The organism is Acinetobacter sp. WC-323, assembly GCF_000314615.1.
GTDB classification, from domain to species: Bacteria; Pseudomonadota; Gammaproteobacteria; order Pseudomonadales; family Moraxellaceae; genus Acinetobacter; species Acinetobacter courvalinii.
Map to the genome: position 1 here is coordinate 56,710 of NZ_AMZS01000037.1, position 42,806 is coordinate 99,515.

Below are 42,806 nucleotides of genomic sequence, written 5' to 3' on the forward strand. Positions count from 1 at the left end.
CATAATCATTGGATTGAGTGTATAAATAAGCTCGATTGATTCACATTTTTTCACTAAAATAAGCGTGTAAATACAATAACCTTGTATCAACATGCAGCAAAGACATTCGCGCTTTCCAATTGGCGCCCATCTGATCGTAAAACACTTTGGTTATAGTCACCACGGCATTTATGCAGGACGTGGCCGAGTCATTCATTATTCCGGTTTTGCCCATATCTTTAAAAAGCATCCGATTGAAATGACCTCTATCCAGCGTTTTGCGCGAGGAAAGCCTATTTATATCAGGGACTATCACTCCCCACGCTACAAGGCCAGAATCGTAGTACGGCGTATGCGCTCACGCATGCATGAAAATCACTACCATCTCATCATTAACAACTGCGAACATTTATGTACCTGGGCCATTACCGGTGTTGAATCCAGTACTCAGGTCGAACGCATGCAACGCCGTTTAGCCACGATCGGTTATGTCAGCTCGGTCATGAGTTATATGAATGGCCTGATGCTGACGGTTGCGACAGCCTGCTTCGCGATTGTGCTGTATATTAAAATACTGCTGCGCCATCAAGCCAAAAAATCGGTTCCAGCTTACTTACAGCTCAAAGAAAAGCGCCCGAAAAGATAAGCTTTGCCTGCACTTCAAATAGTGTTTCTCACACAATTATTGCTTTTTAATTTATCTTGCTTTAGTATTTTCAGCGATACACATCGTATCGCATCCATATCGAGGGTTTTATGTTGGAGATAGCAGTAATCTGGTAACTAAATTTCAATAGCACATTGAAATTGGTTATCTGCGCGATTTTTTGGGCGTTAAGCCTAACTTTGCCTCTGATTATTTCTATCTGGATAACAACATGAACTTATCTAAGTCCGAACAACGGACACTGCACGTCTTAGCAAAAGGCGGAAAAATCGTAAAACTTCGTAATGACTCAGGTCAAATCATCGCTGTAGAGTGCTATAGCCGAGAAGGTTTCTTGCTGTCCGATTGCGACCTTGCCGTTTTTAACAAGCTAAGAAAGAAAAAACTGATTAAATCCATTAATGGACAGCCCTATCAAATTAACTTACATGGGCTTAGATCAGTACGCCCACAGTTAGACAATCGTTAACACAACCATAGGTTTGGATAAATCCTTGGTTGTACTTAGATGATGTCTATCAATCTAATGTTAGATCGGGTTTGTCCAAATTACATATGGTTTATTTTGAGAAAGAAAATGGAACTAGACGTAATTCAAAACCGCTTAGCTTTTTTACGAGAAGCGGAAAAACTAAAAAATGTGCTGCGATTTTCACATACTTCCAATGGTCGCCAAGAAAGTACTGCTGAACATAGTTGGCGTTTATGCTTAATGGCGATGATTTTTGCAGATCAATTCGAAGACATTAATCTCGAGAAAATACTAAAAATGTGCCTGATTCATGACTTAGGTGAAGCTCTTCATGGTGATATTCCAGCCATTATGAAAGATCAATTTCCAGCGAAGAATCAGCAGGAGAAACAGGATCTTTATCAATTAACCGAATGTTTAGATGATCAACCTCAAATGTTGATTCGATCACTTTGGCAAGAATATGAAGATGCAGAAACAACTGAAGCTAGATTGGTTAAAGCTCTGGATAAGTTAGAGACCATTCTGCAACATAATCAAGGTATTAACCCTGTTAATTTCGATTATGCATTTAATCTTAGTTACGGTGAAAAATACACTCAAGCCAACCCCACTCTCAAGCAGATTCGGGCCATCCTAAATCAGGAAACACAAGAGAAAATAAAGATGAACATACAGATTCGTGATGAAAAACTATACGATATTCAAGCTATTTTTGACTTAACACAAGCGGCTTTCGCCGATGCAGAGCATTCGAGTCATACAGAGCAATTTATTGTGAATGCTTTACGCAGTTCTCAACAATTGACCATATCTCTGGTCGCTGAATATGAAGGTCAAATTATTGGGCATATTGCGTTTTCTCCTGTTTCGATCTCGGATGGAACAACCGATTGGTACGGTTTAGGCCCTGTTTCTGTACAACCTGAATTTCAAAATCAAGGGATTGGCTCTCAACTGATCCATGCCGGTTTAGACAAGCTAAAAATATTAAAAGCTGCTGGCTGTGTTTTACTCGGCGATCCTGACTATTATGCTCGCTTCGGCTTTAAAGCGAAGCCGGAACTTATTTTACAGGGTGTTCCCGCAGAGTATTTCCAGATCCTTTGTTTCACCGATAAAATGCCTCACGGCGATGTGGTTTATGCAGAAGCATTTAATGCGACTGCATAGTCTTAAGCGCTCAACTTCAGTTAAAGCTGAGCGCTTATAGTTGTGATTATAGAATTCTAAAGCGAATAGATTGAATACACGCTTAATGACAAACAACCTCTTCAGAAGCTTCTAAAGCCTGTTCAAAGATTTCGGCATAGCTCGCAATCAGTTCAGCTTTATCTGTTCCATTGACAATATGACGTGCGCCCACATAATTCTTTTTATGCTGATTGATGTAATCAGAAAGTCTTTTACCTGTGAACATGCCCTTTTTCATACCGACAATCATGACACGGGCCGCGATATCAGCCTGTAAAGCCAATTTTGGATTTTTGACTAAATCAATTTTTAAGTAATCGCCCATGCGTTTATAGTTTGCCAACCATGTCAGTTGCACGTAGCCATAACCAATATAGGGATAATATTGCTTAGACTTTAGATATTTTTCAGAGCCATACTCGATCACTGGCTGCATGGTTTTCGCTGTTTCATGCCAAGCCGTTGCCAAGATATAAGCCGCCTGCGTGGTTATAATGGCCGTATCTTCAGCCAGTACCGAGACAAGAAAGTTAATGCCATCGACCTGAGATTGTGCCAACTTGCCAAAATTTTTGCGTAAAATATCAAAACCATCTTGTGTAATTGTCATGTTCTTTTCCTCTTTATAATAAAAAACCGCCCGAAGGCGGCATTGAATTGAAGTTATTATTTAAAATTTGTCTTTAAAGTCTTTTACTTCTCTTGCAACATCTAGAATCGTTGAATCTTCTCTTGCATTGATGTAGTTAAAAGTCCAGCGAATGAGTGCCCACACAGGTAAGCCACATAGGAAATACAAGCCACCGAGGGCAAATGCGCCAAACATATTCTTACTCCAGTCTTGCAAATCAAAATGCTGAATCACAAAACCACCACCCGCAATGCTTCCGACCGAAGTAGAAATTAATGAAACCACCCATTCACGCCTAGATTTTGGCAACCGTGTCATCACAACAACAATCCAGGCCAAAAGCATGAAGGTGAGTGCCATCAAGATAATAAAAAACACACCATAAGATTTTATTGCGGCTGCAATGTCTGCACCCGCTGAAACGAGGTCTACCATTTTCCTCCTCCAAAAAGAAAAGCCCTGAGCGATACAGGGCATTATTTAAATAAGGTAATTTTATAAAGCGGCCGACTTATTCTTATTGCAGCCATCACTCTTGTTATTCACTTCCTATCACAGCACATGTTTTATCTATAAAAAAACCTCCCATGTGGGAGGCCAACTCATTAAAAAAGTCACAATGGATAAAGCGGCAAATACTGCGAATGAGAAAAAGGTAAATAATGACCTGTTCTCATTCGCTTAGGCGAAAGCTTGTATTTATGCACTGAGTCATAATTTTTTGCATTGTTTGTATTTACAGCATAGATCTCTTCTCCAACTGCTGCATAGGCTGCTCTTAAGTCAAAATCCAGTTGAGTCAGCCCATCCAATGCAATAACTTGATAAAATTCTGGTAACTCTAATCCACGACTTGAAACCCAGCTCCCCATCAGTTTTCCATCAATATAGACATTCATCGAATGCTTGCCTGTGATTTCAAAAGTGACAACTGGATTTAAACAAGGCTCATCTTGCATAAAAGTGACATTATCCATACTGCCATAATCCCCTAATATCACCGTGAACTTCTCATCCACAAACAAACTGTAAATGACAAATCCCTGTTTCACCTGATCAGCAATCAGCTTTCTTTCTGGGGGATAGGCAAGTCCAGCAATCATAAAAGCATGCTGAGATGCATTTGAGTTACTTAACGAAAATTTCCCCTGACATACCTGAAAATAGGCGGATAAGAACGGTGCCCTGGTCAGTTGCTCGGCCCATCCAAACTGGATAAAGACATTAGACAGATCATAAGGCAGTTCAGTTGCCTCCAGTTGCACATATTCGAAATCCATCTCTAATTGATAGACCTGTGTATGGACAGTCTTATCATTGATTTTTAACAACTGTACAGCGTTTGCTATTACCCGAATTACCAGATTCTCGATTTTATTAAAATCATTTAGGGTGATGGGTAAATCAGTACTACTGAACATTGACACTCTTTTGCCTTCTATACTGATCGTGACATGATCTTGTCCGTGTTTAAAAAGGATTAAAGTCTCAGCCTGTGCACCGATGCTGATTTTGTAATCACGATTGCCCTGTAGCGGTGCAATAAGACCCTGCATGCTGACAGGTCGAATGACCGCAATATCCGGTATAAATCTAGCTTTAGACACAGCAAGCATATTGCGCGACTGGATGAGCTGATAATCATCATAAGCAAGGACGAATTCCTGCATATCTTCAACAACTTTTAAGGCACCTAGATATGGATTAGATTCCATCAAGGTCACACCCGCCGCATCTGGTGTAATCTGCATACAAGACGGGACAATAGTAGCGGGAGAAAAACGCGTTAAATCTTGGTTTAAATAGCTAATATTATTTGTACTCTTCATTTTCAAATACCTCAAATTCTTTATAAATTTCAAACCAATTTCAGGTTTTAGGCATAAAAAAACTCGGTCTCCATGACGGAACCGAGTTTTCATTAGGCAACAAAAAAGCCCATCTATTGATGAGCTTTCAAGCTTTGTCATATTTAATCTTTAATACGACCAGTATAGTAAAACTATAGCGTGCTTTCCGAAATAATGGAATCCTTAGTTATGCATATTTTTGTAAGTGTTTTTACGATATTGCTCAATCACGATTTCTGCTTCTTCAATAGCTGACTCTAATGCTTTAACCATCAGATTTTCATAAGTTTTCCAGGTCTTTCGATAGCTCTCTACATTAAGTTGATGGCGATGAATTCCAGCATAAGCCAAACGTCCTTTCGCTGTGTAATTTTCTTCCAGTTCCGGGTTTAAAACGAAATCTAGTACCATTCGAGATACCAACCAGGCCAAGTGATACATGGCAATCCGTTCTGGTTCACGCTTTTTATCTCGTTCAGCCTGTTTAATAAAAATATCTGCCAAATGCTGACGGACATAGTCATAATCTGTAGCTGACTTATTTTCAAACACAATCAATGCGGTCACGGACTTGGCCAACTGCGTATCCATTGCAGCAATCGCACCTAAACGATCCTGATAGCTTAAACGCTCGCCTGTGCCACGCACATAAGGATCAAAACCTGGAGAACTTACCGTTAAACTATGAGTTAACCACTCAAACTTTTCAAATTTAGTTACCATCGCATTCATATCTTCACCTCATCTCATTATTTATTTTTCTGGCATGATCTATGTTGTCACTCAAGCAATAGATCCTTTGCCAATTTGAATCATCATGTTCACGCTTGCTTTAGCATTTAATGACTTTATTTACGACCTGACGCTACCTTGCTGTCTCTTTTCATCTTTGAATTAGTGATATTTTTCTGTTTGCTCCACACAGTGCATGGCCTGTTTGATCTCTTCAAATCGGCTCTTACTACATGGCCGGGTAAAGCTCTTGATTTGAGAAATATAGCTATGCGCACAGCCGAGCACTTCAACCAAGGCCTTGGCTCTACCCTTGTGTTGATTGAGCCAGTTGCTGAGTATCGCAATCTGTTGTTGCGTTGCTTGATTATCGATACGCTTTTGTTTTTTGAGCTGTTTCTGCTCATCTTCCAGTCGCATCGCTTTTAGTTTTTTACTGTATTCCACTCTTCGTGGCTGAAATTTAGTTTGAATCTGGGTGATTGCATTGCCTTTTGCCAACCAGGCTTCAATTTCAGCATTTAAGTTTTGTTTGATATGCATGTTTGGAGTTATTGCTTTGCCCATACGCCACCTCTCACATTGAAATTTAAGTAATACGACCATAATATTAGTAAACTAATATTAAATCAATAAGGATACTAATTTGACTTCACATTAGTTTGCTAATATTCTGAATTTAATAATATTCAGGTCGATTGAAATGCTAAAAGATAGGCTCAAAGAAGCTAGAAAAAGAGCAAAGAAGTCTCAAAAAGATGTAGTTGCCGCTGTCGGAATAACCCAGTCCGCTTTAAGCCAACTGGAAACAGGATTAGTGAGTTCATCCTCGCATCTTCCCTCTATCGCCAAATACTTAGGTGTCGATGCTTACTGGCTACAAACTGGTCAAGGACAAGCCGATCCAGATCCATCCCAGCCCGAACATGCAATTAATATTTCTCCGGTTCAGGCCAAGATGGCGCCCGTTTTGTCATGGGTGCAAGCCGGTATTTTTACCAATGTGCAAGCTGTTGATATGGCTCAGGTTGAAGAATGGTTACCGCTACCCGATGATTGTGATCAGTGTTTTTATCTTAAAGTTCAAGGTCTAAGTAATTACCCTGTATTTCATGAAGGTGATTACATTCTGGTTGATCCAACCGTTCAGTATAGTGATATGCAGTCAGGTGACATGATTGTGGTGAGAAAACATGAAGATGCCACCTTCAAAAAACTGGTGATTGAAACTGACAATTCGAGATATTTACAGGCGCTTAATCCGGAATTTAAACCGAATATTATTCCCTTGGACGAAGAATGTATTTTCGTGGGTGAAGTAGTCGACTCGATTCGTTATATTTACCAATCCAAACGTCGTTCAAAGATAAAACATAGTTAATGGTCACGGATTAGTATAAAAATTAGCATTCTGATAATAAATAAATATTAGAAAACTAATAATAAAACATAAATAATAAGCAAATAAAAAAGCCTGAATGAGCTGCTCATTCAGGCTTTTTTATCAATTTCGATATTACTTTGCAACAGTTGCTTCAGTTGTAATATTAACTGTGATCTTATCCCCTACATTCGGGACGTAGTTACCGATACCAAATGCTGAACGGTTAAAGCTGGTGGTTGCATTAAAGCCAATTGCAGGTACTTTTGCCATTGGATGCTCGCCTTGTTTATTTAACACAGCATCTAATACCACTGGCTTAGTCACACCTTTCACAGTCAAATCACCTGTAATTTTAAAGTGCTTTTTGTCTTTGGTTTCTACTTTGATACTTTTGAAGGTAATGTTCGGATATTTTGCAGCATTAAACCATGCTTCTTCCTGAAACTCTTTGTCTAAGGCAGGCACATTAGTATTGACACTGCTTAAAGGAATCGTCACTTCAACTGATGAGTTTGCAGGTTTTGCATTATCAACTTTAATTGTACCCTGAATATCTGTGAAGTTTGCACTTGGTGTAGAGAAACCAAAGTGGTTCCAGCTGAATACGGTCGCAGTATGTGTTGGATCAATTTTATAGTCGACTGGCGCAGCCAACGTTACAGAACTAGCTAAAGCGACTGCTAAACCGAGGCTTAATGTTTTAAATTGCATTTTTGGTATCCTTGTTTGATATAGCCATTAGTGTATAGATCAAGTATTTTTATTCACTAGTCTTTATAAAACGATATGTTTCATCCATGCAACAATAAAAGCGTTACAGTTATTATGTAAAACGCCTATCATAAGACTATTCGCTACTCGACAATTGATCTGAGAAATAACAAGATCAGTTCATATATAGATTTAAATTCTTAAAGATAAACAACAAGGTAGAATATGACACATACAGCTCAAGCACTCAGTACTTCAACACCTTATCGCGTTACATTAACAGATTCTTCTGGACATAGCTGGTATGCAGATGAGCCAGCCGATAAAGGCGGTCAAGATACTGCACCCAACCCAGTTCAGCTATTACTTTCGGCTTTAGGTGCCTGTACGACCATTACCATAGAAATGTATGCCAATCACAAAGGCATCAAACTTGAGCATGTGCAGGTCGATTTAGCCTTAAATCCAAACGGTGAACCTGAATCAGGACACAACAATATTGAACGTAAAATTATCTTAAAAGGTGAATTTACCGAAGATCAGCACAAACGTTTGTTAAAAGTTGCGGAAAGCTGCCCGATTCATAAGTTATTAACCTCAAATATTTCAATACAGAGTGAATTAAGTATTGGTTAAACTTATATCAATAGACTTGTTGTCAATTTAGGTTTCAGCAAGTCCTCTCTTCACAAGAGCAGGTTAGGCCTAAACCGGTCTAGAATTGCGATCTAGAGTCAACTTTGTTTAAAGAATATTGTCGCCTTAGTTGAGGATAACTACACTTTCGCTAGTGTGCTTTTAAAAAATTATGCATCATTATAAGCATATTGAATGATACGAAGCACCTTTCCTTCCAGAGACAGGCCATTTTCTGCAGCTAAATCACTTAAGAGCTCTTTAACTAAGAAAATTTCTAGAAAGTAACTATATACTCGTCCATCCACTGTAAATTCGAGTCCCCCTTCATCTGGTTCAATCATAATGATTGTCTCTGAATTTAGTATCCATGGTTTTGCTGAGTAAATTGTTTCTTCCTCAGAATATTTTTCTATCTGTACTAAAGCTTCCAATAAATTCATATTATTATTTTCCTCCGACGGATTATTGATATTTTCATTAGGTTATATAGATTCAATATACTTAATTAAACCAATTAACTATATTCAACCAAGAAAATCGACTCATTTTTCTTTTTACTCCTGTGTCTCATCATAAAAAAAGCGCCCTGACTCAGAGCGCTTTTTTATACCACTTAATTCAATTAAGCAGTCAACTCTTTAACCGCAGCAACAACCGCTTCAGTGGTAATACCGAAGAACTGGAACAAGTCTTTTGCTGGCGCAGATTCGCCGTAAGTGGTCATACCGATCACTTTGCCGTCTAAACCAACAAACTTCCACCAGTAGTCTACATGCGCCGCTTCAACCGCTACACGTGCACGGATATGCGCAGGCAATACCGCTTCACGATAGGCAGCATCTTGCTTCATAAACTCTTCGGCACATGGCATAGACACGACACGCACACCTTCAAGTTGTACATATGCTTCCATTGCCAATGAAACTTCAGAACCTGTTGCGATAATGATTGCTTTCAACTCACCTTTCTCTTCAGCAAGTACATAACCACCTTTTGCCACGTTTTGAATTTGAGCTTCATTACGTGCTTGGAATGGCAAGTTTTGACGAGAGAAAATTAACGCAGATGGGCCTTCTTTACGTTGAAGTGCAGATTTCCAAGAAACAGCTGCTTCAACCGTATCACATGGACGCCAAGTATTTAAGTTTGGTGTACCGCGTAATGATGCAATTTGTTCGATTGGCTGATGCGTAGGACCATCTTCACCCAAACCGATTGAGTCATGCGTATACACATGAATCACACGTTGCTTCATCAATGCAGACATACGTACTGCATTACGTGCATATTCCATAAACATCAAGAATGTTGCTACGTAAGGAACGAAACCACCGTGTAAAGCCACACCGTTCGCGATTGCAGTCATACCGAATTCACGAACGCCGTAATACACGTAGTTGCCCGCTGGGTTTTCTTGTACGCCTTGGCAACCTTTCCAAAGTGTCAGGTTAGAGCCCGCCAAGTCAGCAGAACCACCTAATAATTCAGGAAGTAATGGACCGAACGCCTGTAAAGTATTTTGGCTTGCTTTACGTGTCGCAATGGTTTCAGCTTTAGCATTGGTTTCAGCAATGAAAGCATCTGCTTGTGCTGCAAATTCAGCAGGTAAATCACCATTGATACGGCGTAATAATTCTGCTGCTTCAGTTGGATATTTTGCTTGGTATTGAGCAAACAATTCATTCCAAGCTGCTTCAGAGCTTTGACCTTTTGCTTTTGCATCCCAAGCTGCATAAACATCTTCAGGAATAACAAATGAATCTTCTTTCCAGCCTAATGCTTCACGGGTTAAAACGATTTCGTCTTTACCAAGTGGTGCACCGTGACAGTCTTCTTTACCTTGTTTATTTGGTGAACCCAAACCAATCACTGTTTTACAGATAATGATGGTTGGTTTATTGCTTTCAGCTTTCGCTTCTACAGTCGCTTGACGAATTGCATCAGCGTCATGACCATCTACACGAAGCACTTGCCAACCATAAGCTTTGAAACGTTGTTCAGTATCATCGCTGAACCAGCCTTCAACTTCACCATCGATCGAGATACCATTGTCATCGTAGTATGCGATTAGCTTACCCAGACCTAATGTGCCTGCAAGTGAACATACTTCATGAGAAATACCTTCCATCAAGCAGCCATCGCCAAGGAAGCAGTAAGTGAAGTGATCAACAACGTTTAAGCCATCTTTGTTGAACTGTGCAGCCAACGTTTTTTCAGCCAGCGCAAAACCAACTGCATTGGCAATCCCCTGACCCAATGGACCAGTTGTAGTTTCAATACCAGGCGCATAACCATATTCAGGGTGGCCCGGTGTTTTAGAGTGTAATTGACGGAACTGTTTTAAATCTTCAATAGATAAATCATAACCAGTCAAATGCAATAAGGCATATTGCAACATCGAGCCATGACCATTTGACAACACAAAACGGTCGCGGTTCGCCCATTGCGGGTTGGTCGGGTTATGATTTAAAAATTCACGCCAAACTACGTCAGCGATATCTGCCATCCCCATTGGTGCACCTGGATGCCCTGAGTTTGCTTGTTGCACAGCATCCATTGCCAAGACACGAATTGCGTTTGCAATACGACGTTCATTTAAAGGGGTTGTCATAAGTCAGAATCCGATTAAATCAAATAAGATGAGAGAAGATGAGAAATCATCTTTCAAAAACTGAGACTATTGTCTTAAAAAAACGCCAAGGGGTAAAGTCCAATACACGATATTTCTTGTTTTTCACGCAATCATTTAACATTAAATGTGTAAATGTTCATACGATAGGCGATGTCTGTGCTTCCTTGTAAAAAATTTAAACAGTAAATTACAGATTTATTCATATCAAAAACTATAAATATCAATTTCCCTGATACACATATCAATAAAAACATCATGAAAATGAAATAAATTCACGCTTTTTAGTCAGCTTGTGCTAGTCCTATGCGCCAAGTCGATGTAACATACTCTGTCTTTTTGAAAATACCAATGATAGGACGTTCATGCGCGAGTATGCTGTTTTTACTTCAGAATCTGTAAGCGAAGGTCATCCAGATAAAATGGCTGACCAAATTAGCGATGCAATTTTAGATGCAATCCTAAGAGAAGACCCGTATGCGCGTGTCGCTTGTGAAACATTAGTAAAAACAGGTGCGGTTGTTCTTGCTGGTGAAATCACAACGACAGCAAATGTGGACTTTGAAGCGATTGTACGTCAAACCGTCAATGGAATCGGTTATCACCATTCTGATTTAGGTTTCGATGGTTCAACTTGTGCCGTGATCAACATGATCGGTAAACAGTCTCCTGAGATTGCACAAGGTGTTGATCGCCAGAAGCCAGAAGATCAAGGTGCAGGTGACCAAGGTTTGATGTTCGGTTATGCAAGCCGTGAAACCGATGTGCTGATGCCTGCTCCAATCTCTTATGCGCACCGTTTAATGGAGCGTCAAGCAGAATTACGCCGTTCAGGTGCATTACCGTGGTTACGCCCAGATGCGAAAAGCCAGGTGACCTTTGCTTATGAAAATGGCAAACCGGTTCGTTTAGATGCAGTTGTATTATCAACGCAACACGATCCTGAAATTTCTCAAATCCAGTTAAAAGAAGCTGTGATTGAAGAAATCGTTAAACCGATCATTCCTGCTGAAATGTTCCATGCAGGCACGAAATTCCATATCAACCCGACAGGTATGTTCGTCATTGGCGGTCCTGTAGGTGACTGTGGCTTAACAGGTCGTAAAATTATTGTAGATACGTATGGCGGTATGGCGCGTCATGGTGGTGGTGCTTTCTCTGGTAAAGACCCATCAAAAGTTGACCGTTCAGCGGCTTATGCGGGCCGTTATGTAGCAAAAAATATTGTTGCAGCTGGTTTGGCAGATAAATGTGAAATTCAGGTCAGCTATGCAATCGGTGTTGCTGAACCGACTTCGATTTCAATCAATACTTTTAATACCGGTAAAGTATCGGATGAGCTGATTGTTCAACTTGTACGTGAACATTTTGACTTACGTCCATACGGCATTACCCGTATGTTGAATCTGATTCAACCTATGTATAAGCAAACAGCGGCTTATGGTCATTTTGGCCGTGAAGGTTCTGATTCTGCATTTACCTGGGAAAAAACCGATAAAGTTGACATCCTTAAGGATGCTGCTGGACTGTAATTCCTTTACTGTAAAAAAGCTCGCCATGGCGAGCTTTTTTATTGCCCCAGAAATTATTTATTTGAATTGGTATTGTCCTGTTTGAACATCTCCAGTAGCGAATTGCTTTGCACTGGCTGATCTTCTTGATGATGCTGACTATATAAATGTGCAAGTTTGATCACAACCACCACTGCCAGACAGGCAGCAACACAAAACATCCACATGCCATACGGGCTGCGAATATGCTGAGAACCACAATAAGGGCACTCTTTATCTGTTGATGCAACGACCTTGTCACAACATGCACAATGATATTGATATAACATCATTCATACCTCCTCTTTATTTTTTTATTTTCTTTTTACAACAAATACTCATATGTCACACTTTTATCCTATGAGAAAAAAAACCATAATTCAATCACGTTTTCTGACCTACACATTCAAATTAACAAATTTTTATGACAATTTGATTAGAATCTCAAGTTTGACTCAATGATTAAGCTGTTCATTTTATTTTGATCTTTCATGTAATTTGATAAAATAAGATTTTACGCAGTGTGGAGTAACGCATGGCCCAATTGATCAATAAAGGTGGATTTCGCGAACGCGCCAATCGTAGTCGCAAGTACCAACAGTCAGAAAATGAGGTGACCACCCTGCCACCGAGCCAATATCAACCGCATTCCAAAGAAACAGATACGTCTACCAATACAGAATCACCCGATCCAGCTAACCCAAAAGACCAAACATAAAAAAAGCACACCAAATAAAGTGTGCTTTTTATAAAAATGAAATGAATCAATTCACATCTTTAAATTCAATTTGCTTCTGATCCGGTTTTACTTCACGTGCTTCACCATCAATAATGGTTGAGTCACGATGCTGACCACCACCTTGTTGCTGGTTTTGCATATCTTGCATCTGGCGCATCAGATCAGCAAACGGATTTTGCCCTGCTGCACCACCGCTCATGCCACCCATACCGCCCATCATTTTATCCATCATGGCTTGCTGACGTTTAGCCATAGTTTTCATCAAGGCATTGCGAAATGCGGTTTGAACTGGTGGAATCAACACCAATACCGCCAACACATCCGAAATCAAACCAGGAATCATCAATAAGAAACCTGCCATCGCAAGTGCCAGTTTCTTGGTGACAGCAGGATCACCACCCAACTGACCTGTCATCTGCATTTGCTGTAATTGCGGCATGATCGTTGAAGCACTTGAACGCAACAGGTTTAAACCAATAAAGAATGCGATGATGAACCAGAAAAAGACATACCACATACTTCCAACGAGGTCACCCACGCCAATCCAGACCAAAACCTCGGCAATTGTGCCAAATACCACGATAAGAAGTAGATTCATGTCAAATCTCTAAAATTAAAACCTTGTGCAATATTGATGAATCAATCCTGACACAACAAATAAAATAAACCCAATAAAGTTAATGATGGGTACATTTTCAAATTTATCAAGTCTTGTAAAAAAGCTTGTATAAAAAAGCTCCCAATTAAATTTGATCTAATTGAGAGCCCAAAGCGTCTTTAAAAATTAGCCACAAGTTGCTTGGGTAATTTTCTTCGATTGAGGATCAATCGTTACGGTCACACGATTTTCACGGTAATCCATAGTAACAGGCTGATTTGGACCCACACTGCGAACAATTTCAGATTTGGTTTTTTGTTTAATCTGTGCTTCTGTTAAACCCGACTGACCGATTAACTTGGTTGCTTCGTCAGCGATACATTTTGGCTGGCTTGCGCGGAACAGTTCCCACTCTTCAACCACCTGGCCATTTGGTAATTTGCAATAACCTACCTGACCATTGGCTTCATTACGGATTTCCAGTTGTCCACCTTGATCTACGCAGAATTTACTTGCTGGGTTAGGCATACCAATTTTTGGTGGCGTCATATCTTTATTTGGAGTTGCTGAACACGCTGCTAATGAAGCGACAATTGCACCTAAAAGTAAGATCTTTTTCATAATTTGAATTCTGATAAAGTGAAAAAGCAAAGATAACAAAATAACTTAACTTTTTATGTCAATGATTTGAAACAAGATGCAAACTTATATTCGATTCATAATTTTTTGAAAGCACTCATAAACTTCTTAAAGACTTTAATCTTCCGGCCTACTCATCTGCCTATGATTTCTGTTTATTCGCTATTTTTCTTAAGCGATATTGCATTTCCTGCGCAATGTCTTGATTTTGACTTTGTGCATAGCGCTTTAACACAGCCATTGCATCTAGCGTACCAATATCTGCTAAAGCATGACTAAACCATTTTGCAATAACAGCATCATCAGAAGCAGTATATTCAAAACGCTTGAAATCCTGTTCAAGGATTCTGGCAATAATTGCGACGCTTGATGGATGAGCAAGATCTTGCAGCCCTTTGGTTATCATTTGATGCTGGTCATGTCCATCCAGCAATAATAAATGATTTAGTGCCGAAGCTCTGATTTCCAGATTCTCTATTTTAAATGCCACATCGATTACAAATTCAAGTGTATCAGTTTTATTTTGCTGAACACCACGCTCAAACATTTCTAACAAATACGTCACTTTGTTTTGATCAGCTATGTTCACGTCCTCCCAGAATGAATCTATTCTTGCGTCATGATTCAAAATAGAATCCCCTTTTCTCACATCCTGATTATGATTATTGAATAATAATATATTCCAACCGAATCGCCTCATCGACCAAATAGTGCTCTTTGATGATATAGAAATAAGGTCGCGTATTAATCCACGCATCCATCGCCTGAATCGCTTCCGTATAGCCAGTGAATGCCGGAAAATCTTTGACTTGTATGATATTCATGAGCTGATCTCTTTTTTTATCAAGCCTAGCACACCCAGCGCATTTTACTAAAGCATAAAATCTAGCCAGATTCATTAATAGATTTTTATACGATCATGTTCCATAGCCCAACATTACAAAACCAAGATGCAAAGTGCCTCTAAATAAGAGGCACTTTTTAGGGACAAGATAGATCGATATTTAGAAAGAAACCATTTTCCCGGGATTCAACATGCCTGTCATACCATACCAGCCTTTTGACATTGGAATCGCCAGCGGTGCCAGCAAACGTCCAAATAAAATATCGCTATGCTGGATTTTGGTGAGCATTGCATAATCGGTATTTAAACCAGAAAAATCATCAGCAATGGCCTTACCGATCCGTACGGTTTGAGCCACACCATGACCACTCCAGCCGTGCACTGCATAAATTGGATATTTTTCTCCAAATTTACGGTTATCCGTCGCACCGTTTACGGTCAGATCACTGACGCCACTCCAGCAGAAGTCCATCTCTACCTTGTTGAGCTGCGGAAACACTTTATGGGTTCGGCCCAGCAAATACTGATTGATACGCCCTACGCTCCAACTGGTGCCGGTTCCTTGCCCACCAAATAATAAACGGTTTTTCGAAACACCACGATAATAGTCAATCTGCAATTGCGTATCATAGACCGGATGATCCTGCGGTAATAACTCGGTCAACGGCACCTCCAAAGGTGCGGTCACCGCAATATAAGTATGAAATGGAATCGCTGTCTGTTTTTTCTCAGGCAGTAATTTAAAAGCATTATGATGCACGGCAATCACAACGCTTTTACGCGCTTTGATGGTACCGCCGCTCGTATTGACATAGACTCCGTCAGCCTGCTCAGAAATAGACAATACTTCGGTCTGCTCGAATACTTGACCGCCATTTTTACAAAAGCCATGTATCAAAGCACGGTTTAAAGCCAGCGGCTGGATATGACCACCCAAATCATAGACCAGTCCACCTTTATACAGGTCAGATTTGATCAATTGTTTCAGTTCATATTCGCCCATCACCGTGGTGTTGTTTTCACCTAAGTACTTTCTGGCGTCTGCGCCTTGCGTCAAAGCAATAAGATGCCCCTCATGTACCGCAGCGGTAATATGTCCACGCTTACGCGCCAGCTCAACATCATATTTTTCACTGATCTGGTCGATTAAGGACATTGCCTCGGTAGAGGTAAAATGCCAAAGCTTTTTCGCATCTTCATAGCTAAAACGCTTGATCATTTCTTCCGCTTCCCAACGGGCCAAACCAGGTGTGAGTTGTCCACCATTTCGGCCAGAAGCAGATGAACCGATGCGATTTTTCTCCACCAGAATCGTATCCACGCCCTGTTCTGACAAATGCAATGCTGCCGAAGCGCCCAATAAGCCCCCACCAATCACCACAACATCACATACTTGGTCCGAATTGAGTGCATCAAAGGTATGCCAGTCGGCTAAAGAACTCTCATAATAATTGGCTGGATGTTCAAATTCCCCATGCTTAGGATTGACCCAGTTCCACTCATTCGAATTTTGAGATGCTTTACTTTCCTTAAAGACCACATCATCTAAATGGATTGGTTTATTAATACCGTTAAACATTTGAAATTCACCCAAAAAATAAATTTTCTTACTTCACAATAAGACAAGGTTACCGCCAAAACAGTGATTAATAAAACCAGAATCTTTCAATATTTTTGATAGTTTATTCTCTAGAAAAGCGCTATCGCGACATATTTTAAAAATATTAAAAAAGCACCCGAAGGTGCTTTTCATTTCTATAGGCTGGTTGCAATTAAAACCATAAAGCTAAACAACAACGTGCCTAAAGATCTTTTACAATGTACATGAACTTCCTGCTCAAACCCTTGAGCATATGACTCCAAGTTTTCCATAACCCTAACGCTCATTAAATGTACTGCACTTGTTAATTTGCCTAATAAATTAACACAATAAAATTAGCAAAAAGTCGTAGTCCTGACTAGCACAAATTTTGCACAAAAAAGTTGTTTTATGACAAAAATAGGCGCTTAACTCAAAATAATTAAATATTTAATTTAAAGCAATGCAAAAACAGGGATACAAAAAAAGCCCACGAAGGTGAGCTTTTTTTATATGGTTTTTTTAGTGTTCTAGGGAACAACCGTAATCCCTGTTGCTTGTGGGCCTTTTTTACCATCGGTAATGGTAAATGTCACACGTTGACCTTCATGTAAAACTTTAAAACCGCTACTTTGGATTTCGCTGAAATGAGCAAAAACATCCTGTCCAGAATCAGCATGAATAAAGCCAAAACCTTTAGTTTCGTTGAACCATTTCACTGTACCCGTCACAGTATTCGACATATATTTAACCTATTTAATAAATTTTGGGGTGCTTGCTAGCACGTAACTTGGAATCATAAACTCTGAGATTAGATCTGATAAAACGAAAGGTTTATTCAAATGATGAAATGCAAGATTTACTGAATCAGCAGCGTTATTCTTCTCGTTGTAATTTACTATACACTAGTTTACTTTTTAGGCACAATGAATATTTATTGATCGCACCCAGATAGCCTGACTTATTGATCGGCACAGCGATTCCCCTACTGCTATCCCTATAATTTTTATAATACATTTCAAATAATTATAAGCCTGTTTTACTTTAAAAATTATACCTTAAAATAATGATATAAATTTTTAACATATTATTTCATCGAATTTTAGCGTGCAAATACAAGCAAGCAGCCTATTAGCAAATGCCGGGACCGTTCACTCCACACTATTTTTCTTCACAAAAAAAGCCCACAACGTGTGTGAGCTTTTTTTTACTGGTCTAAAAATTAGATAACAGTGATAAGGGTTGCTTGTGGTCCTTTCTTACCTTGACCAAGTACGAAAGAAACGCGTTGGCCTTCTTGTAATACTTTAAAACCTTTGCTTTGGATTTCGCTGAAGTGTGCAAAAACATCTTCACCAGAATCAGCTTGAATGAAACCAAAACCTTTAGTTTCGTTAAACCACTTAACAGTACCGGTAACTGTATCAGACATACTTTTAAACCTTTTAAAATTTGTTCATTTATAAGTTAAATCAAAATTTTTTAATCATGATTTAACTTAATCTATCTTTATTTGACAGATACTGCAAGCATACCAAACTTTAAGCCATACGAGATAGTAGATTGAGAGAAGTATAGATAGTTTTATCCCCTAAATAGATGAGGTTGGACTTTAATAAACCAAATCATTTGTAAATAACATTCACTGCTAAATCAAAAAATTACCTGTAGAGGCTAAGCGATCTAGCATCTAAAAACTGAGATTTAGCCAAATAAAAAATATTTTTGTTTTTTCTGCTCAAAATATTTTTTTGCATCAAGATTTAAATTTAAGCCTAGTTTCTTATGCAAAATTCAACTTTTAGCTCTACAATTCACTTCAGCACAGCTATGGGTAAAGACCCAAACGGCAATTTGTTCATATATAAAAAAAGCCCACCTAAAGTGAGCTTCATTTTCAAGCAATCTTATTAGATAACTTTAATTGTTGTTGCTTGTGGTCCTTTTTTACCTTGACCAAGTACAAACGAAACGCGTTGGCCTTCGTTTAATACTTTGAAACCATTGCTTTGGATTTCGCTGAAGTGAGCAAAAACATCTTGGCCAGAATCAGCTTGAATGAAACCAAAACCTTTAGTTTCGTTAAACCACTTAACAGTACCAGTAACTGTATCAGACATACTTTTAAACCTTTAAACTTTGTTCATTTATGAGTTAAATCAAATTATTAATATTGATTTAACTCAATCTATCTTTAACCAATAGATACTTCAAGTGCGTAAATCATCTATGTTAATCGATAAAGCTGATTAACATCAGTATAGAAGCTTTTGCCATCTAGATTAAAATCGATTTCCCGACCTGACTCTAGCTGGATTTTTTTCCCAACTTCTACCCATTTGAAACCATCCAACGTATTTTGCTGACGTTTCATCGGGATAATTTGCACACAAATTTCATTGCCATTACTGGCTTTGGCTACACGCCATTCATTAATAATTTTCAACACAAAATCACTCATTCCTGAGCTCAAGTGATCGATTTGGATTTACTATAACGCTAGATATATGGAGAGAGGCAAACTACAATTCTAGAATCTAATAATTTTTAGCTTTCTTTAGGGTTATTTCAGCTAACTTAATTGCTGTCTAATCTTTCAGATAACAACAACTCAATAATCACAGAGCTAATATTCGATTAACTTTAAAAGTGGTAGCGGGAGCTGGATTTGAACCAACGACCTTCGGGTTATGAGCCCGACGAGCTACCAGACTGCTCCATCCCGCAACAACATATTGATCAATATCTTCGATCAATGAGATGCTTTATACGCCCATCTCCCCCACAATGCAATTTTTTTTTAGAAAAATCACATAATTTACGCTCTAACGCTCAAATTAAATACAAATCGATCAAAATCCCCTCAGATTAAGCCATATCGATCAAACTGTTGAAATGAGACCGAATTGCAGGATAATTAACAGAACAAACCGAATTTGCTTAATAAATCTGCTATTTTGTTATAATTCAAAATCCTACAAAAATAATATGCATCGAAAAGCCTGCTATGTAACAATATCAACAATCTTTTATTGTTATAGTTCAACATGTCATTAATTATTGGTATTGATCCCGGCTCACGCTTAACAGGTTACGGAATTATCGAAAAAGATGGCAATAAACTACGTTTTGTCGATGCAGGGACCATTCGTACCGAAACCCAAGAAATGCCAGAACGTTTAAAACGTATCTTTGCCGGGGTTGAACGGATTGTTAAATTTCATGGTCCAACTGAAGCTGCGGTAGAGCAAGTCTTTATGGCGCAGAATCCCGATTCGGCATTGAAACTCGGTCAGGCACGCGGTGCTGCAATTGCCGCTCTAGTTAATCTGGATTTACAGGTAGCTGAATATACCGCACGACAAATTAAACAGTCTGTGGTCGGTTACGGCGCAGCAGATAAAGAACAGGTCCAGATGATGGTGATGCGTTTACTGAACCTGAGTATCAAACCACAGTCTGATGCTGCCGATGCCCTAGCTGCCGCCATTTGCCATGCCCATGCTTCAGGCAGTATGAGTAAAATGGCTGTGCTTAATGCATTAGGTGGCATGGCTCGTGGCCGCAGCCGTGTCAGCAGCAGACGCCGTTAGTCATTTTGATTGACCACCTGATAAATCATTTTGCCCATTTCATGTGCCTGTAGTCCGCGCATCCCCTTTTCAGCCAACAGATCACCTGCCTGTGCATGTAAGCTCACGATTTCATGCAAAGCAATCTGCTGATGGAACTGCGCTTTTAAACTGGCAATCATGCCTGCCAGTACATCACCCATTCCACCTGTACCCATGCCCGCATTGCCTTGGGTACAAATGACTAATTCTTTCTCTAAAATGAGACTACCTGCGCCTTTAAGTACCCATTGACCAGCGTACTTTTGCTGCAACTGCTGAATGGCACCAATGCGGTCCTGTTCAATTTCCTTGGCGCTACAACCTAACAAGGTCGCCGCCTCACCGGGATGCGGGGTGGCATACACATGATTATTTAACTTTTGTGGATCTTTTGCCAAAAACCAGAGCGCGTCGGCATCAAGTACCACGTCTAAATGAGAATTTTGATTCAGTCGCACAAACCATTGCTGATAAATTTGTTCAGCCCATTGATCCCGCCCTAAGCCCATACCCAAACCTACCGCATCGACATGTTCAAGTAATTGCTCAATCTGTTCTTGATCTAAGCTATTGATGTCTTTAACCATAATATTAGGTGAGCGTGCCAGAATAGCCTGATGGTGTTTGGCATGACAGACTACACTGACTTTGCCAGCTCCAGCATGAAAAGCCGCTTCAGCCGACATGATAACGGCACCGCCCATATCGGCATGACCGCCTACCACCAATACATGGCCATAACTGCCTTTATGTCCAAAGGCTTGCCGCTTGGGCAAGATCACTGTTTCGGGAGACAGATAAGCCAGCGCTTTTAATTGCGTATCTGGCGGAATCAGGCTGACTAACTGTAATTCGCCAACATATTGTTTGCCTTGACCTGTGAATAGGCCGGCCTTATAACCCAAAATTGTAAAAGTTTGATCTGCCTGTATCGCAACAGGTAAAGCCTGGCCTGTGTTGGCCTGCAAACCGCTCGGAATATCAATCGAGATTTTTAACCCTGTCTGGGCATTAAAGAGCTGGATAATCTCTTGCCAATATTGGTCGAGTTCCCGATTCAAGCCAATGCCAAATAAGGCATCAATGTGACAATCAAAACCTGGAATTTCTTGATGGACTGCTGTTTCTGTTAATAAATAATCGATGGTTTGAATATCGACTTGATAAGACTGCGCATAATCTGCGGCTTGTTGTAAATCCGCTGATTGTCCGAGTTTTGTCGCAAACACGGTCACTTTTATTCCCTGCTGCTTCAGATAGGCAGCCATATAGTAGCCGTCTCCAGCATTATTGCCTTGTCCGCACCAAACTGCGATCTTTTGAATTTTCTTTGACTTAAATTGCGGAATTAACTGCTGTGAGATTGCCCATGCGGCTTGCTGCATAAGCCCTAATGATGAATTTTGCTGAGCAAACCAACGCTGTTCCCATGCTTGGATACTCTGGCTATGGTAAACTACACCTTGCATGTTCTCTCCCTCATTCTTGGTTTATGGCTTCAACCTCTTCATCTCAGACGCAATCTCAAAAGATTGAACTACAGCAGCTCGATCCACAAGCACTGAAGGCTTGGATTAAACAACAAGCTTTGGATTTGGGTTTTTCTGATTGTGTCATTGCCAAACCAGATGCTCAAGATCAAATGCCGCGTTTTAAAGAATATTTAGAACGCGGATACCATGCAGACATGCACTATTTAGAAGAAAATCTAGAAAAACGTGCAGATCCCACCTTACTTGTGCCCGGTACAAAAAGCATTATTTGTGTGCGCATGAACTATCTTGTGGCATCACCGAAGCCCCGTTATGTTCCATTTGAACCCAATTCTGCCATTATTGCGCGTTATGCACGGGGCCGTGATTACCATAAAGTCATGCGTGGACGGTTAAAGACTTTAGCCACGCGGATCAGGGAAAAAGTCGGTGATTTTGAATCGCGCCCCTTTGCTGACTCTGCTCCGATCTTTGAAAAATCGCTGGCTGAAAGTGCAGGCATGGGCTGGACCGGGAAACATACCCTACTCATTCATAAAAAATCAGGCTCTTTCTTTGTTTTAGGCGAACTGTTTACCTCACTGGAACTGCCTTTCGACCAACCTGCAACTGCACATTGTGGCTCATGTACCGCCTGTATCGACATTTGTCCGACCCAAGCCATTGTTGAGCCCTACATGCTGGATGCACGAAAATGTATCGCTTATTTAACCATTGAATATAAAGGCATCATTCCTGAAGAATTACGCTCTGGTATTGGTAACCGTATTTTCGGCTGTGATGACTGTCAACTGATTTGCCCGTGGAACAGCTTTGCCAAAACTGCCTCCATTCCGGATTTTGATCCAAGGCACAGTCTGGATAATATCAGCCTGCTGGAGATCTGGCGCTGGGATGAAGCCACTTTTCTTGCCAATACCGAAGGCAGCCCGATCCGCCGTACCGGATATCAATCCTTTAAACGTAATATTGCAATCGGCCTTGGAAATGCTCCATACTCAGCTGAAATTGTCACGGCCTTGCAAGATGCAAAAACGTGGCACGACGAGATTATCAATGTGCATATTGACTGGGCAATTCAACAGCAATTGCAACAGGCAGATATGTCCCAAATAGAAAAATGATGTTTTTTGCCCTTTGGCTTTGGCACGATTTCTGTATGATTAGTCTCAATGTTTGTCATCAATCATCATGGATATAACAATGACCTTACGTAATGACTGGACTCGTGATGAAATCCAAGCTCTATATGATCAACCTTTTCTAGACTTAGTTTTTGAAGCGCAAAGCGTACATCGTCAACATTTCCAGGCCAACTCGATTCAGGTCAGCACCCTTCTTTCCATTAAAACGGGTAAATGTCCTGAAGATTGCAAATACTGTTCGCAATCGGCGCATTACGATTCAAAATTAGAAGCTGAAAAACGTATTGCGGTTGATAAAGTCATTCGTGAAGCACAGTCTGCCAAAGAATCAGGCTCTTCACGTTTCTGTATGGGCGCTGCTTGGCGTAATCCGCATGAACGTGACATGCCATATGTGCTTGAAATGGTACGTGAAGTAAAAGCATTAGGCCTTGAAACCTGCATGACCTTAGGTATGTTGAACCAGTCACAAGCCGAGCGTTTAAAAGATGCAGGTCTGGATTATTACAACCACAATCTGGATACTTCTCGCGAATATTATTCTCATATTATTAGCACGCGTACTTTTGATGATCGTCTGGATACTTTAGATCACGTTCGTCAAGCAGGCATGAAAGTTTGTAGTGGTGGTATTGTTGGGTTGGGCGAAAGCCGTAATGACCGTATTGGTCTATTACATGAACTGGCAACCATGCCTGTCCATCCTGAATCAGTGCCAATCAACATGCTGGTCCCTATCGAAGGTACGCCACTTGCTGATGTGGAAAAGCTGGATGTAACCGAATGGATTCGTACCATTGCGGTTGCACGTATCATCATGCCACACAGTTATATCCGTCTCTCGGCAGGTCGTGAATCACTCAGTGATTCTGATCAGGCACTTGCATTTATGGCGGGTGCAAACTCGCTCTTCTCTGGCGACAAATTATTAACCACACCAAATGCCGGCGAAGGAAAGGATCAGATCCTGTTCGCAAAACTGGGTTTAACCGCAGAAAAGCCAAAACCGACCGTTGCAGAACTTTCGGTCGATGCCATGAGTGCATAAATGAAAAAGCCTTGTCATTTGACAAGGCTTTTTTTAGATGAAAAATCAGATAGATGTCACCAGAATGCCATACTTGGCAGTTAGATACATGCCGACTCGAATAATATCCACGCCTGCTGCATGTGAAACTGATAGGTCCTGAGTATGCACATCAAAATGTAATGAATCGAAAACCTCCTGATGATGCATTAGCCATGTCATTGTATCTGCCATATTGTCATCGACAGTATAGGTTTCTGATTTAAAATCCTTATTCATTAAGCCAATCTAATCATTGAATACATGATGCTATCATAGCGAATAGACAGCTTTAAATCAGCTAAGTCAAAGACATTTAGCGATATCAATGCTCGCTAAATGTCTCAATAAGGCTTGGTCGTTTTAAGCTTGAGTTTAAGCAGCCTTTGGATTCACAATCGTCTGACCTGATTTCAAACTATCAACTGCTTTCGGGTTAAACTCCAGAGTCAACACGTGATTATCTAAGTGGACGTGATACGAACGAATCAATGACTGCTGCCCTTCATCTGTTTCAAGCACATATTCATCGGCAATATTTAAAATCCCTTCCAGATTGGTCGTACTTGAGGCGCGGTCGTGACCAAACAGATCATAGATGGTTTGCAGATTAAAGCTGGTTTGTTTTTCCAATGGATGGCTTTTCAGATGACTTTCCAGAAATAAAACCAATTTATGTGCAAAGAAATAGTAATTCGGTTTGTGGGTATAAAGCATGTTCATTGAAAGCTCCTCTTGACGTTTTTTTCATCTAATCATGACTAAAAAACTAAAGATTGAACCTTAAAAAATTCTTAAAACCAGCGCGCATATTTTGTTAATGGATTGTCATTTTTCTTTAAAATTGTTAATTAAAAACCACAGAAAGGTATTTGTTTTACATTTTTCTCGGCAAAAATTCTCTGTCGGAGCCTTTAATTATGTATAAAAAATAAACAATATGTTCCTTTTTTCTAAAGGAAAAATCAATCAATCTTTAAAAATATTAAAAAAACCAACTAAAATTATCAGTTTAAAAACAAATGAAATATAAAAAAATAATCTATATCAAAAACTTATTTTAAATCGGAATTTCTAATTAAAAAAAAACACAATATGTGACGAAATTTGCATTTTTTTAATTAATTGATATATTTTGCCCATTACTTGTTCAGCGCAAAAATTCAACTGAAAAGTAATTTTAATTCAAACTTTTAGCTGATGTATTCGAGAAATTATTATGAAAAAACTTGCTTTGATCGCTACTCTTTCAGTTGTAGGTATTGCTAACGCTCAAGCTGCTGATGGAACGATTACAATTAATGGTCTAGTCACTGACAAAACTTGTGACATCGTAACTCCAGCAGGTAAAGACTTTACCGTAACCCTTCCAACCGTATCTAAACAAACACTTGCAAAATCAGGTGATGTTGCTGGTCGTACCCCATTCCAAATCAACCTAGATAAATGTTCAGCAGGTAAAGTTGCAACTTACTTTGAACCAGGTGCAACTGTAGACTTTACTTCTGGCCGTTTATTAAACCAAAACGCTGCTGGTGCTAAAAACGTTGATGTTCAGTTATTAGGCAGCAACAACCAGATTATTCAAGTACTTGCTGCAGGCAGCAATGGTGCTCAAACGAACTCACAATGGGTTGACGTGGTAGAAGGTGGTACTGCTGACCTTAACTACTATGCTGAATACTATGCAACTGGCGCTTCAACTGCTGGTGAAGTAAACACTTCAGTTCAATATACAATTATTTATCAATAATTTATTGATAGACTTTGCGGATTTCTAGGCTTCTAGGAATTCGCAATTGTAAATTTCACGCAATCATAGAGTAAATTTAAATGGCACTGAACGGTTACAATTTTTTGCTTGGTTTCACACTATCATCGGCAGTCATCGCAACTCACACCCATGCAGAAATTATCTTGCACGGCACTCGTGTGATTTACCCGTCTGATGCGCGTGAAGTAACTTTGCAAGTGAGTAACAATGGCGCTAAACCATCGCTTGTTCAGGCATGGATTGATGAAGGTGACGCTAAAAGTACACCGGACCAGTCAAAAGTTCCATTTATGATTACCCCACCGATTTCGCGTGTCGATCCAACGAAGAGTCAATCCCTTCGTATTACCGCATTACCTAATGCAGCTCAGTTAAATCAAAAACAAGAAACCGTTTTTTGGCTGAATGTTCTGGATATTCCCCCACGACCAACAGCGAATAGCAAAGATGCTGTTCCTGATAATTTTTTACAGCTTGCGATTCGTTCACGCATTAAATTTTTCTATCGCCCGGCAAGTATTAAAACTGATGCCAATCTTGCAGGTGAAAAATTGCAATGGACTAAAAGCGGACAAAGCCTGATTGTAAAAAATCCAACACCGTTTCACGTCACCATGACGGCGATCTACCAGCAAAATGCTGGAAAGCCGGTGGATCTATTACCCAAAGGTTTAATGCTCTCACCTTTTTCAGAAGACAAAGTCCAGTTAAAAACGGGAAATACTGAAAAGATGAGCTATGTCAGCATTAATGATTACGGCGGTCGTATCGAACACCAGATCAAGCTTCAATAACAAACAAATTTATTCCCAATCCATAAATGATTTTGTACCTATCATTGAATAGGCGAACCGATTATGTCAAAGAAAAATGCAACAGCTAAATTCTTGAAGCGTCGTATCTGTTATTACCTGACTTCAGGGGTAATCACCGTAACGCTGCCTATGGCTGTTTATGCAGTAGAACAGACAACAGAACAAGCAGCACCCATGGAAGCGGAATTCGACTCTGTTTTTTTAATCGGTGATGCACAAAAAGTCGATATTTCCCGCTTTAAATACGGCAACCCTGTTTTACCGGGCGAATATAACGTTGATGTCTACATCAATGGCAACTGGTTCGGTAAAAGAAGAATGATGTTTCGTTCAACGGAACAAAACCAGAATGCCTTTACCTGTTTTACTTCAGGTTCTTTACTTGAATATGGCGTAAAGCAAGAAGTTCTGGTCAACCGTACTGAATCGAATGCGCCAAATGCATGCTATAAAATCGAAGAATGGATTGAAAATGCCTATTACGATTTCGATACCTCACGCCTGCGTATCGACATTTCGATTCCACAAATTGCATTACAAAAAAATGCCCAGGGCTATGTAGACCCAAGTATCTGGGATCGTGGTGTTAATGCTGGATTTTTATCGTATAGCGGTAGTGCTTACAAAACCTTTAACCGTTTAAATGATAATAAAGAGACTACCAATGCCTTCATGGCAATCACGGCAGGTGCAAACATTGCAGGATGGCAACTTCGCCATAATGGTCAGTGGCAATGGCAAGATGGCGCTCAAAGTGAACTGGATTCAAGCAATACAAAGAAATCAAACTACGAGTCTACCAGCACTTATTTACAACGTGCCTTTCCTCAATATCGTGGGGTTTTAACCTTAGGTGATAGCTTTACCAATGGTGAGTTATTTGACTCATTCGGTTATCGCGGACTAGATTTTTCGAGCGATGACCGCATGCTGCCGAATAGTATGCTCGGCTATGCGCCCCGTATTCGTGGTAATGCCAAAACCAACGCGAAAGTAGAAGTTCGTCAACAGGGTCAGTTGATTTACCAGACCACGGTTGCACCAGGTAGCTTTGAAATCAATGATCTCTACCCGACAGGTTTTGGTGGTGAACTTGAAGTTTCGATTATTGAATCGAATGGTGAAATACAAAAGCTAGCGGTTCCTTATGCGTCTGTTGTGCAAATGCTGCGCCCCGGACTCAGCCGCTACTCGATCACTGCTGGTGAGTTCCGCGACCGTGATATTGATTTAACGCCGTGGCTGACGCAAGGTAAATACCAACGTGGTATTAACAACTACTTGACCGGCTATACCGGCTTTCAACTGGCTGAAGACTACAGTGCCTTACTATTAGGTGCCGCGGTAGCAACACCTATTGGTGCGGTCTCTTTTGACGTGACCCAGTCCAATACTGACTTTGACAAGCAAGGTTCACAATCCGGACAAAGTTTCCGTCTCAGCTATAGCAAACTGATCTCACCGACCAATACCAACTTAACCTTGGCAGCCTATCGTTATTCGACGGAAAACTATTATAAATTACGTGATGCCCTGCTCATTCGTGACCTTGAAGATAAAGGTGTAAATACCTTTGCGGTAGGTAAACAACGCAGTGAATTCCAGATTACCCTGAACCAAGGCCTGCCTGAGGGCTGGGGTAATGTTTATATGGTCGGCTCGTGGAATGATTACTGGAACCGTAATGAGACCAGTCGCCAATATCAAATCGGTTACAGCAATAATTATCATGGTTTGACCTATGGTCTTTCTGCGACCAATCGTGAGATTGAATACGGTTCAAGAAATCAAACCCGTGATACTGAATATTTGATGACCCTTTCTTTCCCGATTAATTTCAGAAAGAGCTCTGTCAACGTCAATGCGACCGCATCTGAAAACAGCCGTACTGTGGGTATGAGTGGAATGGTCGGTGATCGTTTTAACTACGGTGCTTCTGTATCTCATCAAGATAGACAAAACCCGAGCTTTAACGTGAATAGCCGTTATCGCACGAACTTTGCGACCGTAGGTGGCTCATATAGCATTGCTGATGCTTATCAACAAGCGATGCTCAGTGTGAGTGGTAGTATCGTTGCACATGAAAAAGGTATCCTGTTTGGTCCAGAACAAGGGCAAACCATGGTGCTGGTCTATGCACCAGATGCTGCAGGTGCCAAAGTCAACAATACCGTTGGACTCAGCGTAAATAAGGCTGGTTATGCCGTGATTCCTTATGTCACGCCTTACCGTTTGAATGACATCACACTTGATCCGCAAGAAATGTCAACCAATGTTGAATTGGAAGAAACCAGCCAGCGTATTGCCCCATTTGCGGGTGCGATTGCAAAAGTTGATTTCTCCACCAAGAAAGGCTATGCCATCTACATCAATACTAAAACAGCAACAGGTGAAAGCTTACCGTTTGCATCGCAAGTTTTTAATGCTAAAGATGAATCTGTTGGTATTGTTGCCCAAGGCAGCATGGTGTATTTACGTACTCAAGAGCCAAAAGGTGATTTGTATGTAAAATGGGGCGAAGAAGCCAATGAACAGTGCCACTTCAGTTATGATGTTAGCGCACAAATTTCTAAAGATCAGCAAAGCATGATCATGTCTGAGGCCGTATGCAAATGAAAAAATTACTTGTAAGTACTGCCTTAATGGCTGCTGGCTTTGGTGTGAATACCGCAGCTCAGGCTGCTTGTTCAACCAGTACATACTTCCGGACTATTGACGTGTCTATGCAGGTTGGTCGTGTTGTAGTACGTCCAAGTGATCCAGTCGGGAAGATCTTGGTTAAATCACTTTTTGAAATTCGTCCAGACTCTAGAACTACATATACTTGTAATAGTCGCGATATGATGGTCGCACGTTTACTCCAAAATTATGCATTGAGTCCATTGGGTGACAATATCTATTCCACCAATATCCCTGGAATTGGAATTCGTCTTTATCGAGAAGCTTTTAACGCAACAAACTTCTCAGGCTATTATCCTTATACTCGTCCAGTACCAAGTACACGTATTAGTCTTGCTGAAGGCTATTTCGTTGTTGAAATTGTAAAAACAGCAGAAAATACCGGCTCAGGAACATTAGTCCCAGGGGTATATAGTACCTATTATGCTGGAAACCGAAATGATCGCCCTTTCTTGACCAGTACTGTTTACGGTAATGCCATTACGATCGCATCTTCATCCTGTGAGTGGAGAGGTAATATTAATAAAGCGGTACAACTACCAACTGTGATGAAGTCAGGCTTTAAAGGGATAGGTTCTACACAAGGCGATCAGGCTTTTGAACTCAACATTTTGTGTAATGGTGGTGAAAATCAAACAGCTTATGAAGAGAAGAACCTGATTAGTTTAACCTTTGATTATCAACAAGATGGTAATAACACTCAGGTTTTAAAAAACCTTGAACCGAATGCGACAAAAGCAAATGGTGTCGGTGTGCAGCTTGTATCAAATTATCAAAATAAAAATCAGGTGATTGGACTAGGCAATAAGTTAGAACTAGGAACTGTAAAATCGAACCAAACCGTTCAATATAATGTTCCTCTCACTGCTCGCTACTATCAAACCGCAGCCAATGTTACAGCGGGTAAAGTCCGTGCCATGGCAACCGTAACCATCCAATACGATTAAACTTTTTACTAGGCCTCTTCTCCCCAAAGAGGCTTTTTTATACTCTATGCAACAGCAACGCATCATTTAACTGCCTCTATCCCTGTAACAGTTTCATGTTTAAGTAATCAAATCCCTTTCTATAAATACCTAAAACTAAGCAAATTACTCTAATTTTTCAAATCCGCATTATAATAAAAATATGTGACAGAATTGACAAAATCAATTTATTATATTAATTATCAATTTAAAAATAAAACCTTAAATAGATCACACTTTAAATAAATATTTAATTAAAAATTTATTTAAATATTGCCCCGATAATAAATTCCATGTTAATTAATACTTAATACATTTATAAAAGGCAATAAATATGTATAACTATATTTATAAATCTGCCCTACTTTTATCATTAATGGCATTGGCTTCGGTTGGTTATGCTGCAAGCACAATCCAGTTGAATGGAAGTATTGTAGAAGATACCTGTTCTCAGCAACTGCAAATCAATGAATGCGAACAATTGAACATGTTACGGCAAAAAATTGAATCCCAAACTATTTCATTAAACGATTTAAATACTTCACCTCAAAAAAACACCATGACTGAGATTAGCTTCGAGCAACTTCCAGATCATAAGAACGCTATTATTATTGCAAACTACTACTAGTTAATATATTCATCATTAAGATGTGATTCAGTTAACATTAACAATAGATTCACATCTTTTTAATAGTCAAAAAACTTTTTAGATTTAATTGTTAGTATTTAATAGCTAAAATTTATTTATTGCATTTTTATCAGTATAAAAAACGAGCTGTTCAATAGTTTGATTGGGTTGCGGGCATAACCAGCAGACATCTGCTCTCCACGTTCTTACTTGGGTAGATTGAAGATAGAAAGCAAAAATGGCGGAAATTTTAACAAATCCCAAGCAAGCATAGAGCTCAGCGGTTTGAGTACAACTGATCTAAACAATTTTTGTAGCCACCCTCTTTTACAATATGGCATTCACTTACTTAGTTTAGTCCTTTAAGCTGAAAGCATAGCTGGACTGCTCTGATCTATTTCTCACAATATTTTACTCTGCGATCAATGCTAAACCATATACAAGTCTTCAAGCTCGATTCTACTCAAAAATACTCACTTGAGTCTGACCATCTATTGAAAATATACATTTACCTTTAAATTCTTGTGCATTCCCCAGCTCATTTTCAGCGCAGAACTCCAGATAAAGATATACGTCTCCACTTTTTTGATTTATATAATAATTCCCACGCAAATTATCGTTAAAACTCACGCTTTTTTTCTTTATCACATTGGCAAGCACAAGTTTTTTGCACTTTTGGATCAGTTTTTCTTTATTTAAATTAATTTCAGATTTTCGAATATAAGAAGAGCTTTTACTCAAATCCCTGACACTTTTTTGATTATCATTCTCAATAATATAAGAATCAAACTCCGTCATTATATTAGAGTCTTTACTCTTATAATCTTCCAAACTTTCACACCCGAATAAACATAACATCATGGTGAAAGCTAAGACATTCTTCACTTTAATAATCTATAAAAATAAAAACTATAAGATATCAAAAATAATGAAATATGACAAAGGATAATATATCCGCCTGAGCATAATTATGATGTGACTTATATAGTCTTAAGATAATTCAAGAAGATACTACAGGTCTTGCCCTGTTGTTTTATTTCTATTGCGACCATTAATTTTTAGACATTAAAAAAGCACTTACAATAAATACATGTAAGTGCTTGATATATATGGTGGGCCCACACAGACTTGAACTGTGGACCAACGGATTATGAGTCCTGAGTTTTACGTATTTATTAGCATTCATTAATATGCTTTAAATTTATATATTTTCTTTATTTTCAGTCAAATATACAACATTTGTATTTATCTGTGTTGACTAACATTGATGTAATTTGATTACATAGCGCTTACACCAAGGCGATGTAATCAATATGAAAGTTAAGCTCACTACCAGTAGAGTTCTCAAATTAGAAAAACCAATAGATGGTAAAAACCAAATCTTCTACTGGGATCTTGATACCCACGGTCTGGCTCTTAGAGTGACAAATAATGATAATCGGTCTTATATCTTCCAAGGAAGAATCCCTAACAAAATTGTACGTATTACTATTGGGGATGTAAACGTATGGTCTCTTGATGAAGCTCGAATTGAATCTAGGCGCTTAAAACAATTATGTGATCAAGGTATTGACCCACGTCGTAATAAAGCTGAAGAAGAAGTTAAAAATACTGATTTTTCTAAACTTGAGTCTCTAAAAAAAATCACTTTTGGTCATGTTTTTAAGGAATATGTTGAAGAAAACAAAAGCCGTTGGAGCGATAGGCATTTTGATGACCACATTAAACTAATTAAGAAAGGTGGTGAGAAGAAAAAGCGTGGTGAAGGATTAACCATTGATGGAGCCTTACATGCTTTGGTTAATACCCCTCTTTCACAGTTTTCAGCAGATTATCTAGTTAAATGGCAAAAGAATGAGTCAATCACGAGACCTGGACAAACAGCTTTAGCCTTTCGTTTAGCAAGAGCCTGTATTAATTGGTGTTCAGAACACGACGTTTATTCCCAAATCATTGGTAAAAATGTGCATCAGACAAAACGTGTTCGTAAAGCTGTTCCCGTCCTGAAGGCACGTAAGCGTGCTTTATTAAAAGATCAATTATCGAATTGGTTTTTAGCAGTATCAGAAGTTCCAAACATTATGCATCGAACATTTCTACAAATTACTATTCTCACTGGCCCACGTTCTGATTCATTAAGATCAATTGAAAAGGAACATTTAGACTTCAAATGGAAAGTGATCATGATCTGGGATAAAGATGATCAGGACTATCGTTCTATTCCTATGACCTCATATGTTGAAAAACTGCTTAAATCTTTACCCCAGAATCCTGATTCTAAATACGTTTTTTGGTCAACTAAGTCAAAATGTGGATATATTACTGACGTTCGGAAAAAGTACCATGAAAAACTAGACGAGTACGGTCTACCCCATTTATCGATACATGATCTTCGAAGATCTTTTAGTAATTTGACAGAATGGCTAGATATACCACAAGGTGTGGTTGCTCAAATTATGGGTCATAAACCAAGTGCTACTCAGGAAAAACACTACAAAGACCGCCCGGTTGATCTTTTGAGAGTTCACCACCAGCGTATTGAAGACTGGATTTTACAAGAAGCAAATATTTCAGTAGAACCTTCTTTAAACAAATCTATAGATAAATAAAACAACTTATAGGTTCATAGTGATTAAAAGGGAGAATTATTATGTGTGCAAACTATGAACCAATAGCCAGAAGTCGAGCCCAACTACTTAACCTGCTTGAACCTACTTTCGATTACAAAGCGGATCTATATCCAGGCTACGGCGGGCCTATTCTTATTTCGACCGAGTACGGGATTGAATGGAGATCTGCCCGTTTTGGCTTGGTACCCAACTGGGCAGATGATATTAAAAAAGTTAAAAATACTTATAATGCCCGTTCCGAGACTGTGGCCACTAAGCCAAGTTTCCGGCACGCATGGGCAAAGAATCAATTTTGCTTAATACCAGTAGAAACGATTTTCGAGCCAAAGTACATCGATGGCAAATCACATTGGTATGGGATATATCGTCAGGATGATATGCCATTTACCGTTGCAGGGATTTATGAATATGCCGTTGTTAACGGCGAACCAGTGGTATCAATGAGCATGCTAACAATCAATGCTGATATGCATCCATTCATGAAGCAATTCCATGCACCTGAAGACGAAAAGAGGTCTATTGTTGTGATTCCAAAGGGTTGTCGCAAAGATTGGCTTACCTGCAGTCATGATCAAGCACGTAACTTTTTAGTAGATCTGCCACCCGATGAATACACCGCTGCACCTAAAAATGAAATGCATAAATTCCGACCAAATGCACATTTTTAAGCGACAAGTTATGACTTCCCTTTGTTTAAGCAGAAAATTTAAAATTTGTTAACTTTGTAGGCCATAGTCTATCATCTTGATTACGTAACAAATTCAAGAGGTATCTATGAGCTCTTCATCCCAAATCATCGAAATCAAGAACCATTTTAGGCGTGAGTACTTCTCTGATATAGGATCTATTTCGCTTATTGAGCCCTCTATTAGAATGCAAATTTCTGTTGCGATCGAAAAGGTATCAGCGGGTTTTCCATCACCAGCACAAGACTACATCGATAAAAAAATAGATATGAATGAGCACTTGATCCAAAATGAGTGCGCCACTTTCATTGTCAAAGTAGCATCACTATCAATGATAAACGCTGGTATTGATATTGATGATGAGCTCATTGTAGACCGCAGTCTTGAAGCCAAGCATAGAGATATCATTGTCGCATTGGTTGATAATGATTTCACAGTCAAACGATTGATGATGGATGAAACTGGTATCTGGCTAAAAGCTGAAAATCCAGAATACAGCAATATATATTTAAACGATGGTCAACAATTAGAAATCTGGGGTGTCGTTACTTTTGTATTGAAGAATACAAGAAAGTCATGAAATCCGAAAATAAAGTATTTGCACTCGTTGATGTGAATAATTGCTACGTCAGCTGCGAACGTATGTTTAATCCAAGCTTACGTAATAAGCCGGTTATTGTACTGAGCAATAATGATGGTTGTGCTGTTGCCAGATCAAATGAAGCCAAAGCACTTGGTATTAAAATGGGGGTTCCCCTATTTCAGATCAAAGATATCGTTCAGAAACATAATGTTCAGGTACTTTCCAGTAACTATGCTCTCTATGCCGAGATGTCTCGGCGCTTTCACAAGATTCTTGGCCAATATGTCACAGAGGCCGAGCAAGAGATCTATTCTATTGATGAGTGCTTTTTAGATCTAACAGCTTATTATAAAAATTATGATTTAACCGACTATGGCCAAGATATGCGTCAACGGATCATGAAATGGATTGGACTCCCCGTGTGCGTTGGTATAGGAAGATCAAAGACAGAAGCAAAAATCGCAAATCACATAGCAAAGAAAAACTCTGGCTTTGACGGCGTATGTGATTTGGTGAATATGGATCTGTGCAATAAAGAGGATTACCTTGCACAAATAGATGTTTCTGAAGTTTGGGGTGTCGGACGTAAAATATCGAAGAAGCTCCAAACAATGGGTGTTAACACTGTTCTTGACCTGGCAAGCTCAGACCCGCGTGAGATGCAAAAGCGATTTTCTATTGTCATGGCCAGAACCGTTGCTGAACTACAAGGTATTTCATGCATTGAGGTTGAGCATACCCCGCCGAGCAAGAAACAGATTGTTGCCAGTCGCTCCTTTGGTAATCGAGTAACTGAGCTTACAGACTTAAAAGAAGCCATTTCTATGTATGCTCAAGATGCATGTACCCGGTTGAGAAGTGAGGAATTACTTTGCGGGACCATCATTGCATTTGTGCAATCCAATCCATTTGATCCGAATGTACCGTTTTACAATAAGTCAGTAAGTTATACGTTTCCAGAACCTACAGACTTTGCGCCAGATTTAGCGAAAGCAGCCACATTGATGCTCAGTCATATCTTCAAAGAAGGGATCAAATATAAGAAGTGTGGCGTGTTGTTAACATGTCTTGAGCCAAAGAGTGGCCATACATATGACCTATTAACTGACTTTGATGAGATAGAAAATAAAGAGCGATTAATGGTCGCATTAGAGTGTGTACATCAAAGGTTCGGTAAGAAAAAAATTGCTATTGGACCCTGTTTTGTCCCCAATAGAAATTGGTCTATGTGTAGAAATAAACTGAGCAAAAACCCATTTAAATGGGATGAATTGTTAATTATCAATAATTAAAATTAAAACGCTCTTCAAGATTGAAAAGAGCGTTTAAATAATTAATTTGAAGTTATCAACTTATAGCGCGCGCTGATTCACCCTTTGTGAAAGCTGTTCAGCAGATTCCTTTCTCTCTGAATAACGATCTGTGAGGTACTGACTTTGTCCACGAGTGAGCAAGGTGAATTTATATAGTTCTTCCATTACATCGACAATTCGATCATAGAAGGATGAAGGTTTCATTCTTCCATCTTCTTCAAACTCTAAAAAAGCTTTTGGAATAGATGATTGGTTAGGAATAGTGATCATGCGCATCCAACGGCCTAAAATACGCATTTGGTTTAAGCTGTTAAATGACTGCGAACCGCCACTAACCTGTATCAATGCCAAAGTTTTTCCTTGTGTTGCGCGAATTGCACCACCTGCTAATGGTATCCAGTCAATTTGTGATTTAAAAATCGAACTCATTGAGCCATGACGTTCAGGTGAGCACCACACCATACCTTCTGCCCAAGCGAGTAAATCATGCAACTCTTTCACCTTTGGATGCTCAGTGTCCGCATCTTCAGGTAAGGGCAAACCTTTCGGATGAAAAATTTTTACTTCAGCACCAAACTGCTCCAAGATACGCCCTGCTTCCATCACCGCCAATCGGCTGTATGAGCGTTCGCGGTTAGAACCATACAGCAGCAAAATATGCGGTGGATGATCAAGTTGTTTAGCTTGTACTTTTTCTAAAGTAGGTTGATCCAAAAGATTCATATCTACATTCGGGAGAGTCATAGAAATTACACCTCTTCTTTAAAAAACTTTTTTCTTAGCCACAAAGACACACTGACTAAAGCAATTAGCACAGGTACTTCAACCAATGGCCCAATTACTGTGGTAAAAGCGACTGGTGAAGCTAAACCAAAAGTTGCAATCGCGACAGCCAATGCCAACTCAAAGTTATTCCCAGCAGCCGTAAACGAAATTGCTATTGTTTTAGGATAGTCATTCCCCATCCATTTGCTCATAAAGAAGCTAATGAAGAACATCACGATAAAGTAAATCGTCAATGGAATGGCAATACGCAAAACATCCATCGGTAAACTCACAACATCGTTACCTTTCAAGCTAAACATCGCCACAATCGTGAACAATAAAGCTAACAAACTCAGTGGACTGATCTTAGGTAAGAAGACATTTTGATACCAATCAAGACCTTTAGCTTTCACTAGAATGAATCGTGTAATAAAGCCAAAGAAAAATGGAATTCCCAAATACACTAATACCGCATGGGTAATGGTCCAGAAATCGACATTGATCACTTGCCCTGCAACACCAAAATACGGCGGTAAGAAAGTCAGAAATAACCAAGCATAGGTACTAAAAAACAGAATCTGGAAAATACTATTGAAGGCTACCAATGCAGCTACATATTGGTTATCACCACAGGCTAAACCATTCCACACCAAAACCATCGCAATACAGCGAGCTAAACCGATCAAGATCAAGCCTGTCATGTACTCTGGATAGCTATGCAAAAAAATAATGGCTAATGCAAACATCAGTACTGGTGCAATCACCCAGTTTTGTACCAGTGACAAAGTTAAAGTTTTTTTATCTTTAAACACTTGTGGTAGCGCTGCATAATCCACTTTAGCTAACGGTGGATACATCATCAGAATCAAACCAATCGCTATAGGAATATTGACAGAATCAACACTCATTTTATCCAAAGCGACGGAGGCTTGTGGAAAAAACACACCTATCGCAATCCCCAATGCCATGGCGATAAAAATCCATAGTGTGAGGTTACGATCTAAAAAGGACAATCTTTGCTGAGCCATGATGTTCTCATTCAATATCTGAGATGTCATTGATTGCAGAAATCAATTCAGGGCGTGTCATATTTGCTGTGTCCAGTGCGAAAAGAGCATCTAAGCGGTGGTTGATATGATCAACAGTAACTTGGAATGCTTTTAATTTTTCTTCTTTCAGTAAATCTAAATGTGAAGGATCAACCAAGCCCCAATGTGCTTTGATCACTCCGCCCAAATAAAGGGGACACGCTTCCTGAGCTGCTGAATCGCAAACAGTAATCACCACGTCAGGTTGATATTGTTCACAGTCATCTATGGTTTTGCTCCATAAACCATCTGTTGAAAGACCAAGATTTTCTAAAGTTTCTATGGTCAATGGATGTACTTGTCCTGATGGCTTACTTCCTGCACTGTATGCTTTCCACCCTTCAGGTGCACGACTGTTAAAAAGAACTTCTGACAGGATGCTACGGCAGCTGTTGCCTGTACATAGAAATAAAAATTTCATTGTGTTTACTCACATTGAATTAAAAGAGGCGAATCAACTTTTATATTGTTAGTTCTCTCGCCATCCTGATTAGAAATAACACTTAAGACAGACTTTGCCCATTCAGGCAGATCCGGATTTAAGCTGTAATACACCCACTGCCCTTTTCTTTCGTCTAGCAATATGGAAAGGTTTCTTAATAGCGCCAAGTGTCGAGAAATTTTGGGTTGACTCAGTTCAAGTTGTTCTGTGAGTTCACAGACACAAATACTGTTTTTAGCAAGAACCAACCTCAAGATATCCAAACGAGTTTGATCTGAAAGACATTTGAAGAAATCAGTTTGATCCATTTTTTAGCTCAACTTAGTATTATTATTTAAACATACGCATATCCGCATATACATACAATAGGTTTATACTGATAATTGATTTTTTATAACAAAATGCCAATCCCTAAAAATTGACATTTTTCATGGTATAAATATTTATCAATAACTTAATTTATCGACCGTTCGCCTAGATATCTGTTGCAGATCTTGGTACAAAAAAATTTATTTGGAAGATAATGCCAATCAAACAATGAAATCAAAGTGCTCGAACGCATATCCCAACTTGAATATTATTGTTGATCGTATGCGCCGTACATCCTGGCAAAACTATCAATACCGCAAGGCTCAGTGCAATGGATACTGATGAACGCTTGCAGCGATAAATTACTTTTTTAAGAAGAGCTCCCGCTCTGCAGCACGTCGACGGACCAAACCCTTCATTACCTGCCCGCCGCCCTTATTCCAACATGGGAACTGGTCAGCTGCACCGATATAGTCACCCTTGTTCAGTTTGGCCAACAAAGTTGAATCCTTAAATGCTTGCTCACCAATGTTGTAAGTTAGACTAACCAACGCATCAAACTGATTCTGATTGATGGATACTTTTACGCTTTGATTCACCGCTTTCTCAAAGCGATTTAAGTCATGCGCAAAATATTCCTTAGCTTGGGCTAATGTGCACTTATTACCTTGCTTTACTTTAATGCCATTTGGATACACCGTGGTACCATAGCCGATCGTCCAGACGCCCACACCATCATCATAAGCATCAAGTTTCAAATCTTCAAAACTGGTAATCAGATTGATGCCAACTTGGCTTGTCGTCTTTCCCTTTGAAGGACTAAGACCATCAACAACTTTGTTTAAGTCATCCACCTGAGCCTGTGTGAGTTTACCGCCAGCCAATTTACGTGCTTCATCAAAGAATGGTTTTCTATTCATTTCACTTTCCTTTAGACATAAAAAAACCGACCTATAAAGGTCGGATGTAGAAAAATTGAAGTTCTGCGTTTTATTTCAGAACTGTTGACTGTTAACTTTAGTGAATATTCATACTGATGAATGTCTTACTTTTTAAATTCTAATATTCGAATATTTAGAGCGACCACTCGCAATTTTTTGCAATGCTATTTTACTAAAAGTATTAGAAAAAGTTTGATCACAAGGAATATCATTCTTGATCGCAGGTATAGATCTTTTTCCCCCTGTTGAATTTTTTTCAATGAAGCTTGCTAACCATAAAAGATATTCTGTCTTATTTTCATAATTTGGAATTAGGTCAAATCCCGTAGGTAAAAATTTTCTGTCAGCGAAGTCTTCATCAAAATAGTTGTATGTTAATTTGATCTCAGTTTCCTTAAGCTCATGTTGTATCTCGCCTAAAAGCTTATTCAGATACTTTCGTGGATCCTGATTAAAATAATTCTTGGTTAAACACTGCTCATAAATATTTTCCGCAAAAGCTAAATAATTACTCATCTCATTTATCCATAACTTTCTATTTTTTTAATTATCAGATTTACAATGTAACCTTACGCAACCATTCGTCAAACTTTGGTTAAAAATGTAAAGTTATTAACACAACATAAACTTATGTCACAAAAATTTCCTTTTACTTTTTAGTTATTCAAAATGGAAAAACCGCCTTGCGGCGGTTTAGGGTTGATTGTCTATCCTATAGATGAGATAGCGCTCATCTATTACTTGGTTAACTATAGGTTTCTTCAACTTGTCTTGCAGCTTATCTGGTAGTAGGTCCCCGTTTTCCAGATATAACCATTTATAGACTGGGATAATTCTAACTTGACAGTTTATGTCCAATCCAACTTTAGGATCGACAACTTGTCTAATTTTAATCATCTCTCCTGAATCAAGGTCTTGCAGGGTGATGATGGGCATGAATAGCTCCTGTGTGGAAAACTATTATACCATTTGCCCCAACAAGACTTGATACTAAATAATTGATTTTTCATTTCTTTGTATGAGAAATACTTATATCAAAAATGTGATTAATTAGGGCTATCTTTTTTCTTCTCCTGCTCTGAACTACCAAAATAGAAACCACAGGCTGTAGTCATTGCTCCAGCAATAAAACCTAAAGCTGTGTTGATCAGGTTGCTGTTTTCCCGTGGCATATCCACGAAAAAAAGTGCAATCACCAGGACAAACATCAGCCCGACCAATGCAAAAGCTAGATAAGCCCGAGTCTGTTCACTTGTCATCACAATCCCCCTTTAAACGTTCTTTATTCTGCTCATATTGCTTCTTACGCAATTCATGGATCTCCTGGGCACGCTTATCATCTCGCCGTTTAAAATACAGTGTCGTGAAAAAAGTAATTACACCGATAAAGACTGAGGCCCATACTGCCCAATCAATGCTTGCTGCATACGCTGCCACTGATAACCCCGCTGATGTATATGAAACCTTGGATGCTGTTGCTGCGATTGTGTTTGTAGCAGCTTCAACCGCGCTTGCTGCTTGTTCTTGCATTTCCTGTCTCCAATAGACAATAAAAAAGCACCCGTTTGGGTGCTTATAAAAGATTTAAGCCTGTTAAAGCGTTTGTAAAATTTGACCTCCATTGATTACTTGTAAGGTCTGTAATGGGACACCAATAATGGCTGGCCCACCTGGTCCAGGTTGACCCTCAAGTGTTCCGTGATATTTCCAGTTCCATTCACCTTTATTTAATGACTTGGTACCACACTGGCCCCAACCGCCACCATTCCCGGATAGCGGCGAAACTTCACTGCTATTATTCCTTTGGTAACCTTTACCCGGAATATCTCTCTGGGCATCAGATACCTTATCGGTCTCATAGTTATTATTAAAATACCCCCTGAATCGTGGTACTTCACTGGACGTTGGTACAAAGCTGAGGGCCATACCAAATGGTGCACCACCACCACCACAAGCACCCTGCAGGGCATAGTTATACTTGGTACTTAAACCATTTGGAGTCGCGCCTCCGCCTGAGCCACCACGTGCAACAATGCCTCCATCGATGATCAGGTTCACTTTAGCGTGACGAACCAATAAGCCTGGTGCACCGATACCACCATCACGCCGTGTTTTAGTAAAAGCAGTCTCGTATTCACTCTCACCGTAATAGGCGGCATGAGCAATACCACCTTCGCCACCACGTCCCACGGCCGCACCTTTAATGGTAAGGTTCACCACCAGATCAGGAGGAAACTCACCAGTATCAATAGCAGGAATTTCAGGCAATCCTTTCACAACATATTTAACTGAGGGTTGATCCATCCAGTGCCTGTAAATGAGCTCAGTTAATGGACGATAAGCACTTGAGCTGCACACCAGTACGCCAGGCTCTACCACAAAGTTAATTTCTCCAGTTACTGGCAACTCTCCGCGCTGCATCTGGTACAACCGCGCCAGATTGATATCGAGCTGGTCATAACGGATATAGATCGGGCTATCATCAATCGGTGTATCGGTATAGTCCTTATCATTCAGGTAATAGCGATCATCGTAGTTGATGGCGGTGATTTTATTGGCTGTCTTACCCACAGGATCCTTCTTGGCCACCAGATAAGGCAACGAGCCTTTGCTATCATCGCTCACCACGATATAGGTAGTATTGATGTAATCCTCTGGATTTAGCTTAAGCGGCCCATTTGGCAAGCGCCCTAACACGACTTTGTTGGATGTGACACCAGCAGTCACCGGAATCAGATCCACGCTCCCATCACTCATCTGTAGATAAATCACATAGCTTTTGCCTGTAATAAACTCCACATCATGACTTAAGGTCAGGATCAGGCCTTCCTGCTGCAGCACATCCCCGCTGCGGTGAATACGATTGCGATAATCCGCTACCGCAATCCGGTCACGCAGTACCAGTAACTCTGACTCAGATGCTGCATCAAAGGTAATCGATCGACGCTGGAAGCGCATCTTGTTCCAGAGCCGGTACGCATTAAAGTGTGCTTGCCACTTGTTACGTACACCGACCGATTTTACCTCTTTAGG

51 protein-coding genes and 1 tRNA gene are annotated in these 42,806 nt (G+C 39.7%); 19 read left to right on the forward strand and 33 right to left on the reverse strand.

Going from position 1 to position 42,806, the window contains the following annotated elements:
* The first annotated feature begins 91 nt into the window (after positions 1 to 91).
* The 3 genes from ACINWC323_RS10015 to ACINWC323_RS19735 all read left to right on the forward strand — a co-directional run bounded on the left by ACINWC323_RS10015 (position 92) and on the right by ACINWC323_RS19735 (position 2,291).
* Positions 92 to 625 carry a lecithin retinol acyltransferase family protein gene (locus ACINWC323_RS10015; RefSeq protein ID WP_009511649.1) on the forward strand — a complete coding sequence of 178 codons (534 nt, stop codon included), beginning with the start codon at positions 92 to 94 and terminating at the stop codon, positions 623 to 625.
* A gap of 232 nt (positions 626 to 857) precedes the next feature.
* Positions 858 to 1,115 carry a YjhX family toxin gene (locus tag ACINWC323_RS10010; RefSeq protein WP_005285282.1) on the forward strand — a complete coding sequence of 86 codons (258 nt, stop codon included), beginning with the start codon at positions 858 to 860 and terminating at the stop codon, positions 1,113 to 1,115.
* Positions 1,116 to 1,223: 108 nt separating this feature from the next.
* The gene (locus ACINWC323_RS19735; RefSeq protein WP_009511657.1) at positions 1,224 to 2,291 is read left to right on the forward strand and encodes a bifunctional HD family hydrolase/N-acetyltransferase; all 1,068 of its coding nucleotides are present in this window, start codon (positions 1,224 to 1,226) and stop codon (positions 2,289 to 2,291) included.
* Between the two features lie 82 nt (positions 2,292 to 2,373).
* Here ACINWC323_RS19735 and ACINWC323_RS10005 read toward each other — a convergent pair whose 3' ends face one another.
* The 5 genes from ACINWC323_RS10005 to ACINWC323_RS09985 form a co-directional block, all read right to left on the reverse strand.
* On the reverse strand, positions 2,374 to 2,922 hold the full coding sequence (locus ACINWC323_RS10005; RefSeq protein WP_009511641.1) for a hypothetical protein: 549 nt from the start codon (positions 2,920 to 2,922) through the stop codon (positions 2,374 to 2,376).
* Between the two features lie 60 nt (positions 2,923 to 2,982).
* The gene (locus tag ACINWC323_RS10000; RefSeq protein ID WP_005229953.1) at positions 2,983 to 3,378 is read right to left on the reverse strand and encodes a hypothetical protein; all 396 of its coding nucleotides are present in this window, start codon (positions 3,376 to 3,378) and stop codon (positions 2,983 to 2,985) included.
* A gap of 179 nt (positions 3,379 to 3,557) precedes the next feature.
* Positions 3,558 to 4,913 carry a hypothetical protein gene (locus tag ACINWC323_RS09995; RefSeq protein ID WP_249364862.1) on the reverse strand — a complete coding sequence of 452 codons (1,356 nt, stop codon included), beginning with the start codon at positions 4,911 to 4,913 and terminating at the stop codon, positions 3,558 to 3,560.
* 63 nt (positions 4,914 to 4,976) lie between these two features.
* The gene (locus ACINWC323_RS09990) at positions 4,977 to 5,525 is read right to left on the reverse strand and encodes a hypothetical protein (protein WP_009511665.1); all 549 of its coding nucleotides are present in this window, start codon (positions 5,523 to 5,525) and stop codon (positions 4,977 to 4,979) included.
* A 162-nt stretch (positions 5,526 to 5,687) separates the two neighbouring features.
* Positions 5,688 to 6,092, reverse strand: a complete 405-nt coding sequence (locus tag ACINWC323_RS09985; protein ID WP_009511746.1) for a hypothetical protein — start codon at positions 6,090 to 6,092, stop codon at positions 5,688 to 5,690.
* Between the two features lie 136 nt (positions 6,093 to 6,228).
* Between ACINWC323_RS09985 and ACINWC323_RS09980 the strand changes: the two genes are divergently transcribed.
* Entirely contained in the window at positions 6,229 to 6,906 is a 678-nt protein-coding gene (locus ACINWC323_RS09980) for a LexA family protein (RefSeq protein WP_005229948.1), read from the forward strand.
* Positions 6,907 to 7,041: 135 nt separating this feature from the next.
* On the opposite strand, the gene ACINWC323_RS09975 is transcribed toward ACINWC323_RS09980, so the two are convergent.
* Positions 7,042 to 7,620, reverse strand: a complete 579-nt coding sequence (locus ACINWC323_RS09975) for a YceI family protein (RefSeq protein ID WP_009511663.1) — start codon at positions 7,618 to 7,620, stop codon at positions 7,042 to 7,044.
* A 225-nt stretch (positions 7,621 to 7,845) separates the two neighbouring features.
* On the opposite strand from ACINWC323_RS09975, the gene ACINWC323_RS09970 reads away from it, so the two are divergent.
* Positions 7,846 to 8,256 (forward strand): OsmC family protein, encoded by a 411-nt coding sequence (locus ACINWC323_RS09970; protein ID WP_009511721.1) that lies wholly within the window; start codon positions 7,846 to 7,848, stop codon positions 8,254 to 8,256.
* Between the two features lie 170 nt (positions 8,257 to 8,426).
* Here the strand turns inward: ACINWC323_RS09970 and ACINWC323_RS09965 are convergent, their stop codons facing one another.
* Together ACINWC323_RS09965 and tkt are read right to left on the reverse strand one after the other, a co-directional pair.
* Entirely contained in the window at positions 8,427 to 8,699 is a 273-nt protein-coding gene (locus ACINWC323_RS09965; protein WP_009511716.1) for a hypothetical protein, read from the reverse strand.
* A 182-nt stretch (positions 8,700 to 8,881) separates the two neighbouring features.
* Positions 8,882 to 10,870 carry a transketolase gene (gene tkt / locus ACINWC323_RS09960; RefSeq protein WP_009511588.1) on the reverse strand — a complete coding sequence of 663 codons (1,989 nt, stop codon included), beginning with the start codon at positions 10,868 to 10,870 and terminating at the stop codon, positions 8,882 to 8,884.
* A 383-nt stretch (positions 10,871 to 11,253) separates the two neighbouring features.
* Here tkt and metK point away from each other — a divergent pair, with 383 nt between their 5' ends.
* Complete coding sequence (gene metK / locus ACINWC323_RS09955) at positions 11,254 to 12,420, forward strand: methionine adenosyltransferase (protein ID WP_004771809.1); 1,167 nt, start codon at positions 11,254 to 11,256, stop codon at positions 12,418 to 12,420.
* Positions 12,421 to 12,473: 53 nt separating this feature from the next.
* On the opposite strand, the gene ACINWC323_RS09950 is transcribed toward metK, so the two are convergent.
* Complete coding sequence (locus ACINWC323_RS09950; protein ID WP_005229937.1) at positions 12,474 to 12,731, reverse strand: hypothetical protein; 258 nt, start codon at positions 12,729 to 12,731, stop codon at positions 12,474 to 12,476.
* Positions 12,732 to 12,973: 242 nt separating this feature from the next.
* Here ACINWC323_RS09950 and ACINWC323_RS09945 point away from each other — a divergent pair, with 242 nt between their 5' ends.
* A complete protein-coding gene (locus tag ACINWC323_RS09945; RefSeq protein ID WP_009511688.1) occupies positions 12,974 to 13,156 on the forward strand; it encodes a hypothetical protein in 183 nt (60 codons plus the stop codon).
* Positions 13,157 to 13,202: 46 nt separating this feature from the next.
* Here ACINWC323_RS09945 and ACINWC323_RS09940 read toward each other — a convergent pair whose 3' ends face one another.
* The 10 genes from ACINWC323_RS09940 to ACINWC323_RS09900 all read right to left on the reverse strand — a co-directional run bounded on the left by ACINWC323_RS09940 (position 13,203) and on the right by ACINWC323_RS09900 (position 19,564).
* A complete protein-coding gene (locus ACINWC323_RS09940) occupies positions 13,203 to 13,775 on the reverse strand; it encodes an FxsA family protein (protein ID WP_005285233.1) in 573 nt (190 codons plus the stop codon).
* Positions 13,776 to 13,961: 186 nt separating this feature from the next.
* Positions 13,962 to 14,396, reverse strand: coding sequence for a putative hemolysin (locus ACINWC323_RS09935; RefSeq protein ID WP_005285230.1), 435 nt, complete (start codon positions 14,394 to 14,396; stop codon positions 13,962 to 13,964).
* 160 nt (positions 14,397 to 14,556) lie between these two features.
* A complete protein-coding gene (locus ACINWC323_RS09930) occupies positions 14,557 to 15,003 on the reverse strand; it encodes a hypothetical protein (protein WP_249364863.1) in 447 nt (148 codons plus the stop codon).
* Between the two features lie 73 nt (positions 15,004 to 15,076).
* The gene (locus ACINWC323_RS20265; protein ID WP_009511598.1) at positions 15,077 to 15,238 is read right to left on the reverse strand and encodes a hypothetical protein; all 162 of its coding nucleotides are present in this window, start codon (positions 15,236 to 15,238) and stop codon (positions 15,077 to 15,079) included.
* A gap of 180 nt (positions 15,239 to 15,418) precedes the next feature.
* Positions 15,419 to 16,837, reverse strand: coding sequence for an NAD(P)/FAD-dependent oxidoreductase (locus ACINWC323_RS09925; protein WP_009511596.1), 1,419 nt, complete (start codon positions 16,835 to 16,837; stop codon positions 15,419 to 15,421).
* 530 nt (positions 16,838 to 17,367) lie between these two features.
* The gene (locus ACINWC323_RS09920) at positions 17,368 to 17,580 is read right to left on the reverse strand and encodes a cold-shock protein (RefSeq protein ID WP_005229924.1); all 213 of its coding nucleotides are present in this window, start codon (positions 17,578 to 17,580) and stop codon (positions 17,368 to 17,370) included.
* Positions 17,581 to 18,059: 479 nt separating this feature from the next.
* A complete protein-coding gene (locus ACINWC323_RS09915) occupies positions 18,060 to 18,269 on the reverse strand; it encodes a cold-shock protein (protein WP_004771798.1) in 210 nt (69 codons plus the stop codon).
* A 478-nt stretch (positions 18,270 to 18,747) separates the two neighbouring features.
* Positions 18,748 to 18,957 carry a cold-shock protein gene (locus tag ACINWC323_RS09910; protein WP_004661816.1) on the reverse strand — a complete coding sequence of 70 codons (210 nt, stop codon included), beginning with the start codon at positions 18,955 to 18,957 and terminating at the stop codon, positions 18,748 to 18,750.
* Between the two features lie 107 nt (positions 18,958 to 19,064).
* The gene (locus tag ACINWC323_RS09905) at positions 19,065 to 19,298 is read right to left on the reverse strand and encodes a hypothetical protein (protein ID WP_005229922.1); all 234 of its coding nucleotides are present in this window, start codon (positions 19,296 to 19,298) and stop codon (positions 19,065 to 19,067) included.
* Between the two features lie 189 nt (positions 19,299 to 19,487).
* Positions 19,488 to 19,564, reverse strand: a tRNA-Met gene (locus ACINWC323_RS09900).
* A gap of 320 nt (positions 19,565 to 19,884) precedes the next feature.
* Here ACINWC323_RS09900 and ruvC point away from each other — a divergent pair.
* The gene (gene ruvC, locus ACINWC323_RS09895; protein ID WP_005229920.1) at positions 19,885 to 20,430 is read left to right on the forward strand and encodes a crossover junction endodeoxyribonuclease RuvC; all 546 of its coding nucleotides are present in this window, start codon (positions 19,885 to 19,887) and stop codon (positions 20,428 to 20,430) included.
* Here ruvC and ACINWC323_RS09890 read toward each other — a convergent pair.
* Entirely contained in the window at positions 20,427 to 21,920 is a 1,494-nt protein-coding gene (locus ACINWC323_RS09890) for a bifunctional ADP-dependent NAD(P)H-hydrate dehydratase/NAD(P)H-hydrate epimerase (protein ID WP_009511749.1), read from the reverse strand. The genes ruvC and ACINWC323_RS09890 overlap by 4 nt on opposite strands.
* A 23-nt stretch (positions 21,921 to 21,943) precedes the next feature.
* Between ACINWC323_RS09890 and queG the strand changes: the two genes are divergently transcribed.
* Both queG and bioB read left to right on the forward strand, forming a co-directional pair.
* Positions 21,944 to 23,068 carry a tRNA epoxyqueuosine(34) reductase QueG gene (gene queG / locus ACINWC323_RS09885; protein WP_009511708.1) on the forward strand — a complete coding sequence of 375 codons (1,125 nt, stop codon included), beginning with the start codon at positions 21,944 to 21,946 and terminating at the stop codon, positions 23,066 to 23,068.
* 79 nt (positions 23,069 to 23,147) lie between these two features.
* Positions 23,148 to 24,137 carry a biotin synthase BioB gene (bioB, locus tag ACINWC323_RS09880; RefSeq protein ID WP_005229914.1) on the forward strand — a complete coding sequence of 330 codons (990 nt, stop codon included), beginning with the start codon at positions 23,148 to 23,150 and terminating at the stop codon, positions 24,135 to 24,137.
* Between the two features lie 45 nt (positions 24,138 to 24,182).
* Here the strand turns inward: bioB and ACINWC323_RS09875 are convergent, their stop codons facing one another.
* Both ACINWC323_RS09875 and ACINWC323_RS09870 read right to left on the reverse strand, forming a co-directional pair.
* On the reverse strand, positions 24,183 to 24,395 hold the full coding sequence (locus tag ACINWC323_RS09875; protein ID WP_009511717.1) for a hypothetical protein: 213 nt from the start codon (positions 24,393 to 24,395) through the stop codon (positions 24,183 to 24,185).
* A gap of 135 nt (positions 24,396 to 24,530) precedes the next feature.
* On the reverse strand, positions 24,531 to 24,878 hold the full coding sequence (locus ACINWC323_RS09870) for a hypothetical protein (RefSeq protein ID WP_005229912.1): 348 nt from the start codon (positions 24,876 to 24,878) through the stop codon (positions 24,531 to 24,533).
* 496 nt (positions 24,879 to 25,374) lie between these two features.
* On the opposite strand from ACINWC323_RS09870, the gene ACINWC323_RS09865 reads away from it, so the two are divergent.
* From ACINWC323_RS09865 to ACINWC323_RS09845, 5 genes are all read left to right on the forward strand, one after another.
* Positions 25,375 to 25,908, forward strand: coding sequence for a fimbrial protein (locus ACINWC323_RS09865; protein ID WP_009511730.1), 534 nt, complete (start codon positions 25,375 to 25,377; stop codon positions 25,906 to 25,908).
* Between the two features lie 80 nt (positions 25,909 to 25,988).
* The gene (locus tag ACINWC323_RS09860; protein WP_009511713.1) at positions 25,989 to 26,723 is read left to right on the forward strand and encodes a fimbrial biogenesis chaperone; all 735 of its coding nucleotides are present in this window, start codon (positions 25,989 to 25,991) and stop codon (positions 26,721 to 26,723) included.
* 63 nt (positions 26,724 to 26,786) lie between these two features.
* Positions 26,787 to 29,360, forward strand: coding sequence for a fimbria/pilus outer membrane usher protein (locus ACINWC323_RS09855; RefSeq protein ID WP_009511756.1), 2,574 nt, complete (start codon positions 26,787 to 26,789; stop codon positions 29,358 to 29,360).
* Positions 29,357 to 30,370, forward strand: a complete 1,014-nt coding sequence (locus ACINWC323_RS09850) for a fimbrial protein (protein ID WP_032881413.1) — start codon at positions 29,357 to 29,359, stop codon at positions 30,368 to 30,370. Before ACINWC323_RS09855 ends, ACINWC323_RS09850 begins: the two co-directional genes overlap by 4 nt.
* Positions 30,371 to 30,722: 352 nt before the next feature.
* The gene (locus ACINWC323_RS09845; RefSeq protein WP_009511632.1) at positions 30,723 to 31,016 is read left to right on the forward strand and encodes a hypothetical protein; all 294 of its coding nucleotides are present in this window, start codon (positions 30,723 to 30,725) and stop codon (positions 31,014 to 31,016) included.
* 459 nt (positions 31,017 to 31,475) lie between these two features.
* Here ACINWC323_RS09845 and ACINWC323_RS09840 read toward each other — a convergent pair whose 3' ends face one another.
* On the reverse strand, positions 31,476 to 31,877 hold the full coding sequence (locus ACINWC323_RS09840; RefSeq protein WP_032881415.1) for a hypothetical protein: 402 nt from the start codon (positions 31,875 to 31,877) through the stop codon (positions 31,476 to 31,478).
* A gap of 452 nt (positions 31,878 to 32,329) precedes the next feature.
* On the opposite strand from ACINWC323_RS09840, the gene ACINWC323_RS09835 reads away from it, so the two are divergent.
* The 4 genes from ACINWC323_RS09835 (at position 32,330) to ACINWC323_RS09825 (ending at position 36,207) form a co-directional block, all read left to right on the forward strand.
* The gene (locus ACINWC323_RS09835) at positions 32,330 to 33,625 is read left to right on the forward strand and encodes a tyrosine-type recombinase/integrase (protein WP_009511591.1); all 1,296 of its coding nucleotides are present in this window, start codon (positions 32,330 to 32,332) and stop codon (positions 33,623 to 33,625) included.
* Between the two features lie 41 nt (positions 33,626 to 33,666).
* Positions 33,667 to 34,314 carry an SOS response-associated peptidase gene (locus ACINWC323_RS09830; RefSeq protein WP_009511714.1) on the forward strand — a complete coding sequence of 216 codons (648 nt, stop codon included), beginning with the start codon at positions 33,667 to 33,669 and terminating at the stop codon, positions 34,312 to 34,314.
* A 106-nt stretch (positions 34,315 to 34,420) separates the two neighbouring features.
* Positions 34,421 to 34,912, forward strand: a complete 492-nt coding sequence (locus tag ACINWC323_RS0118990) for a LexA family protein (protein WP_032881403.1) — start codon at positions 34,421 to 34,423, stop codon at positions 34,910 to 34,912.
* Complete coding sequence (locus ACINWC323_RS09825; protein ID WP_009511580.1) at positions 34,909 to 36,207, forward strand: DNA polymerase V subunit UmuC; 1,299 nt, start codon at positions 34,909 to 34,911, stop codon at positions 36,205 to 36,207. Before ACINWC323_RS0118990 ends, ACINWC323_RS09825 begins: the two co-directional genes overlap by 4 nt.
* Before the next feature lie 60 nt (positions 36,208 to 36,267).
* Here ACINWC323_RS09825 and arsH read toward each other — a convergent pair whose 3' ends face one another.
* From arsH to ACINWC323_RS20145, 10 genes are all read right to left on the reverse strand, one after another.
* Positions 36,268 to 36,972 (reverse strand): arsenical resistance protein ArsH, encoded by a 705-nt coding sequence (gene arsH / locus ACINWC323_RS09820; RefSeq protein WP_009511712.1) that lies wholly within the window; start codon positions 36,970 to 36,972, stop codon positions 36,268 to 36,270.
* Positions 36,973 to 36,977: 5 nt separating this feature from the next.
* Positions 36,978 to 38,021 carry an ACR3 family arsenite efflux transporter gene (gene arsB, locus ACINWC323_RS09815; protein WP_009511728.1) on the reverse strand — a complete coding sequence of 348 codons (1,044 nt, stop codon included), beginning with the start codon at positions 38,019 to 38,021 and terminating at the stop codon, positions 36,978 to 36,980.
* A gap of 7 nt (positions 38,022 to 38,028) precedes the next feature.
* Positions 38,029 to 38,502, reverse strand: a complete 474-nt coding sequence (locus tag ACINWC323_RS09810; protein WP_009511638.1) for an arsenate reductase ArsC — start codon at positions 38,500 to 38,502, stop codon at positions 38,029 to 38,031.
* A gap of 5 nt (positions 38,503 to 38,507) precedes the next feature.
* Entirely contained in the window at positions 38,508 to 38,831 is a 324-nt protein-coding gene (locus ACINWC323_RS0118995; RefSeq protein WP_032881404.1) for an ArsR/SmtB family transcription factor, read from the reverse strand.
* Positions 38,832 to 39,194: 363 nt separating this feature from the next.
* On the reverse strand, positions 39,195 to 39,752 hold the full coding sequence (locus tag ACINWC323_RS09805; RefSeq protein WP_009511651.1) for a lysozyme: 558 nt from the start codon (positions 39,750 to 39,752) through the stop codon (positions 39,195 to 39,197).
* A gap of 132 nt (positions 39,753 to 39,884) precedes the next feature.
* A complete protein-coding gene (locus ACINWC323_RS09800) occupies positions 39,885 to 40,289 on the reverse strand; it encodes a hypothetical protein (protein WP_009511689.1) in 405 nt (134 codons plus the stop codon).
* Positions 40,290 to 40,466: 177 nt separating this feature from the next.
* The gene (locus ACINWC323_RS0119000; RefSeq protein WP_032881406.1) at positions 40,467 to 40,709 is read right to left on the reverse strand and encodes a hypothetical protein; all 243 of its coding nucleotides are present in this window, start codon (positions 40,707 to 40,709) and stop codon (positions 40,467 to 40,469) included.
* A 110-nt stretch (positions 40,710 to 40,819) separates the two neighbouring features.
* Entirely contained in the window at positions 40,820 to 41,032 is a 213-nt protein-coding gene (locus ACINWC323_RS09795; protein WP_005231292.1) for a hypothetical protein, read from the reverse strand.
* The gene (locus ACINWC323_RS09790; protein WP_009511727.1) at positions 41,022 to 41,303 is read right to left on the reverse strand and encodes a phage holin; all 282 of its coding nucleotides are present in this window, start codon (positions 41,301 to 41,303) and stop codon (positions 41,022 to 41,024) included. Before ACINWC323_RS09790 ends, ACINWC323_RS09795 begins: the two co-directional genes overlap by 11 nt.
* Before the next feature lie 63 nt (positions 41,304 to 41,366).
* Positions 41,367 to 42,806 (reverse strand): host specificity factor TipJ family phage tail protein (locus tag ACINWC323_RS20145; protein ID WP_032881417.1); only part of this gene is annotated, 1,440 nt, incomplete at its 5' end.

What these genes read in the sequence shown, in the direction of transcription:
- ACINWC323_RS19735 (WP_009511657.1), top strand. Translation starts at nt 1,224, where the DNA reads ATGGAACTAGACGTAATTCAAAACCGCTTAGCTTTTTTACGAGAAGCG.
- ACINWC323_RS09875 (WP_009511717.1), bottom strand. Translation starts at nt 24,395, where the DNA reads ATGAATAAGGATTTTAAATCAGAAACCTATACTGTCGATGACAATATG.
- ACINWC323_RS09940 (WP_005285233.1), bottom strand. Translation starts at nt 13,775, where the DNA reads ATGAATCTACTTCTTATCGTGGTATTTGGCACAATTGCCGAGGTTTTG.
- ACINWC323_RS09830 (WP_009511714.1), top strand. Translation starts at nt 33,667, where the DNA reads ATGTGTGCAAACTATGAACCAATAGCCAGAAGTCGAGCCCAACTACTT.
- ACINWC323_RS09860 (WP_009511713.1), top strand. Translation starts at nt 25,989, where the DNA reads ATGGCACTGAACGGTTACAATTTTTTGCTTGGTTTCACACTATCATCG.
- ACINWC323_RS09800 (WP_009511689.1), bottom strand. Translation starts at nt 40,289, where the DNA reads ATGAGTAATTATTTAGCTTTTGCGGAAAATATTTATGAGCAGTGTTTA.
- ACINWC323_RS0118995 (WP_032881404.1), bottom strand. Translation starts at nt 38,831, where the DNA reads ATGGATCAAACTGATTTCTTCAAATGTCTTTCAGATCAAACTCGTTTG.
- ACINWC323_RS09835 (WP_009511591.1), top strand. Translation starts at nt 32,330, where the DNA reads ATGAAAGTTAAGCTCACTACCAGTAGAGTTCTCAAATTAGAAAAACCA.
- ACINWC323_RS09905 (WP_005229922.1), bottom strand. Translation starts at nt 19,298, where the DNA reads ATGAGTGATTTTGTGTTGAAAATTATTAATGAATGGCGTGTAGCCAAA.
- ACINWC323_RS09890 (WP_009511749.1), bottom strand. Translation starts at nt 21,920, where the DNA reads ATGCAAGGTGTAGTTTACCATAGCCAGAGTATCCAAGCATGGGAACAG.
- ACINWC323_RS09985 (WP_009511746.1), bottom strand. Translation starts at nt 6,092, where the DNA reads ATGGGCAAAGCAATAACTCCAAACATGCATATCAAACAAAACTTAAAT.
- ACINWC323_RS09845 (WP_009511632.1), top strand. Translation starts at nt 30,723, where the DNA reads ATGTATAACTATATTTATAAATCTGCCCTACTTTTATCATTAATGGCA.
- ACINWC323_RS09945 (WP_009511688.1), top strand. Translation starts at nt 12,974, where the DNA reads ATGGCCCAATTGATCAATAAAGGTGGATTTCGCGAACGCGCCAATCGT.
- tkt (WP_009511588.1), bottom strand. Translation starts at nt 10,870, where the DNA reads ATGACAACCCCTTTAAATGAACGTCGTATTGCAAACGCAATTCGTGTC.
- ACINWC323_RS09915 (WP_004771798.1), bottom strand. Translation starts at nt 18,269, where the DNA reads ATGTCTGATACAGTTACCGGTACTGTTAAGTGGTTTAACGAAACTAAA.
- ACINWC323_RS09810 (WP_009511638.1), bottom strand. Translation starts at nt 38,502, where the DNA reads ATGAAATTTTTATTTCTATGTACAGGCAACAGCTGCCGTAGCATCCTG.
- metK (WP_004771809.1), top strand. Translation starts at nt 11,254, where the DNA reads ATGCGCGAGTATGCTGTTTTTACTTCAGAATCTGTAAGCGAAGGTCAT.
- ACINWC323_RS09965 (WP_009511716.1), bottom strand. Translation starts at nt 8,699, where the DNA reads ATGAATTTATTGGAAGCTTTAGTACAGATAGAAAAATATTCTGAGGAA.
- ACINWC323_RS09865 (WP_009511730.1), top strand. Translation starts at nt 25,375, where the DNA reads ATGAAAAAACTTGCTTTGATCGCTACTCTTTCAGTTGTAGGTATTGCT.
- ACINWC323_RS09920 (WP_005229924.1), bottom strand. Translation starts at nt 17,580, where the DNA reads ATGTCGAATACTGTGACGGGTACAGTGAAATGGTTCAACGAAACTAAA.
- ACINWC323_RS09995 (WP_249364862.1), bottom strand. Translation starts at nt 4,913, where the DNA reads ATGACAAAGCTTGAAAGCTCATCAATAGATGGGCTTTTTTGTTGCCTA.
- ACINWC323_RS09980 (WP_005229948.1), top strand. Translation starts at nt 6,229, where the DNA reads ATGCTAAAAGATAGGCTCAAAGAAGCTAGAAAAAGAGCAAAGAAGTCT.
- ACINWC323_RS10010 (WP_005285282.1), top strand. Translation starts at nt 858, where the DNA reads ATGAACTTATCTAAGTCCGAACAACGGACACTGCACGTCTTAGCAAAA.
- ACINWC323_RS09840 (WP_032881415.1), bottom strand. Translation starts at nt 31,877, where the DNA reads ATGATGTTATGTTTATTCGGGTGTGAAAGTTTGGAAGATTATAAGAGT.
- ACINWC323_RS09825 (WP_009511580.1), top strand. Translation starts at nt 34,909, where the DNA reads ATGAAATCCGAAAATAAAGTATTTGCACTCGTTGATGTGAATAATTGC.
- ACINWC323_RS09870 (WP_005229912.1), bottom strand. Translation starts at nt 24,878, where the DNA reads ATGAACATGCTTTATACCCACAAACCGAATTACTATTTCTTTGCACAT.
- ACINWC323_RS0118990 (WP_032881403.1), top strand. Translation starts at nt 34,421, where the DNA reads ATGAGCTCTTCATCCCAAATCATCGAAATCAAGAACCATTTTAGGCGT.
- ACINWC323_RS20265 (WP_009511598.1), bottom strand. Translation starts at nt 15,238, where the DNA reads ATGAATATCATACAAGTCAAAGATTTTCCGGCATTCACTGGCTATACG.
- ACINWC323_RS10000 (WP_005229953.1), bottom strand. Translation starts at nt 3,378, where the DNA reads ATGGTAGACCTCGTTTCAGCGGGTGCAGACATTGCAGCCGCAATAAAA.
- ACINWC323_RS09975 (WP_009511663.1), bottom strand. Translation starts at nt 7,620, where the DNA reads ATGCAATTTAAAACATTAAGCCTCGGTTTAGCAGTCGCTTTAGCTAGT.
- ACINWC323_RS09795 (WP_005231292.1), bottom strand. Translation starts at nt 41,032, where the DNA reads ATGACAAGTGAACAGACTCGGGCTTATCTAGCTTTTGCATTGGTCGGG.
- ACINWC323_RS09805 (WP_009511651.1), bottom strand. Translation starts at nt 39,752, where the DNA reads ATGAATAGAAAACCATTCTTTGATGAAGCACGTAAATTGGCTGGCGGT.
- ACINWC323_RS09790 (WP_009511727.1), bottom strand. Translation starts at nt 41,303, where the DNA reads ATGCAAGAACAAGCAGCAAGCGCGGTTGAAGCTGCTACAAACACAATC.
- ACINWC323_RS09850 (WP_032881413.1), top strand. Translation starts at nt 29,357, where the DNA reads ATGAAAAAATTACTTGTAAGTACTGCCTTAATGGCTGCTGGCTTTGGT.
- ACINWC323_RS09970 (WP_009511721.1), top strand. Translation starts at nt 7,846, where the DNA reads ATGACACATACAGCTCAAGCACTCAGTACTTCAACACCTTATCGCGTT.
- ACINWC323_RS09990 (WP_009511665.1), bottom strand. Translation starts at nt 5,525, where the DNA reads ATGAATGCGATGGTAACTAAATTTGAAAAGTTTGAGTGGTTAACTCAT.
- ACINWC323_RS09925 (WP_009511596.1), bottom strand. Translation starts at nt 16,837, where the DNA reads ATGTTTAACGGTATTAATAAACCAATCCATTTAGATGATGTGGTCTTT.
- ACINWC323_RS10005 (WP_009511641.1), bottom strand. Translation starts at nt 2,922, where the DNA reads ATGACAATTACACAAGATGGTTTTGATATTTTACGCAAAAATTTTGGC.
- bioB (WP_005229914.1), top strand. Translation starts at nt 23,148, where the DNA reads ATGACCTTACGTAATGACTGGACTCGTGATGAAATCCAAGCTCTATAT.
- ACINWC323_RS09910 (WP_004661816.1), bottom strand. Translation starts at nt 18,957, where the DNA reads ATGTCTGATACAGTTACTGGTACTGTTAAGTGGTTTAACGAAACTAAA.
- ACINWC323_RS0119000 (WP_032881406.1), bottom strand. Translation starts at nt 40,709, where the DNA reads ATGCCCATCATCACCCTGCAAGACCTTGATTCAGGAGAGATGATTAAA.
- ruvC (WP_005229920.1), top strand. Translation starts at nt 19,885, where the DNA reads ATGTCATTAATTATTGGTATTGATCCCGGCTCACGCTTAACAGGTTAC.
- ACINWC323_RS10015 (WP_009511649.1), top strand. Translation starts at nt 92, where the DNA reads ATGCAGCAAAGACATTCGCGCTTTCCAATTGGCGCCCATCTGATCGTA.
- ACINWC323_RS09950 (WP_005229937.1), bottom strand. Translation starts at nt 12,731, where the DNA reads ATGATGTTATATCAATATCATTGTGCATGTTGTGACAAGGTCGTTGCA.
- arsH (WP_009511712.1), bottom strand. Translation starts at nt 36,972, where the DNA reads ATGACTCTCCCGAATGTAGATATGAATCTTTTGGATCAACCTACTTTA.
- arsB (WP_009511728.1), bottom strand. Translation starts at nt 38,021, where the DNA reads ATGGCTCAGCAAAGATTGTCCTTTTTAGATCGTAACCTCACACTATGG.
- ACINWC323_RS09855 (WP_009511756.1), top strand. Translation starts at nt 26,787, where the DNA reads ATGTCAAAGAAAAATGCAACAGCTAAATTCTTGAAGCGTCGTATCTGT.
- ACINWC323_RS09935 (WP_005285230.1), bottom strand. Translation starts at nt 14,396, where the DNA reads ATGAAAAAGATCTTACTTTTAGGTGCAATTGTCGCTTCATTAGCAGCG.
- queG (WP_009511708.1), top strand. Translation starts at nt 21,944, where the DNA reads ATGGCTTCAACCTCTTCATCTCAGACGCAATCTCAAAAGATTGAACTA.